Source organism: Vagococcus coleopterorum (assembly GCF_011303955.1).
GTDB classification, from domain to species: Bacteria; Bacillota; Bacilli; order Lactobacillales; family Vagococcaceae; genus Vagococcus_D; species Vagococcus_D coleopterorum.
This window is the reverse complement of the sequence record NZ_CP049886.1, coordinates 1,325,779-1,383,449: the sequence shown is the minus strand read 5'-3', so window position 1 is coordinate 1,383,449 and position 57,671 is coordinate 1,325,779. Positions and strand designations below refer to the sequence as shown.

Below are 57,671 nucleotides of genomic sequence, written 5' to 3'. Positions count from 1 at the left end.
CAATTTTAGGTGTTAAGAATGTTTTATCAGAAAAAGAGATTATTGAATTAGTAGAAAATTCCAACTTGAAAGAAAAATTCTTAAAATAGAAAGAGGTTAGACTAATGGCAGTTCCTAATTTACAAATTGCATTAGACCATAATACTCTTGAAGATGCGATTAGCGATATTTTTAAAGTAGGAGAAATAGTCGATATCGTTGAGGTTGGTACAATCTTATGTCTTCAAGAAGGACAAAAAGCAATTAAAGCAATCAGAGCAATGTTTCCATCAAAGATTATTATTGCCGATACTAAATGTGCCGATGCCGGAACAACAGTTGCTAAAAATGTTGTTGAATGTGGAGCGGACTGGATGACAGTGATTTGTAGCGCGACGCTACCGACGATGGAAGCAGCACGTAAAGAAGTAAAAGAGTTACAAGTAGAGTTATATGGTGATTGGACAATGGAGCAAGCGAAGTCTTGGAAAGAAATAGGGATTAACCAAGTCATCTACCACCAAAGTCGAGATGCCTTACTTTCTGGTGGCTCATGGGGTGAAAAAGATTTGAAGATGGTTCAGCAGTTAATTGATTTAGGATTCCAAGTATCCGTAACGGGAGGTCTATCTGTAGAAACGCTGTCCTTATTTAAAGGTATGGATGTCCACACCTTTATTACAGGACGTGGTATCACAGCAGCCGAAGATCCAGTTAAGGCGGCAACTGAATTTAAAGAAACTATTCGAGCTATTTGGGGGTAAATATATGACTCAAATTGGTATTTATGAAAAGGCTCTTCCCAAGGATATTTCTTGGGATGAGCGATTAGCTTTAGTATCAGAACTAGGTTTTAATTTTATTGAAATGTCGGTAGATGAGACAGATGAAAGGTTATCACGTCTAAACTGGTCACAATCAGAATGTTGTGAATTAGTGGGATTGATGCAAAAACATCAGGTCAAAATTCACTCAATTTGCTTTAGTGGACAACGACGATTTCCAATGGGGAGTCATGTCAAAGACGTTGAAATAAAATCAATGGAATTAATGTGGCAAGCAATTGATTTGGCATCAGATTTAGGTATTCGAGTGATTCAATTAGCTGGTTACGATGTTTATTATGAAGATAAAGATATTTTTACACGAAATCAATTTATCAAAAATCTTGAAAAATCTGTAGCGTATGCTGCAGAAAAAGGGATTACTTTAGCGATTGAAATTATGGATGATCCTTTTATTAATTCAATTACTAAGTTTTTGAAAATTAAGGAACAGATTCCCTCACCATTTTTACAAGTCTATCCAGATTTGGGTAACTTATCTGCTTGGTCAGAAAATGATATCGCCTATGAATTAGAACAAGGAACAAACAGCATTGTTGCGATTCATTTGAAAGATACTTATGCAGTGACAGGTGAATGTCAAGGTCAATTTAGAGATGTGGTATTTGGAGAAGGCTGTGTAGACTTCAAAGGTTGTTTAGAAACATTGCACCGACTTAATTATCCTGGACCGTTTCTAATTGAAATGTGGAGTGAGAATTCTGATGATTTTAGGTCTGAAATTAATAAGGCTAAAGAGTACCTCTATCCTATTTTAAGAGAGGCGGGATATGATGTCTGAAGAGATTATTAAAGAGATGAAAGAACGTGTTTATCGCGCTAACCTTCGTTTATCTGAAGAAAAATTAATCAAACTAACCTGGGGAAATGTTAGTGAGATTAACAGAGAACTATGTATCATTGTAATCAAACCAAGTGGTGTTAGTTATGAAGAGATGTCTGCTGACAAGATGGTTGTCACTGATTTACGAGGACAGCCAATTGGGGATCAAATGAAACCATCGTCTGATATGATGACTCATGCTCATTTATATGAGAGCTTCCCGAAAATAGGCAGCATTGTTCACACTCACTCAGAACATGCAGTGATGTGGGCGCAAGCGGGAAAAGATATTCCCGCATATGGCACCACACATGCGGATCATTTCTTTGGGGATGTACCATGTGCACGAGAATTAACAACAGAAGAAATTAGTGGTGAGTATGAAAGAAATACCGGACATGTGATCGTGGAGTGTATTTTAGAACGAGGAATTGACTACGAGGCAGTGCCAGCAATTCTAGTGAAAAGTCATGGCCCGTTCACATGGGGAAGTACGACAGAAAAAGCAGTTGATAATGCAGTTGTTTTAGATGTCGTTGCTAAAATGGCTATGGGGACAGAGTATATATCGAAAAGTAGTTTAACTAAGAAAATACCTCAATATTTATTAGATAAACATTATTTAAGAAAACATGGTAAGAATGCTTATTATGGACAATAAAAAAATCCTTCACTTCGGTGAGGGATTTTTACTTTCTCTGACGTCATAAACTTTTATTTATTTTTTGTAGAAATGTTTAGTTTTTTGTTGTAGAATAAAAAATGTAAGCGGAATCAAATAAATAAAGGGAGATGGTAAAAGTGGTAAGAAAAATTATTTTAGATTGTGATCCAGGGCATGATGATGCGATAGCGATGATACTGGCGCATGGTAATCCAGGCATTGAAGTACTTGCAGTGACTACGGTTGTTGGGAACCAAACACTAGAAAAAGTGACTCACAATGCTTGTGCGGTTAGAGAAATGATCCATATGAATGATACACCAATTGCAGCGGGATGCATTAGACCACTTGTAAAGGAAATTGAAGTGGCCGAAGATATTCATGGTGACTCTGGTTTAGATGGTCCAGAACTACCTGTTCCAACAAAAGGTATTTTAGAAGAGCATGCCGTTGATGTGATTATTAATACAATTATGAGTGAGCCAACAGGAACGGTGACATTATGTCCAACCGGTGGTTTAACTAATATTGCAATGGCAATTAGAAAAGAACCCCAAATTGTCGAACGTGTTCAAGAGGTAGTTTTAATGGGTGGGGGTTATCATACAGGAAACTGGAGCGCAGTAGCGGAATTTAATATTATTATCGATCCAGAAGCGGCGCATATCGTTTTCAATGCACCATGGAAGGTTACGATGATTGGGTTAGACCTGACTCATCAAGCCTTAGCGACACCAGAAGTAAGAAAAGAAATTAAAGAGATAGGGACAAAACCAGCTGTTTTTGTTGATGAACTACTTGACTTCTTTTCTAAAATGTACAAAAAAAGTCAAGGATTTGATTTCCCCCCAGTTCATGATCCGTGTACAATTGCTTATTTAATTGATCCAACTGTCATGACAGTCAAACAAGTTCCGGTAGATATTGAATTAAATGGTAAGTTAACGCAGGGAATGACAGTGACTGACTTTAGATATCCAATTCCAGAGAACTGTCACACTCAAGTTGCAATGGAATTAGATCATGCTAAATTTTGGGGCATGATTTATGATGCATTAAGAAATATTGGCTAATAAAAAACACTCTACAACAGTAGAGTGTTTTTTTATTTGAATAAAGATACTTTCTTTTGTTCCAAAGATTGTGGAGAAAGTTCCTCGTTGATAGAGTATTGACTTTCAATACTGAGAACAGCAGACGAAAAGGCATATTTTAAAGCATCTTTCCATGTCATTTTTTTCAAGATTGCCCAAATGATGGCAGAGCAAAGTGAGGCACTGGCACCATTATTATTTACTGGAGTTACTTTATCTGATTTAAGATGATAACTTTCAGTTGCATTCTCAAAATATAACCCATTTTTAGGGCAAAAAACAATGATGTTTTCGACACCATTAGAAACTAAATATTTAGCACTATCAATTAATGACAAGTCCTCTTCGGTGAGTTCGCTAATAATACCATTCAATTCAGCAGGAGTGGTTACGAGAGTATTAATCGCATTTAAATTAGATAAGAGCTTGTAATTTTTATTTTCAGAAACTGTTTTAACGAAGATAGGTACTTTGCAGTTAGTATATAACCAATCAATTGCTTCTTTTGATAAATTAGTATCGATAATACATAGGCGAGAGCTATTAATTATCTCAATTTTTTCTCTAAGGAACTCAGGATTGATATGTTCATATATTTTCATATCATCAATTCCGACTGTTCTTGATCCATCAGGTGAATCGATATAAAGATATGTTGATGTCCGCTCACCTGGCAGTTGCTTAACGTATTGAATATTCATACCATGTTTTTGTGAATCTTGGATGAATTTTTCCCCATTCAAATCATCACCATGAACTGAGATAAAGTAGTTTGCGACTTCTAATTTTGTAAGACCAAGTGAAATGTTTCGACCAGCACCACCTAAAAAATAGGAGATGGTGCCAGGGTTAGAGTTATTTTTTATGAGAGGGTCATTTGAAATTCCTTGTATATCAATGTTTATTCCCCCGATTACAGAAATGAAATCAGAGTCCTTGATGATATAACCACGGCCTTCAATATAGCCTTTTTTAGTTAAATTAAAAATATGTGCAGCGACACCTGAACGTGAAATTCCAAGTAAATCAGCAATTTCATTTTGTGAAATCATAGGATTTAGCATAATGAGTTGAAGTATTTCGTATTCTCTTTCAGTCATCTTAAGCACCTCGTTTATTTAATAAGTTAAGTATATTTTATTTTCATCTTTAAATCAAATTTAATAAACAAATGTTTAACTTTTAAATAAGTGTTGACATAAAAGTGAATGTATTAATATAATGTGGTTGTTCAATAAATGAAGGAGGTGTTTTTGAATGGAGAATGAGAAGTATGCTGTTGTGTTAGGTGGACTTAACATGGATATAGCAGGAATTTCAGGAAAAGACTTTAGGGAGCACGATTCAAATATTGGAAATATCACACTAACTGATGGTGGTGTTGGTCAAAATATTGCTCAAAATATGGTCAAATTAGAAGTTCCCACATATTTAATCACGGTGTATGGCGATGATGAGTTTGGAGATATCCTTGCTCGAAACTGTGAAAACCGTGATATTAAGTTAGACTATGCTGAACAATTGAAAAATGAAGCGAGTTCAACTTACTTGTACGTCACGGATGGGGATGGAGACATGATTTCTGGCGTGAATGATATGAAAATTATCGAACACATGACTCCGAAGTTCTTTGAGAAGCGTATTGACTTTATCAATAAAGCCGAAATTTGTGTCATTGATGGTAATTTAAGACAAGATTCAATTGAGTGGTTAGCAGAACACGTTACTGCCCCAATCTTTGTTGATCCAGTATCTGTAGTTAAAGCGTCAAGATTTGTAAGCGTTTTAAATAAAATTGATACCTTTAAACCTAACGAAATTGAAGCTGAATTATTCACGGGGATAAAAGTAGTTGATAAAGAGAGTGGTAAGGAAGCTGCCAGAAAACTTGTTGAACTTGGTGTTGAAAATGTTTTTATTTCAATGGGAGAGCAAGGTATTATCTGTGCTAACAAAGATAGAGTTGATTTAATCCCAATATTGAAAAGTAATGTTGTCAGTTGTAATGGTGCTGGCGACTGTAGTATGGCAACCATTACTTGGGCAAGATTTTATTATGGTAAAGCATTAGCTTTAAAAGAAGTTGGTTTGTTAACACAAGCTGCGGCAAGTATAACTGTTGAAAGTATTGATGCTGTATCGAAAGATATGAGTGTTAGAAATGTCGTCAAGCGTGCGCAACAATATATGTAGCAAAAATATGTAGCAAAAAAAATAAACTAAAAGGTGGAGAAATAAATGATTAAACAAATTTACTCATTAATTACGTATGAAGAAAGTGTTAAAACAATGGATGCTGGAGCAGACCACATTGGTTTAGTGCCAATGCAAAATGGTGGCGTACCGGCTCACCGTGTTGAGCACGAGTTAGTAGATAAAATTTTTGATGAAGCAAAACGTCGTGGTATCAAAACAGTTGCTATCATGTTAAATAAAGAAACAGAAGAAATGATTGAAATTGCTAAGCGAGTAAAACCTGATATTGTTCATATTGCTGGCATGGAATATACAGCGGATGCTGAATTTGCCAAAGAATTAAAAGAAGCTTGCCCAGGAGTTGAATTAATGCAAGCAGTGTTAGTTGATGGTCCGGAAGCTATTGACCGTGCGATTGAATATGCAAAATTCTCAGATTATTTATTAACAGATTCTGGTTTAGCTGCGGATACAGGTATTGGTGCTAGTGGAGAAACACATGACTGGGCAATTGATGCTGAAATCGTTCGTCGCGTTGATATTCCAGTCATCATTGCTGGAGGTCTAGGTGCAGAAAATGTTGAAGAATGTATTCGCCAAATTAAACCATTTGGTGTGGATTCGTTAAGTAAAACAAGTATCAAATATGATGGTGGACATATGGAAAAAGATATTGAACAAGTTAAATTATTCTGTGATCGTGCTGATAAAGCTGCGGCTGAGATTGGCTTATAGAATTTGAAATTTTTTAATAGTGATGTATTATCTCCTAAAAGAATTGGGGTATCGCTAATTGGAATATTTATGGTCTGTGTAGGTGTAGCGTTTAATAATAACACTCTTTTTGGAAATGATCCGGTTGGTATTGTTTATGATGGATTAAGAACCTTTTTAAAACTAGATCACTCGCAATTGGGAATGGTATCAAACTACATGAATGTTGGATTGATCATTATTCTATTTATTTTCGGAAGAAAATATTTAAATATTGGGACAATTTTATATCTTGTCCCTTATGGTCTGTTCATTTCTATAGGAAGCAACCTATATCCATTAATTTTTAATAATGATATTACTATTCACCGCCTTTTAGGTGCATTAATTGGAACAACATTGTATTACGTTGGGATTAGTTTATTTGTTGCTAGTGAAATTGGGATGGATCCTTTTAATGGTCTAATGCTGACGATTAGAGATGGTTTTGGTTGGAGTATTCGAAAAGCAAAAATCATTATGGATTTAGTTTTAATTTTAATTGGTATTTTATTGGGTGGTAAATTTGGAGTTATCACGATTTTAACGGCTTTAACAACCGGACCGTGTATTCAAATTTTAAGTCAATATTTCGAAACAAAACTATATAGTAAAAAATGAAAGGAGAAAAGTAAAATGGACTTTAAATTAGAGCAAAAGGTTAAAGTAGTTGTAACAGATAACTTATCTGAATGTGTATTAGAAATTTTAGCTACGACAAATTATAAAAAACCTATGTTAGTAATGGATTCATTCTTGAACAGTACGCCCATTATTGGACAGTTGAAAAATGATTTAAATGATCAAAATATTGAATTTGTTCTTTATGACCGGATCGTATCTGATCCACCGGTTGAACTAGTGGATACTGGTGCAAAAATTTGTTTAGATAATAAATGTGATTGTATTATTGCTATTGGTGGAGGGAGTTCCATTGATGTTGCTCGCGGAATAAATATTATACGTCATAATGGAGGAAGCATAGTTGACTACGTAAATCCTATTAAGCCAATAAAGAATTGTGCAGGTTTAATAGCAGTTCCCACAACATCAGGAACCGGTAGTGAATTATCAAATGCATTAATAGTCACGGATACAAAAACATCACAAAAGCTGGCTGTATTAGCTAATGAATCATTAAGTGAAATCGCCATTTTAAATCCGGAATTACTAATGTCATTACCTAAAAACATGACAATTGCAACAGGTTTAGATACGTTTTCACATGCAGCAGAAGGATATACATCAAATCTTTCTAGTCCAGTTACAGATGCTATCTGTGAAAAAGTTATGTATTTAGTTGTTAAATATTTACCAACAGCAGTTGCTGATGGTAGTAATAGAGAAGCTCGTGAACGAATGATGGTGGCAGCAGCTTTAGGTGGTTGGATGTTAAATAACTGCGGCACACATGTTGGTCATTCGACAGCGCATATTTTGGGGTCAAAATATAAAATTCCTCATGGTATGGCATGTTCTTATGCGTTACCAGGGGCGCTTGAATATGTAGCGCCAGTTCTACCTAAAAAGATTAAAGAGATTGGTTATATTTTAGGAGCCACCTTTTCAGATGATTGCACACCAGAAGAAATTGCTAAAATCACGTCAGATGCTTATATAAATTTTAGAGATAATATTTTAGGTATGGCACCATTTAGTGATTTGGGGATCTCTGAAAATGATTTATATAAAAACGCACAAAGTATTGCAGAAGAGAGATTTGCAGGAAATACACCACGTCTCGTTGATGTGGATGGAGCTTTAGGTTTATTAAAAAAACTATAAAGAGGTGCTAATGTGAGTATTATTAAAGGGATAGTAGCGTTGTTGTTTATTTTTGGGATTGGTTATTTAGTAAGTTCTGATAGGAAAAACATTCGATACAAGCAAATGGGCCGGATGGTTATTTTCCAAATGATTATTTCTTATGTTTGTTTGCATACGTCAGGCGGGATAAAAGTATTAGCTGGAATTTCAGGATTCTTTAGTTGGTTAATGAATCAAGCCGCGGGAGGAACTGATTTTGTTTTCGGAGGGTTCCAATTTGTTGAAGGTGGATCAGTATTCTTCTTCAATGTATTAATGCCGATTGTTTTCATTTCAGCATTAGTCGGGATTTTAAATTACATCAAAGTATTACCATTTATTATTAAGTGGGTTGGTAAAGGAATATGTAAAATCACTGGTATGGGTGAATTAGAAAGTTATTTTTCAGTGTCTACAGCAGTATTAGGACAACCAGAAGTATTTATTACTATTAAAGAGCAAATACCTAAGCTGAGTGCTAAACAATTATATACAATCTGTGCTTCAGCAATGTCTGCAGTTAGTGCAGCAATGTTAGCGTCATACATGGAAATGGTTGATGGTAAGTTTGTTGTAGTTGCAGTATTCTTAAATATTTTCTCAGCATTAATTATTTCATGTATTGTTAATCCCTATGATCCTGAGAAAGAAGGGTTACAACCGAGTACTTCTGAAGTGAAAGCAGAAAAAGAGCCTTTCTTCCAAGTTTTAGGAACATATATTTTAGATGGTTTTCATCTTGCGGTTACTGTTGCAGCGATGTTAATAGGTTTTATTGCTTTAGTAACATTCTTAAATAATTCGTTTGATTATTTATTCAATATTACATTTACTGATATCTTAGGATATGCGTTTTCACCGATTGCATTCTTAATTGGTGTGCCACAAGAAGATATGGTTAAAATTGGTAGTATTATGGCAACGAAATTAATTACTAATGAATTTGTTGCAATGGGAAATTTAGGTGAAATTATTCATACATTAACACCAAAAGGTGCAGCCATTATTTCAACATACTTGGTAAGTTTTGCAAATTTTGGAACTGTGGGAATTGTCACTGGATCCATTTCAGCAATCGATAAATCTCAAGGTAAAACAGTTGCCAAATATTCAATGAAATTATTATTAGGCGCAACAATGGCATCATTATTGACAGCTTCAATAGTAGGGATATTCTTCTAAAAAAATAAAAAACTTCTTGTTTGTTCAAGGAGTTTTTTATTATTGGTAGAGTGTACGATAAGGTAAATTAAAGTTTGGAGATGATAAAATGTATGATGTAACAGTGTTAGGTAGTATTAATATTGATACACTGATGAGTGTTGATAGAGCACCTCGAATTGGTGAAACGTTAGTGGGGAATGATGTAGATTACATGTTAGGTGGCAAGGGGTGTAATCAAGCAGTAGCTGCTTCAAGAGTTGGTGCGAATGTTTGTATGTTAGGTGCAGTAGGTGCAGATAGTTTTGGTGAAAAAGCTTTATCTTATTTATCAAAAGAATCACTTGATATCACCCAAGTAAAAAAAGATTCTGTTATATTTACAGGAATTGCTACGATTTTAAAATATCCACAAGATAATAGTATTATTGTTATACCTGGCGCTAATAGTTTGGTGGATGAGGCATACCTGGAAAGTGTTGAGGAAACAATCCGATGTAGTAAAGTGCTGTTATTACAACATGAGATTCCCTTGAAGATTGTTGAGAAAAGTTTAAAAATTGCTAAGAAAAATAAAGTGATGACAATTTTAAATCCAGCACCTTTTTCAACGGTAGTTTCTAAATGGTTCGACTTAATAGATGTGATAACTCCTAACGAAATCGAGTTTATGGAGTTATGCCATTCTTATTTTGAAAACCCAGGTACTATGGAAGAAAATATGTTACGATTATCTGAAAAATTTAGAATGAAAGTTATTGTAACGTTAGGTTCAAAGGGGATTGCGTACGTATTAGATGGTGTAGTTAACTATATGGAAAATATAAAAGTAACTGTACAAGATACTACGGGAGCAGGAGATACGTTTAATGGTATACTGGCTGCCCAACTTGCAGACGATGAAGATTATACAGCAGCTTTGAGATTAGCAAATGTTGGTGCCTCGATATCAACAGAAAAATTCGGAGCTCAAACAGGCATGCCGAATGTCGAAGAAATTTTATCAAGATTAGTTTAAATATCAAAAAAACCCTTCACTTCGGTGAGGGCTTTTTTAATATAACAAGTCTTTTTTTGAAATTTTTATAAGAGTATACTAAAGAAGGAAGATGACAGTCTTTTTTGTAGAGCACAATAGCAGTATCATTTTACAAAACAAAACTGTGCTCAATCATCATTTTAAATGAAAGCGCTTTATAATATAGTGTGGATATAGGGGTGGATAAAATGTTAAATCAACTGAGTATTGATTTGTTAGAACTTGTTTCAAGACGTTCTGACATTGATTTGGATGAAGCAGCATTAGTACTAGAAACGAATAAGAAACGTTTGATTTCTGAAGTGGATAAGATTAATCCAGTTTTGTTAAATCAATTCGATTTTGAAATCACTATTCAGAAGAATAAGTTTTCACTCCCAAAAGATTTTAAAGAAAGGTGGTTGATGAGTAGATTAGACTTATCTCGTGAAGATATATTTTTAGTAGAAGATAGAACATCAGTCATCATTATCTATTCATTCCTAAATAATGATTTTATCTCAAACTATCATCTACAAGATTTATTGGGATTAAGTAAAAACTCGGTTTTAACTGAAGTTAGAAAAGTGAAGGAAGCTTGTATCGCAAACAATGTTTCTTATGAATACAATCGGTCAAAAGGCTATCACTTTATTGGTGAAGAATTTGCGATTGTCAGTCTAGTTGAAGATCATTTGAATCAATTATTACTGACAAGTATCGGTGAGTGGGTCTTAGAAATCATTTTGACTAATAGTGATTTTAGTTCGGAATTTTTACAGTACCAATCAGCTTTTGAAATGATTATTCAAGATGAAGAAATTAGCATTGTGCCAAGTCGAAAGAAGGCTTTAATCTGGTTATTTTATATTATATCAATCAGAAAACGCCACCAGTTGGTATCATGGCAAACTAATTTTCCAGAGAGTCCGTTAGATTCGATGGTAGTAGTGGCAAACCAAGTGGCAAGCTTATTCTTTAAAGAGTACACTGCGGCCGAGCTATTATTTGTCAGCTCACGAATTTTAGGTTCTTTGGATGGCATGCATTTTACAGAAATTGGTGGAGTTAGTCTAGAAAGTCTGACACGAACAATTATTCGAGATGTTTCTAACCTAATTGGGGTGACGTTTCCTGAAGGGGAAGAAATTTATCAAAGTTTGTTGCAGCATGTTGGACCAGCTTATATCCGTATAAAATATGATATTCCACTAAATTTTCCATTTTCTGATGAGATTACCATGCAATACGGTGCTTTATTTTCACAAGTGAAACGCGCCTTGAGAAGTGTCTTTAAAAAAGAGGGACTTGTCATTTCGGATGAAGAGATTTCATTGTTTACAGTTCACTTTGGTGGCTACCTTAATAACCATAGTATTCAATACAAGCCGACACGAGCATTAGTTGTTTGTCCAAATGGCATTAGTAGCTCACTGATTTTAACAAGTACGTTAGAAAAGTTATTTCCAAAGTTCGAGTTTAAGAAAGTGCATCAAATATCTGAAATTAAAAATTTAGCAACCGATGAGTTTGATTTAATATTTTCAACCACTGTGTTGGAAATTGAGAAACCGCTCTATGTCGTCAAACCAATCTTGGATTATGTTGAGAGTCAACTATTAATCCGAGAAGTGTCTAAAGACTTTGAATCAGCCAGCAATCATTTAACTTATAAACTTGAAGATCTTATTTCTACAATTGAAAAACATGCTGAGATTAAAGATTTAGAACAATTAAAAATGGATCTGATTGGTCTGTTAGATAATCAGAAAACAACACTGAAGGGAGGACCAACGTTGTCTAGTTTATTGAAAGAAGAGTTTATCAGATTTAGTCATGATGAACTAACGTGGCAAGAAGCAATTGCTCTTGCTAGCCAACCGCTTATTGAAACAGGGAATATCGAAGAATCATATATCCAAGCCATGATTGATAGTGCATTAAAATCTGGACCGTATATGGTTTTAGCTCCCGGAGTGGCAGTACCACATGCAAGACCTGAAACGGGTGTAAACAAATTAGGGATTAGTTTATTATCATGTACTAAAGCAGTTGATTTTAGTATGGATGACGAGGCAGATGATGACAATCAAGTTTGTTTGATCTTTGTCTTGGCCGCGGAAGATAATACAAATCACCTAACAGCTTTACAACAATTATCAATGATTTTAGAAGATGATGAGAATATTGATTTATTAAAATCATGTCAGTCACCAGTCGAAATCATGAATGAGATTAATAAAATAATTGAAAAAGGGGATAACTAATATGTTAAAAGTAGTCACAGTATGTGGTAACGGAATTGGTAGTAGCTTGATGTTAAAAATGAAAATTGAAGAAATCGCAAAAGAGAATGGCATTGAAATTTCTGCTGAATCGACAGATTCAAATTCAGCAACAGGTAAAGATGCCGATTTATTTGTCACAGTAAAAGAGTTTGCTGACATTTTTAAAAATGGTCAAAAAGTAGCTTATACAAGAAGTTATATGAACAAAAAGAAAATTACCGAAGATGTTTTACCAACACTAAAAGAATTAGCTGAAGGAGGAAACTAACAATGGGCTTGCTTACATTTATTAAAGACATGCTGAGTGAACCTGCCATCTTAATGGGATTAATGGCAATGGTTGGTTTGATTGCATTAAAAGCGCCAGCACATAAAGTCTTAACGGGTACACTAGGTCCAATCCTTGGTTACTTGATGTTAGCTGCTGGGGCAGACGTTATTTCAGGTAACTTAGATCCATTAGCCAAAATGATTGAATTTGGTTTTAATATTAAAGGGGTTGTTCCTAACAACGAAGCGGTAACATCAGTTGCCCAAGATTTGTTGGGTGTTGAAACAATGACAATCTTAGTTGTTGGTTTAGTGTTCAACGTACTAATCGCTCGTTTCACACGTTATAAATATGTGTTCTTAACAGGTCACCACAGTTTCTTTATGGCATGTCTATTATCAGCAGTATTAGGTGCGCTAGGATTTAGTAGTTGGAAACTAATTTTAATTGGTGGTTTCTTCTTAGGAGCTTGGAGTGCAATTTCTCCAGCAATCATGCAAAAATCAACTCTTAAAGTAACAGATGGTGATGATGTTGCCATGGGGCACTTCGGTAGTATTGGTTACTTACTTGCAAGCTGGATGGGCGGCTTAGTTGGTAAAAATAGTAGTAGTACAGAAGATATTGATGTTCCGGAAAAATGGAGCTTCTTACGTAATACAACAATCTCTACAGCGTTAACAATGATGGCATTCTACTTAGTATCGGCAATCGTTGCTGGACCTGAGTTTGTATCAACTTTATCAGATGGTAAATCGCCATTCTTATTTGCACTATTGTGTGGTCTTAAATTCGCAGTAGGTGTCACAATTGTTTATTCAGGTGTACGTATGATTCTAGCCGATTTAATTCCTGCTTTCCAAGGGATTGCGACTAAAGTTATTCCAAATGCAGTACCAGCCGTTGACTGTGCCGTATTCTTCCCATACGCGCCAACAGCAGTTATCATTGGTTTTGTCAGCAGTTTTGTAGGTGGTTTAATCGGAATGTTCATCTTAGGATTGGCGGGTAGTGTCTTAATTATTCCTGGTCTTGTTCCTCACTTCTTCTGTGGTGCGACGGCAGGGGTTTATGGTAATGCAACAGGTGGTAGACGCGGTGCCATGCTAGGTGCCTTTGTAAATGGTCTAGCCTTAGCATTCTTACCAGCTTTATTAATGCCAGTATTAGGTAACTTAGGTTTTGGTAATACAACATTTGGTGACGTAGATTTCGCAGTCATCGGATTAGTAATTGGTAAATTAGGTGAATGGATGGGCAGCGTTGGTATCTATGTCATTATTGCAGTTGTGATTGTAGCATTAGTTTTACCAAGTATCTTACGTCCAGCTCCATATGCAGTAAACAATAAACCAGAAGAAGAATAGGAGAGATTGATATGTTAGAAAACCTAAATGTTAAAATTTATTCAGATGGTGCCGAAATTGATAAAATGAAAGAAGCTTATAAAGAAGGAATGGTTTCAGGATTCACAACAAATCCTTCATTAATGAAAAAAGCAGGAATCACTGATTATGTAGCGTTTGCTGAAGAAGCAGTTAAAGAAATTCCAGATAAATCAATTTCTTTTGAAGTGTTTGCAGATGATTTTGAGACAATGGAAAAAGAAGCAGAAAAAATTGCATCGTTTGGCGAAAATGTTTTCATCAAAATTCCAATTATGAATACAAAAGGCGAATCTTCAATTCCGTTGATTGAACGTTTATCAGCAAAAGGTTTCTCTTTAAACATCACAGCTATCTTGACAATTGAACAAGTGAAAGAAACTGTTGATGCGTTAGCACCAGGAACTAAAAATATTGTTTCTGTTTTCGCAGGACGTGTTGCTGATACAGGAATTGATCCCACAGAGTTAATGAAACAATCTGTTGCAGAGTGTGCTAAAAAAGATGGTACTGAATTACTTTGGGCAAGTACTCGTGAATTAATCAATATCTTCCAAGCAGATGAAATTGGAGCAGATATTATTACAGTTCCGCCAGCAATTTTATCTAAATTATCAATGGTTGGTATGGACTTAGAACAGTTATCTAAAGAAACAGTTATCATGTTTAACAATGATATTAAAGATTTAGGTTTTACCATTTTATAAGTTAATATTTAAAAGCCTCTCGCTTCGGTGGGGGCTTTTTTAGTAAAGTTTTGTTCGTTAAGACCTCTTTTTTTACGACAAATCTAATTGAATAAGCGTTAGACTTAAAGTGTAAAGAAGATTTGGGAGGTCATCAAATGAAAAAGTATAGTTATTTGTTTATGGCAACATTGATGTTGTCTCAACCAGTAGTCGGGTTAGCAAGTGAGGTCTCAACAGGTCTCGCACCAAGAGAGGCGATTGAAGAAACGCTTGAGACCGTTGAAGAAATCAGTGAGTCAGATGCATCAGAGGAGATGGCTTCAACAGAAGCTACTGAGACAGATGAGTCATTACCAGTGAGTGAATCAGAAGTGATTGATCAATCAGAAATGACTGAGGCTATAAATGCCACAACAGAGTCAATTTTTGAAACAGAACAAGTGACAGCTGTTGAACGTGAGGATCAAGATAAAGCTACTTCAGAAGAAACAACTGAAAAAAGTGATGTTGATAAAGAAGATAGAGAGCAAGACAAAGAAAAAGACAAAAAAGATGCAGTGAAAACAGATACTTGGGGAAGTTGTAAGGTGACCTTTAATGATGATAAATCTGTTGCCACAGTTGGTCCAGGAGAATTGAGTAATGACAATAGTAGAAACTTTAAAGATGTGACTAAGATTATTTTTGAGGAAGGGGTGTCATTTCCTGCTGACTCATCAAGTTTATTTATAAGATTTTATAATTTAAAAGAGTTTGACGGGTTAAGTAATGTTAATACAGACAATATTTCTAATATGAGTTGTATGTTTTTTGATTGTCGCTCATTACAAAGTTTAGATTTATCCAGATTTAATACTGCAAATGTCACAAATATGAAAGAAACATTTTATGAATGTGAATCATTAATAGGATTAGATTTATCTAGTTTTAATACAGAAAATGTCACTTCAATGGAAAGCATGTTTGCATGGACTGAATCATTAAGTAGTCTCAATTTATCAAGTTTCAATACATCAAATGTGATTTATATGGCGGAAATGTTTGGTGGGGCTAAGTCGCTAGAAAGTATTGATTTATCAAGTTTTAACACATCAAAAGTAACTGAAATGGATTTTATGTTTTCCAATTGTAACTCTCTAAGAGAACTTAATTTATCAAGCTTTAATACGTCAAATGTAAACAATATGAGCACAATGTTTTTTAATAGTAGAAGGCTAGAAAATATAGATGTCTCATCTTTTGATACTTCTAGTGTAACAACGATGTCAAGAATGTTTGGTGGTTGTGTTGGCTTAGTAAAAATATCTTTTGGCCCAAATAGCTATTTTAATAGCAGTGTTGCATTGCCAGAAACAACTAATAAATCAGGATATACGGATAAGTGGTTAAAAGAGGAAGATTTTTTCAAGCCAGAACGTGAATCGTTTATTACCACTGAGCTGATTGATAACCAACATATTAAAGAACCTAAAGCATATGTACGAGAGAAAAATGGTAAATCAATAACTGTCCAGTCTTTTGATACTGATGGAAAGTTGCTGGGAGTTGAGCCTAAAATGAGTGGTCCGCTCTGGTTAGGGGTTACGGTGGAACCTCCAATCTTCGAAGGTTATCAGTTTAAGGAGGCTAGTCAAGATTTAAACATGGTGTATTCAGATGAAGATCAAGTAATAAATTTGATATATGGAAAAGTTGAAGAATGGAAGCCAATTGATCCGAATGCAGTCGGGAAACCAATTACAGTGAACTACGTGGATACATCAGGTAATGAGATTCACAGTAGTACACAAATGACTGGGGTAAAAGATACGGCAATTACGATTGAGCCACTAGAGATTGATGGGTATAAATTTGATCAGGCCGATCATGATTTAGCAATGGTTATTGATAATGTGGAACAAACAATCACGTTAACTTATTTAAAAGTAGAAGACTTAACACCGATTGATCCGAATGCTATTGGGAAACCAATCACTGTTAAATACGTGGATTCAAGCGGGAAAGAAATTCAAAGTAGTACACAATTAACAGGGGCAAAAGGGACAAAAGTAACCATCGATGTTCCGGAAATCAAAGGCTATAAATTCGACAAATGTGATAAAGGACTTTCACATAAAATAGCTAACAAAAAACAAACAGTGACACTAACGTATTTAAAAGTAGAAGACCTAACACCGCTTGAGCCAGGAAATCCGGTTGAACCAGGAGAACCAAGTATTCCATGGACACCAATCAAACCAGGGATTCCCGAAGAGCCTGTGACACCGATTAATCCAGAGGAATATGTAGTCCCGAAAGATAATCAAAAACAAGAAGGTCCGCAAGTCTTAAAGAATGAGACTAAAGCTATAACTAAAGTAATGGCAGATGATGTTTTAAACGCAAGTAAAAAAGGCTATGTTATGCCGCAAACTGGCGAGACTAAAAATATAGTTATCGCTGTGGTCGGAATGATTGTCTTAGCAATCGCAGGATTATTTGGATATAAAAAATATAAGAAATAAAAAAAACGACCATCAAATGATGGTCGTTTTTAGTTTGCATTAAGCTTCAGTTGCTTGGAAGTGACTTAATTTTTTTAAGTATTCTGACATAATAAAGCTCATCATTAATTCAACCGATTGTGTCGAATTGGGGTTTAATAGGAAGAAAAAAGCTGTTCCGTCAGGGATGTTTGAAATGCGATCACTGACAATGATATCAACGTTTTCTCGTGTATTTGAAAAAGAAATCGCATCATCAGAAAAAATACGCTTAATTTTCTTCTTCAAATAATACTCACGTGATAGGTGGTAGCTCATATCGATATGGACCTTAATATGAGGCGTGGATTGAGGAATGATACTAAATAAGTCTGATTTAAAACGATATTTATAATTCGTCAACATTTCTTTGGTTAAATCAGAAACCGCATCACATTCAAAAATAGTTTTTGCGAAATCTGCCATTTCTGATTGTTTTGGTGTTTTTCTTTGGAATTGTGTTAAGAAATCAGGTGTGGGGTTAAACAGTTTCTCAACATTTGTTTTCATCAAATTAAACATCAGTTGTTTGATAATAATGACATATAGTGCTTCGTAGAACATGGTTTCTTTTTCGGCATCATTTTTTGAAAAACGCGTAGCGAAGATACCAGCTATATAAATTGAATCGTCAATCATATAGTTAGATTGATCGACCTTATTTAATTTAATCAATTCTTTACCGAATTCGCGTCGTTGTTCAACAGTATCAACTTGGCTACCAGTGATTCTTAGGAATAAGTTAATCAGCATCTTATTTTGTTCAATCGGAGTAACCGATGAGTGGATAAGTGGTGAGATATCATTAACAGTCATTAAGTGACTCATTATTTCTAAGACGTGTGAATCATCCGTGAAGTTATTTTCAAAAGGCGTCACAGATTCTAATGTAGCGTAAAGGCTAGTGGTGATTTTAGGCTCGACGATGCTATCACTTTCAATTTCCTCGTAGTCAACAGGGCTTTCAATCTCTTCAGTGGCTGTTAAGAATGTCAGAGATTGTCTTAATAAAAATTCAAAGTAGAGAGCATTTAATGGTGGGCCGATTAATTTATAACGCTGTTTGCGTGAAGCAATTTGTAAATCCATATCAGCTAAGAAGAGGTTCATTTCTTTAACGATTTTAGTTAAATAACTATCAGAAACATTTGAATAAGCTAAAACGAATTCCTTATGGGGATGTAATTCTGCTAAAAAGGCTGAAAATACTTTATAGGTTGGTGAGTTATCAACTAAGTAAGCACAGGCTTCAAACATCAGATTATTGTGAATATCATCTGTTAGGTTTTCAATCAGGATTTCATTGTTTACAATTCTCATTTTTGTTTCAGGGTAACCTAAGTCTTCGAATAAGGTATTCAAGAAGCTAATGTCATGTTTGACCGTTACTTTACTCTTTAACATGTGTTGTTCGACAAAGGAAACTGTCGTATCCAGTCCATATAAGGTTGAACCAAGAAGGTGGATACTTTCTAATTCATTTTTCTTGAGTAATAATTTAAGCATTTGGGACCGCCATTTTTCATTTGATTTTTGCAAAGCATGTGTACAATTGTAAAATAAAATCAACTTAATGTACAACAAAACCTTGTTTTGTCTTGATAGATATTAATTGATGTCAGCCTAAAGTCTCATTCATTTCTCAGACTGTTTCTATATACTAATAGAAGAGAATATTTGGGAGGAAAGAACATGGGAAAAACAACCACGGCAGCACGTATTTTATTAGTGAGTTATATTGTCACGATTGTTTGGATTATATTATTTAAAATGGTGGGTTCATTGGATGGGTTTAGGGAGATGTTCTATTCACAGCCGCATCATGTAAATTGGATTCCTTTTAAAGAATCTGTAATCGTCAACCATCACTTACAAACACGTGAGATCATTGATAACTTATTAATTTTCTTGCCATTCGGTGGCTTACTAGCTTTAGGATTTAAAAAAATGAACATCTTTAAAGTCACAGGTATAGTCATGGTGTTTACAGTCGCTGTGGAACTATTACAGTACACTTTCGGGCTAGGACGAGCAGACATTACGGATGTTCTAATGAATACCTTAGGCGCTGTCTTAGGTTATTTAATTTACCGGCTATTAAAAGCAGTCTTTCCATCTAGTAAGACTGATCGCGTATTAGTTATTGCAGGCTTGTCATTATTTTCAGTTATATTAGTGGGCTTGTTAATTATCGTGGCATTTAACTAAGTTTTATGACATTGTAGTGGAACTTTTATACGGAGTTAATTAGAGCGGAGATTCAATATGCTATCCGTAAAATTAAGGGATTTATTTTAATCTATAGTAAAGTAGCTATGATATGTTATATAATTAATTTAAAGGGGTTAAAAAAATATTTAGGGGAGATCAAATGTCTTATTTATTAAAAAAACATGTAAGTAAAATTTTACTTTGTACTATTTGTCTTATGCTATCTTTTCAAGGTGTAGGAGGGGTGTTAGCTTTCGCAAATGATTATGGGGATAATCTAAGCATGACTGATGAAACGCCAGAACAATTAGTTCCGGATGAAGGTCTTAGAAAATTAATGATTGCTAACACTAAAAATGAGAACTTTACAATTAGTGATTTAGAAAAATTAACGGTACTCAATTTCGATGGAACTGTTTTAACGGAACCAATTATTATAAATGACTATAAAGGTTTAGAGTATTGTAAAAATATTTATGCTATCGGTTCGGTTAGTGGCGGTCCCAAAGTGGAACTGAATAATTTAGAACAGTTAGTTGAAATTTTAAATACGTTACCCAAGATGGAACAGTTAAGGTTTATGAATACCGAAATATCTGATCCGTCACCACTAGGAAAACTTGAGAGTGTTGTTCGTATTGGGTTGAAATTAGAGTATAAACTAGATCTTTCAAATTTTTCTGAACTGATTTCAAAAAGTAGATTTCAAGAGTTGATTTTAAATTATGATAATAGAGCTGGTAAAGCATTTTTACTTGATGAAGTTCAAACATATGATACTGATAATTCAGGAATCAAAGCTCTTTCTCCTGTAGTTTTACCTGATACACATGAGTTTGATTTTGAACTTGCTAAATTTGAATCATCAGATTGGTCATACAATAATCAATGGTTTGTTAATCCAAAAGGTGACGAGGTTGCTGAAGGATCGGTTGTTTTAACGGTAATGCCGAAAGGACCTAATGCTAAAAAAATAAGATTTGGGGAAAGTTTTACGACTTCACCAAGTAGTATTAAAATCCGTTATCCATATATTGTTGAGAAAAAAGTAGCTGCGCCTATTACGGTTAACTATGTTGATAGTAATGGGACTCAAATCAAGGATTCATTGATATTGGAAGGAAATCTTGGTGAAAGTGTTGAAATTTCTACACCAGATATTGATGGGCATGTATTTGAAAAAGCAGATAAAGACTTGAAAATGATATTTAGTGAGGAATCTCAAACAATCACATTAACGTATAAAGAAAGTATTCCATGGCAACCGATTGATCCAGAAGCAATCGGGAAAGCTATCACAGTAAACTATGTTGATACAGCAGGTAAGGTAATTAAAGATTCTACACAAGTGACCGGAACAAAGGGGACACAAGTAACAATAGAAGTACCTGAAATTACTGGTTACAAGTATGATCATGCCGATCATGCCCTAAACATGGAAATTACAAATCAAGCACAAACAATTACATTAACGTATAAAGAAAGTATTCCATGGCAACCGATTGATCCAGAAGCAATCGGGAAAGCTATCACAGTAAACTATGTTGATACAGCAGGTAAGGTAATTAAAGATTCTACACAAGTGACCGGAACAAAGGGCACACAAGTAACAATAGAAGTACCTGAAATTACTGGTTTTAAGTATGATCATGCCGATCATGACTTAAACATGGAAATTACAAATCAAGCACAAACAATCACATTAACGTATAAAGAAGTTGAAGAAAATATTCCGTGGCAACCGATTGATCCAGAAGCAATCGGAAAAGCTATCACAGTAAACTATGTTGATACAGCAGGTAAGGTAATTAAAGATTCTACACAAGTGACCGGAACAAAGGGCACACAAGTAACAATAGAAGTACCTGAAATTACTGGTTTTAAGTATGATCATGCCGATCATGACTTAAACATGGAAATTACAAATCAAGCACAAACAATTACATTAACGTATAAAGAAACAAAAGAAGGAACTGAATTAATCCCTAGTTATCCTTCCGATGAATCTGAAACAATTGAAACTGCCGATAATAGTGATTCAGAAAAAATAGAAAGTAACCATTCATCTGATCTAGAAAAATTAAAGGGACAAAGTCTCCCACAGACAGGTGAAGGTGACCAATTTTATCTTTTATTCATTACAGGTGTACTACTTGTATTAGGATCAAGTATCCTTATTGCTAGAAAAAAGATTTAATTTAAAATTATATAGTAAAAAGAGAAGAGTTTAATCTTCTCTTTTTTTATTTATAAATTATTAGATAAAAATAACTTGCCGAACGGAAAATGATTTGTTATGCTTTAAACAACTTAAGAAAGAAAGAGGTATAGGTGCATGAAGTTATAATCTTATTGTCAACGCAAATAAATTGTGTGATTCAATGGGATTAGTCTGTGCATTTATCGAAAACTAGTGGGCGTATTTTAGCTTATTTTAGTTTATCTTTATCATGTCTAATCCTTCCAAATTAATTTGGGAGGGTTTTTTAATACCTTCCCACCGGAGAGGTGATGGAATGTTAGTTTTAACGCTTAATCAACAAGGTGTTCCTACAAGTGTGGACCCTTTATTCAATATGAAACAAATCAGTGTCTATCAAGGACAAAAAATAGGAATTATTGGCGGTAATGGAGCAGGGAAGTCAACTTTTCTAAAAGGCATAGTGAATCAAGAGTTAGTGGGTCATTATCCCCTAGAGAAAAACCAAGTGAAATACTTTGAGCAAGAAGTAATGGACAATACGACTAAGAGTGGTGGGGAGAGAACCTTATTCCGTTTACAGCAAGTCTTCAAAGGAAGAAGTGAACTGCTGTTATTAGATGAACCGACTAACCATTTAGATAGTAAAAATATCACGTGGTTAAAAGAACAGCTAAGCCACCGGAAAAGGACGGTTATTATGATTTCTCATGATCGTGCTTTCTTAAATGAGGTAGTCGATGAAATATGGGAAATAGCCAATGGTGAGTTAACTTGTTATAAAGGGAACTACGATAGCTACGAACAACAAAAGGCAGAACAACGAGAGCGCCAGTCTAAACTCTATCAACAGCAACAAAAAGAAAAACGTAAAGTAGCGAAAGAGTTGAAGCAATTAGAAGATTGGTCAGCTTCTGCCCATAAGCAATCAACAAAACAAGAATTCCCTAAAGAGTTTTACCGTTCAAAAGCTAAAGCCATGGACAAACAACGGAAATCCATAACTACTAGGTTAGAAAACAAGCTAGCAGAAGAAGGCGTGGAACAGGTCAGAGATGAGCAAAGGATTCGTTTAGATTTCATGACAGATAGTAAGAAATCAGGGCCAGTTATGATGGCTGAGAATATATCAAAATATTTTGGAGAGAAAGAGTTATTTAAAAACTTAAACTTTACCATCATGGCAGGAGATAAAGTCGCCATAACAGGTGAGAACGGTTCCGGTAAGAGTACCTTGATTAAAGGCCTGCTTGGTCAAGAAGACCTTGTCGGGAAACTTTGGCTATCACCAAGTGCTAGTATCGGTTACTTATCACAGGAAGTTTTAGACTTACCAAGTGAGCAAACGATTGCTAGTTACTTAGAGACGTTAGAGGTTGTCAGCGATCGAAGAGATGACGTCCGTTTATTATTTGCTCAATTAGGATTTAATCGTGACCAGTGGCAACAAGATATTGCTACATTAAGCATGGGAGAACGGTTAAAAGTAAAGTTATTAGAACAAATGCTAAGAGGTAAGAGTGTCTTAATCTTAGATGAACCAACCAACCATTTAGACTTACCCTCAAGACAAGCGCTAGAGTCAGTCTTAAAAGATTTCCAAGGAACATTAATCGTCGTATCCCATGATGCTTATTTTCGAAAAGCAGTAACGGATAAAGAGATAAGCTTAGGCAAGGAAAAGGTTGGACCTGAAATTAAGAAAGATGCAGGAGTAGAAAAGATGCGTTTAGAATTACAACGCGATCAACTACTTAGCCAACTCAGTATGATCTCACCAACTGATAAACGCTATAAAGAATTGGATGAAGAGTTTCAATCCGTACTAAAAGAAATAAAAGCATTATAGAATTTTTGATAAAAGAAGGTGATGTCTAATGATGACATTAAAAAAAGTCAGTATGACAGAGAAAAAAACGGGAAGACAATTATTAAATGAGTTGGATCTAGCTGTTAACCCTGGGGATAAAATTGCAATTATTGGTGAAGAAGGAAATGGTAAGTCGACCTTATTGAAATTGATGAGAGGAAGGGACTATGTTCCTGACTATGTTGAGACATCAGGTGAGGTTAAAACGAAAGCAAGCGTGATTGGCTATTTATCCCAACAGCACCAAGTAGCTACAGAAACGATGGTAATGGACTTATTCCCTGAAGTTGATTGGAATGATGATTTATTAAGAGCTATGAAAGATTTTGGGATTGATAATTTATATAGCGAACAACTATTTCACACCTTATCAGGTGGTGAAAAAACACGTTATTTAATCTTATCGGTCTTAGCGATAGGACCAGAGATGTTACTTCTAGATGAACCAACTAATGATATCGATTTAGCAACTATTAATTGGTTAGAACAGTTTATTAAGCAGACAACTATGCCGGTGGTTTACGTTTCGCATGATGAAGCGTTTATTGAAGCAACTGCTAACTGTATCTTGCATATTGAGTTGGCAGGTCGTAAAGATCAGCCGCTGCATACGATTGATTATCAAGATTACAGGACTTATCGTGACAGACGACTAAATCGTATTAGTAAAAATGAACAAGATATCCAGACTCAAAAAAGAGCCTTACAAGAAAAAGAAGCTAAACTACAACAAGTCTGGCAAAAAGCCGAACATCAGCATCAACATGTTAACCGTGCTGACCCTCGATTACAAAAGAAAGTTGCTAATTTAAAGAATCAAAAAAGTCGCTTGGAAAAAGATAAGGCGAATGTTGGTGAATTATTAGCTTATGAAAAAGAAAGTTACTTTAGTTTTGCTTACTTAGAGGACATTCATCGAGGGAAGTTACTACCATTAATTAGCGTAGCCGAATTGCGTAATGAAAAAGGTGTCTTATCAAGAGATATTGAATTGCAAGTTTTAACTGGCGATAAAGTGGTTATTACAGGAGAAAATGGTGTCGGTAAGTCTACGTTATTAAAGGAGATATCACATCAGTTAGCAGGTAAAGAGGTAGGCTATATGCCACAGCGGTATGATGAAGTCTTAGAGCTAACTAAATCAGCAGTAGAATTTCTACAGATAACTGGTGATGCAGATGAGCGGACAGAAATCTACACCGCACTAGGTAACGTGAATTTCACACGTGAAGAGATGCTCCAATCAATTGGTAAGTTAAGTGGTGGACAACAAGCAAAGATTTTGTTGCTAAGAATGATTAGGGAGAAGAAAGAGATTCTTTTATTAGATGAACCAACTCGTAATTTAAGTCCAATTACCAACCCGCACTTGTATCAAGAGTTAAAGAATTTTAAAGGGACCATTATCAGCGTGTCACATGACCGCAAGTTTATTAAAGAAATTGGGACCAAAATCTATCAGATGACAAGTGCTGGTCTAAATGTATTAGAGGTAAGATAGTATGCTTTTAGGAATCAGTGCGGGTCTGATTTGGACGTTCGATTTAGTTATAACACCTCTATAAGAAGTTAATGAAAAAAGATCCTCGCTTACGCGGGGATCTTTTTATTGGAGTCGTTTTATTTTACATCAGTTTGTTTTTCTGTTTTAATTAAATTATAGATAGTAACTATTATAGTTACTAATAAAAAAGGAGTGTTAAATATGCAAAAAGTATTATCATTAACAAGTTCAGCGTATGAACAAATTGATTCAGAACTAAAAGGTTTGATTGAAAAAAACTTTATTATTGTTGATTTTAGTGTCGCATATGACACGGAACAAAAAGAGTATGCTTTGTTTGTTGTCTATCAATAAAAGAAAGTGGAATAAGGTGGGTGATTCAAATGGAAATGGTCAATGATGTTTATAAAATGAAGGGGATGCCGGTTGCGATTGACTTAAAAAAACATAATCAGCCAAAACGTAAACTCAACATTCCAAAAGAGTTAGTCCCGATTAAAAACGATGACACTAATCTTATCTATGAGATAGTAGCCAAAATTGGGGAAACAGATATTTTAGATGGGAAAAAAACGATGACTTCTGGCTACAATACATCTATTCTTGGACCTGTTATTCGATTGAGAAAAGGACAACAGACGAGATTGATTGCAAAGAATCAGTTGAATGAATCGACAACATTTCATTGGCATGGTTTAGAAGTTGCGGCAGCTAATGACGGCGGCCCACATCATGAAATCATGCCAGGCCAAGAAGAGATTCTTGAGTTCAATGTCATTCAAGAGGCGGGCACACTTTGGTTGCATCCTCATCCTCATAAAAAAACAGCTAAACAAGTATATGAGGGATTAGCAGCACTGATCTATGTTGAGGATGACAATTCTGACCAGTTATTAATTCCCAAAGATTATGGTATAGATGATATACCATTAATTATTCAAGATAAAACTTTCACAGACGATGGTCAATTAGATTATCAAGCTGACTATCAAGCGGATGGGACGTTAGGTGATACGTCGCTAATAAATGGGACAATTAATCCGTATGTTGATTTGACAAAAGGACTAACCCGTTTAAGATTATTGAATGGTTCTAATTCACGTAATTATCGAATTAGCTTTAGTGATAATATACCGTTCAAACAAATTGCAACAGATGGTGGCTTTTTAGAGAGTCCAGTTGAGTTAACAGAGTTGATTTTAACTCCTGCAGAGCGTGCAGAAATTGTCATGGATACGAGACAGTTAGCTGTTGGGGATACAATAAGCATGCTAAATGGTGACCATGCTTTAATTGAGTTTAATCAAGTTGCTATGCCGATTGTAACGAATGAGTTGCCAACAACTTTAAATTCAATTAAACGCTTATCTGATGAAGAGGTAGCTAAATTACCTATGAAAGAATTCCGACTAGCTGGTATGGGTGAAACGGTCACAATCAATAATGAAAAATTTGATATGTCTGTCATTAATTTTGAAACAAAACTTCAGTCTCCTGAAGTTTGGCGCATTATAAATGAACCAAGCATGATGGGTGGCATGATTCATCCATTTCATGTCCATGGAACGCAATTCCAAATTCTTAGTCGAAATGGAACTCCTGTTAGTGGAGCAGATAAAGGTTGGAAAGACACAGTTGGTCTTTTGCCAAAAGAAACAGTTGAGCTATTAATTGAATTTAAAGTTCCGGGTGTATTTATGTATCACTGTCATAACTTAGAACATGAGGACAACGGTATGATGGGGCAGTTCTTAGTAAAATAAATAAAATTTAAGGAGTGGTTAAAATGGAAAAAAGAAAAATTGGTGTTATCGTAGGTAGTTTAAGAGAAGGATCATTTAATAAAAGTATTGCGAAAAAATTAGCGTCACAATTACCAGAAAATTATGAAGCAGAATTTTTAGAAATTGGCCAATTGCCATTTTATAATGAAGATTTAGATGCTGGTACAGATGTGCCAAAAGAATGGGAAGATTTCAGAGTAAAAGTAAAAGCGATGGATGCGTATTTATTTGTTACTCCAGAATATAATCGTTCAATGCCAGCTGTCTTAAAAAATGCTTTAGATGTAGCGTCACGTCCTTATGGTGAAAATGTATGGTCTGGTAAAACAGCGGCAGTTATATCAGCTTCGCCAGGTGCAACAGGAGGTTTTGGAGCGAATCATCATTTAAGACAATCATTAGTCTTTTTAAATGTGATTACAATGCAACAACCAGAAGCTTATTTAGGTAATGTGACATCATTTATCAATGAAGATGGCAGTATAACAAGTGAGAGAACGGTTCCGTTCCTACAATCAATTATTGATGGATTCGTTGCATTAACAGAACAATTCTATAAATAATTAATACATGATAAGGGGAGGTCAATTATGATTTATAAAGAATTTGAGAAAAATGGATTATCATATACAGTGTTCACTCCTGACCCAATTATGGGAGCGAGCGCAACATTAGTTGAAAAAGATGGGGAAGGTTTTTTAATTGATACGCAATTTTCAAAATTAGATGCGCAAGCTATTATTGATCATGTCACTGATAAGGGAATAAAATTAACACAAGTATTTATCACACATAGTGATCCTGATTTTTATTTTGGCTTACCATTTATTAAAGATGTATTTCCTGACGTAAAAAGTTATGCTACAGCAGAAACTATTAAACGTATTAAAGAAACAGCTGATGATAAATTAATGGTTTGGAAAGATGTATTAAAAGAAAATACGCCTACAACGATTATTATTCCAGATGAGAGAGCTGATAGTATTGGTTTCAAAGATCAACAGTTTTCGATTGTTGGACGTGATAAATCACGGACTGCCTTGTATAATAAAGAAGCAGAACTTTTGATTGGTGGTATTACTGTCATTACCGATACTCATGTGTTTATGGCGGATACTAAAACGATTCAAATGCAAAATTCTTGGATCAATGATTTGGAAGAGTTGCATACATTAGCAATTACGACACTGATTCCTGGTCATTTTGGTAATGGGAACAAATTAGAAAAAGATAACTTAACATTTACATTAGATTATATTAAACGATTTATTGAATCGGAAGAACACTTTACAACTAGTCGAGACATTATTTTAGATATGAAATCAGCTTACCCAGAATTGTCTGAAGGAACTCTTGAGTTGAGTGCGAAAGTTGTGACGGGAGAAATGGATTGGCAATAAGAAATTAGGAGTGATTTAATTGGCATTTTCAACAAAGGTAAGTGTAGCAACCCATATCTTAACGTTAATATATTTAGAAGGGGAGAAGGGAATTACTTCAGATGAGATTGCAGGAAGTATTCAAACTAATCCAGCACTTGTTAGGAAGCTATTGAGCCAATTGAAAAAGGGTGGTTTGATAGAGAGTTCGCCTGGTCCGGTTCCAACGCGATTGGCTTCTAAACCAGAAGATATGACGTTATATCAAATTTATATGGCTGTAGAAGCACCAAGGGATATTTTTTTATTGCATGAAGACACTTCTCAAGAGTGTATAGTTGGACGTAACATACAAGAGTCATTAAAGGGCTATGTTGGTCAAATTGAAGACCGTCTAAATGAAGAATTAAAGACTATTACATTAGCAGATGTGATTAAAAATATTGCTAAGTTTGAGAAAGAAAAAATATCAAATAACTGAAAAATTACTACTTGAAGGAGTTAATGATATAAACTATTTTGTGGATAAAGGTGTAACTAAAACGTTTTACGAATTATATACATAAATACAATTGATTTTAAGTAGTGACAAGTAGCAAAGGCTCTTAGCTTGATATAGGCGCCTTTGTTATTTCTTTTTATGGAAATATACACATAATTGATATTTAAGGTATAATGATTTTATTGAATATAGGTAGAGAGGTGTACAGTATGAATCGGGTATCATATTCGGATCGCTATATTAATATAAAAGATAGTCTGACGAAGCAAGAGCGTGAAGCAGGAGAATACATTTTGAAACATCTGGATCAGATGGAACAAATGACCATTCAAGAGTTGGCAAAGTTAGCGAATGTTTCTAGTGCCACAGTCACACGATTGTCTCGTAAGTTGGATTACACAAACTTCTCAGAGTTGAAAAGTTATATTAGAGAAGAGCGTACAAAACAACTAAACCCTAAAGTTCCATTGGATTCGCCAGTTGCTAATTATTACCAACAGATGCTCCAGTCGGTTGAAAGTTTAGTCAATCAAGGAATGATTGAGAAGCTTGAAACGTTGGTTAAACAAGCACGTAAGATTTTAATTGTTGGGATTGGAAGTTCAGGATTAACGGCAATGGAAGCCAAGTTACACCTTGCTCGTATGGGGTTTGTGGTTGATTGTATCAGTGATCCTCATGCAATGAAGATGAGTGCAGTCTTATTAGAGCCGGAAGATTTATTGATTTGTATTTCTAATTCAGGTGAAACGCAAGCGATTATTGATACTGTGACATATGCTAAAACGAATGGTGTGTCAGTCGTTTCTTTAACGAATAGCACGCACAGTACGTTAGCTAAAATATCTGATTTATTTCTTGCTACATCAAGTTTAGAAACGATTGATGATCCACGCTTTATCAATAGTCAATTTACCAATATTTTTATTTTAGATACCTTATTATATGGTTTACTAAGTCATGCAGAATATGCCGCTAAGCGCAGTCGAACATTAGATGTTTTATAAATAAAAAAAGAACCTAGCAAAAGCTAGGTTCTTTTTTTGTTTTATTGAATGGCATCGACAAATGTTTTTGTAATCAGTTGCGGGCGAGTGATTGAACTTCCCACAACGGCACTGTGAACACCTAAGTCCATTACGCGTGCTAGTTTTTCTGGTGTGTTGATGTTACCTTCAGCAATTAAAGGAACAGTCACAACTTCTAGCATTTCTTTTAGAATAGCAAAGTCATTTGCTGAGACATCTAAATGACTTGATTCTTTAGTGTAACCAATTAGAGTACTTGAAACACAGTCGAAACCGATTTCTGAAGCGTATTTTGCTTCTTCAACTAACGCCACATCTGCCATTAACAAAATGTTAGGGTAGGTTTCTTTAGCGTATGCCACAACTTCAGCTAAGTCTTCGTTATGAGGACGTTTGCGACATGTCCCGTCAAGGGCAATCATTTCACAACCTGATGTTGCTAATTCGTCGATTTCTTTTTTTGTTGCAGTGATGAAGACGTCTGAGTCATCGTAATCACGTTTAATGATCCCGATAACTGGTAAGTCAACTTCTTCTTTGATAGCTTTGATATCAACAACTGAATTAGAGCGGATACCAGCAGCGCCACCTTCTTGAGCCGCTACAGCCATACGAGACATAATGTAGGGACTGTGTAGTGGTTCATTGTCTAAAGCTTGGCAAGAAACAACAAGCTTGCCTTTAATTTTGTCTAACATATTATTCACCCATCAATTCTTCAATTTCATTTTTAATAATTGTTACTTGTGGTCCATAGATAACTTGGATGCCGTTTCCTTTAGTGACAACACCTTTAGCACCAGTGGCTTTAAGAGCTTCCTCAGAAACCTTTTCACCATCTTTAACTGTCACACGTAAGCGAGTTGCACAACAATCAACAGTGTCTAAGTTGTCTAAGCCGCCAAGACCTTCAGTAATAGCTTGAGCACGTTCGCTAGCATTACCAGCAAGTGGAACATCTTCTGTTAAAACTTCTTCGCGACCTGGCGTTTTGAAGTTGAATTTTTTGATTAAGAAACTGAATGTGAAGAAGTATAAGAAGAACCATGGCACACCAACTAGGATAACACGGATCCAGTTTGTTTTATCATTTCCTTGTAGGACACCGAATAAAATATAGTCGATGAAACCACCAGAGAAGGTTTGACCAATTGTGATTTCTAAAATATGAGTTAACATGAATGCTAAACCATCGAAGAAAGCATGGACAACGTATAAGACTGGGGCAACGAACAAGAATGAAAATTCTAACGGTTCAGTAATACCAGTTAAGAATGATGTTAAAGCAGCGGTTAACATTAAACCACCAACGATTTTTTTGTTTTCAGGTTTAGCACATTTGTAAATGGCAAAGGCAGCACCTAGTAAACCAAACATCATGGTAATGAAACGACCTGACATGAAACGAGACGTCCCTTCAAAGAAAGCCGTTGTGTTAGGGTCAGCTAATTGTGCAAAGAAAATGTTTTGAGTTCCTTGTAAGACTTGACCACCAACTTCTAATGTTCCACCAAGACCTGTTTGCCAGAAAGGTAAGTAGAAAATGTGGTGTAATCCGAAAGGACCTAATAAACGTAAGATAAAACCGTAGAAGAATGTACCGATGTAACCAGTGGCATTTACCACGTCACCAATTTTGAAAATGCCACTTTGGAAGATTGGCCAGACAAAGTACATGATTGTTCCTAAAATGATTGAAGCGAAAGCTGTAATGATTGGCACGAAACGTGAACCACCGAAGAAACCTAAGAACTGAGGCAATTCAGTTTTGTTGAAACGGTTGTGTAGGTAAGCTGTCATAATACCAACAACTAAACCACCAAAGACACCAGATTCTAAGGTTTGAATTCCTAAAGCCATACCTTGACCAGCACCAGCTAAGTCACTAGGATCTGCTAGGCTACCAGCGATTCCTAAGATTGATCCGATTGTTGCGTTCATTACTAAGTAACCAAGTAAGGCAGCTAAAGCCGCAGTACCTTTATCAGATTTAGCTAAACCAACAGCCACACCAACAGCGAATAAGACAGGTAAGTTACCGAATACGATACTACCAGCTGCTGACATCACACTAAAGATGGCTTGTAACCACTGCACATCTAAGACAGGGTAGGCTGCAATAGTATTGGGATTAGAGAAAGCTCCACCAACCCCTAATAATAACCCTGCAGCAGGTAAAACTGCGATTGGCAACATGAATGATTTACCAAACTGTTGCGCTTTTTCAAATAAATTTTTCATTTTGAATCTCCTTTTTGATATTTTTTTCAAACAAATCATAACACATGAAAAAAGTATCTGCAATCGTTTTCATAATAAAGTATAAAAAAAGCCCGTTCAATAAAGAACGGGGCAGGTGATTATTTAGTTGGAGTTACTTCTAAAACTGGGGCACTAGCTGCAATAGCTTGTTCCGTTGCGTCAGTCATTGATGCAACCTTATCCATGTTAGTAATAGCAACAACAATTGTTGAAAGTGTTTCTGTTTTTTTCAATTCTTCTAAGTCCATTGTAGCTAATTGTGTTTCTGGAGTGACAACTTGTCCTTCAGAAACCAATACGTTAAATGGCACGCCATCTAGTGCGACAGTTTCTAAGCCCATGTGAACTAGAACTTCTAAACCACTATCAGTGGTAATTGAGATTGCATGTTGTGTTGGAAAAACACTTGTTACTGTTCCGGCTACAGGAGCGAAGACATTGTTATCAGTTGGGCGAACGGCAAATCCGTCACCTAACATTTTTGCTGAGAAGACTTGGTCTTCCACAGAACTCATTGGAATTAAGGTACCATTTGCAACACTGTGAAACGCATCAACGGTATTTTTTTTCTTTAAAAAATTGAACATAATAAATCCTCCTAAGCTAGCTTCAACTAGTTATTTAATTAACTCGAGTTTGATTTTACTGCAAATGAAAGCGATTAACAAGAAAAAAAGAAAAGTTTCATTTCAATCAACATAAAAAGCCACCACAAAAGGGGAGGCTTTTATGTTGATTCAAGCATTGATCGTAGTAGCTAGAGTCGACATCAATTGTCCTAAATATAATTCAGAGTCTGATGAAGTAGGAGGCGGAAGAATATTTTTCTTTTTATAATTGATTACATCAGGCATTTTGTTTGGAATCGCACTTTGTTTATTCCACTTTTTATTACGTTCATGTTTAGGTTCTAAATCAGTCGGTTCAAGCGGCTGCTTTTCTTTTGGAATAATTGACTTCTTTTTTTTAGGTTGAGTGGTTTGCTTAGCCTCATCATCTGGATAGATGGGAGCTGTATAAACTGTATTAGGTTTGTATGGTTCAGGTTGTAGTTCAGATTGGCTTTGCTTCTTAGCCTCTGGCTCTGCATGCTCACTCGGTTGCTCCTTTTGGGAAGCTTCATGTGGTTTTGGGTTACCTGGAACTGAAATTGTTATTTCATCTGAATTTAAGTCAAATGTGATTGCCTCGCTTGTTGTAGGAAATCCGACTATTATTAAACCTAAAATAATTTTCTTCATAAAGATCCTCTTTTCATGTCGACTAAAGTTTGACCTAATATATCCCAGTCATTTATTGTTGGAGGAGCTTTCCAGATAACTTGTGGAATATCATAATCATAGGTTGAGAAATCAGAAATATAGAGCATGGTTTTTTCTGTAATCTTCTTTTCAAAGACAATGTGTAATGATTGGAATGCGTTAATATTATTTTTTATATGTTGAGAGTATACAGGCCCCCTAGAAAAGTCCACACAAATATAAAGCGGGCTTTCCAAAACTGACTGAGGAACAAAATTGATAATTCTAAACATGCAATCATAATATAGTTGAATATTATTAGGTAAATCCATATTCCAGTTTTGTTTTTCAAAAAAGTCTTCAACAATTAATGAAGCATCAGGGTAGAGATTTTTAAAAATGCCAAGATGGTCTGTTGCATTAAAACTATCGCTTTTATAAGAAAAATGATAGAACTTGAAGAATACAGGAATCAGTTCATATTTTAATGTGGTAATAACCTCATCAGTTAAACCGGTATCTTGTTTAAATTTTTGGATACTACTAATTAAACTTGAAATTGGATTGATAACTGAATCAGAAAATAAATCAGGTGTAAAAATATCTTGATCGATTAAAAGGTTCTCTGAGAAAAGAAATTCAATTAAGTAGTAAAACTCATTGTTAAACTCTTCTTCCGTCAGGGGGTGGAACGTTGATTTAAAGATTGGAGACATAATAGCATTTAATCGCTGTATTTCTATAGTTTTATCATCACTTTCATCAATTCTTATTGTGGGAGTAGAGACACACATTCCCTGTGATAAGCGATAATAAATTAATTCAATAAATAAGCGCCATTGAAAAGAGGTGCTAGGTGTAATGGTGATATTTAAGTATTTAATAAAAGGTAGCAATCGTTTTTCAAATTTTGTCACCATAGGATCATCGTGTACAAATGTTATGCCTTTATAGTAGAAAGCCAGCATTTCAAATGTAAGAAGTCTGATTTTTTTTTCATCACCTTCGAGTTGCTGGTTATTAATTTTAATATCATATGTTGCTAATTCATTGTTGATTTCCTTAATCAAACTATATGAATAGGCGTTACTTATGCCTAACTCATGGTTAAGTATTTTTAAGTTATGCCCACCACGAAAATAAAACATATAAATTTGAAAATGAAGAGAATTTTGAATATAAGTCAGTCTTAAATGATTGATGACTTCATTGGTTATGCCTTTAATATAGTATATTTTCTTTTTGTCTAAAATAATTGCACTTTCAGGGTAACGTGATAAATCAGTAATTAACTCATCGATTAGGTTCATTGTTTTGAATGAGGAAAGGTGGGTTATCTCCTCAATCTGCCATTGAGGTATGAGATTATCATTATGTTTTTCAAAATAATATAATAAGTCTAATTTAAGATTCATATGCTCATTTAGTAAATTTATCATATGCTTCGCTCCTTTTATATTCTAAATAATACCCATTATATAACACCGAATATGTTCTTTTTTTCAGAGTAGAAAAAACATGTCTGTGTTTTTTATTATTTTATCAAAAAACGTAGACACGAAATACAAAATGAAAATCTTTCTTAGTGAAAAACAGTATAAAATTGCTTTGTGACGGATTGAAATAGGTCAATAATTTCTTGTCATATGACAAAATAAAACATTTGGGATTAAAAATGTCAGGTGTGAGTATTTACAAAGGGGGAAAGGGATTGATTATAGAAGCAATTAATTTTTACATCATTGGGTATCCGATAATATTGTCAGTTTTTTGGATTACAGGTAGTTTGCTAAATAAGCTCCAAACAAAATATTTGGAAAAAGAAGCAAATAAGATTGAGGATGAAATCGAACCATCTGTGGCAATTTTAGTTCCAGGTTACAATGAAGAACTTAACATTAAAGCAGTAGTGTCTTCTTTGAATGAAATCGAATATAAGAATATTATTATTTATTTGATTGATGATTGTAGTACGGATCAGACCTTGAAAAAGATGTATGAATTAAAAGAAAAGTATTTGGGAAAACAAAAAATTGAGGTTATTGCTTTACCTGCTAATGGTGGTAAAGCCAAAGCGTTAAATTACACGTTAAAACTTATTGAAACAGACTACGTTGTTGTTATTGATGCGGATTCAATGATCAGTAGTGACAGCATTAGTTACCTAGTTAATAGATTAGAAAGTAATCCGAAACTTGGTGCAGTTACAGGACGACCGATCGTGCGTAATAGAGCGACAATGTTGGCAAGAATACAAACAATGGAGTATTTGGGGATAATCGGCAATATTAAAGAGGCGCAAAATTTTTTCTTCAACGGGATTATGACCGTGTCTGGCGTCATTGTTGCCTATAGAACCAAAGCCTTGGAAACGATTAGTGGTTTTGATGAAAAAACAATGACAGAAGATATAAATGCAACTTGGAAACTTTATCAAAATAAATGGGATGTGGGCTATGAGTCACGTGCAACAACATGGATTTTAGTCCCAGATACTATTAGAGGTCTATATAGGCAAAGAAAACGTTGGGCCATTGGTGGCTTAGAAGTATGTATTGAAAATATGAAAAAAATAAGAAGTTTTGATTGGTCAAAAAAAATGATGCTTCTTGAGAACGTAGCCAGTCACGTCTGGTCATGGTTATTTATAATAGCAACAGTGAATTATTTTGTTAATATGATTATTTTTAAGGACTTTAAATTTAATGGTAATATCCTATTATTATTCTTTGTTATTGGTGTTCTTCAATTTGGAATGGGGCAATTATTTAGTCAAACAGATGATAAATTGACGTTTCGCGATAAATTAGTTTTTCCAATCTATCTATTGGTATATTGGTTAGTAAATTTAGTCACATCAGTGGCATCAGAATATGTAGTTTTTTTAAAGGGAACAGATGAAGGGAAATGGGAAAGTTCAGATAGGGGGTTATAAAATGAACGATTTAAATATGGTTGAAAGAAAAAAAAGAAAGGTCAGTAGAAAGTTTTTTGAAGAAAGCATATTTTTAGGCGTTTGGTTTATTCAATTAAGTATTATCATTATTTCAATTGGTTTTGTTTCAAAAATTTACTCAGATAAATTGGTTGTTTTATATTTATTGTTAAATTTTGATGTTAGCTTATTGATTGATGTGTTTCAGATGTTGGGCATGCTAGTCTTTGTGTTGTTTATATGTGGGGGGATGAAGTATGTTAAACAGAATTCTTAAATATAAAAAAATAAACTATTTATTAATTGTGCTTATTTTGGTGTTTGGTGTTGCTGGTTTATTTTTTAAACAAGATAAACAACAAAGACAATTAAATAACAATGTAAGCAACAAAGTTTATGATAGCTATGGTGATTTTGAAGGAGATGGAGTTGGTGCAGTTGTGCTATGTTACCATCGAATATTAGAACCAAGTAAGGTACTTTCAATTGGACAAGAACTATCGGAGAATTCTCAATTGCATAGTTTCAATGTTTCTAGCACGGAGTTTGAAAAACAGATGGAATACCTCGTGAAAAATAAAATAAAAGTTATTACTATGGATGAACTGGCTTCCCGATTAAAAAAGAAACAGATAGATGAGAAGTATGTGGTCATCACTTTTGACGATATAGATGTTTCTATGCTGAATAACGCTGTTCCAATTCTAGAAAAATTTAAATTACCATATACAAGTTTTATTATTTCTAATACAACAGGGGATTATAACTCGGGTTCTCAAATGGCAACATGGGAAGAAATAAAAAATATAAAAAATAAAGATTTATTAACTATTGGTATGCATACAGATGATATGCATTATCAGGAAAATAACATCCCAATGTTAATGCAAAAAAATAATATGTCTGATTTTAAAAAAGATTACAAAAGAAATAAACTAAAATTAAAAGACAAACTAGAAGCAAATGCAGTCTATTACGCACCACCGTATGGCGCAATTCCAAAGGATAAGGCTGCTTATTTAATAGATCAGGGTGTTAAGGGAATCTATACCTTAGAAAATGGACTGGTTACGAATAAGTCCTCTAAAGATAAAGTTCCGCGCGTTGTTGTGACAGAAAAAAGCTGGAAAAATTTAGAAAAATATTGGGAATCAGGAGATGTATTAGATGAAGATGAAAAGGAATAGTAATATTGACTTGATCAGAGTAGTAGCAAATATTTTAGTAATAACTGTTCATTTCTTTTTAAATACTGAATTTTACGATTTAACCATTCAATCACCCTCAACAATTGTTTCAACAGTTATTCGAACGTTTGCGATAATTTGTGTTCCATTATTTATTTTAATAACTGGCTATTTAATGAGTGAAAAAGTGTTGACACTTAGTTTTTATCGGCGATTAGGCGTATTCTTGAGAGATTATCTTGTGATATCAATAGTCATCTATCTTTTTAGAGTATATTTGTTAGGAGAGAGTCAAACAATTGTCAGTGGTATTTTTGGTATCTTTGATTTCTCAACTGGTCCATACTCATGGTATGTTGAAATGTATATTTGTTTATTCTTACTAATTCCATTTTTAAATTTAATTTGGAAAAACCTTAAAAATAGAGCGCAGCACAATGCTTTACTAGCAACTTTAATCTTTTTAACGATTTTACCTAGTTTAAATCCAGTTCTACCAGTTTTTCCGAGTTTTTGGACTAGCTTATATCCAATAACTTTTTATTTTACAGGGGTTTACATAAAGTCTTATTATAAAGAATTGCGCTCAATAAAAGTATTTCCCCTTTTTATTGTAGGGATGATAATTTCAAGCGTTCATAATATCGTTGTCAGTTACGGAAGTGTATTCCATTGGGATTCGTATAATGATTATTTTGGCTATCAAGTGTATATTGTAAGTGTAGCGTTCTTTTTAATGTTGCTTAAAATAAATGTTCCAAACAAGTTGTCAAATGTATGTGCTTATTTAGCTAAGTACAGTTTTGCAATTTATATGTTATCATATGTCTTTGATAGCGTTGTTTATACTGAGTTTCAAGAGCTTATTCCAAAATATAGTAATCAATTAATGCTAATGTTTATTCCAATCATTCTTGTCTATATTGGTTCGTTAGTGATTTCAATAGTTCTAAGAAAAATTAAGTTAATAAGTTAGAAAGGTGATTTCAACTATGAAGAATTCAAAATTTTTGAAAATATTGACAGGGACAATGCTATTATCTATGACCATAACATTAGCCTACACAACTGTGTTTGCTAATGATGATCAAGTGAATGGCATTGAATTTATAAGAGACGCAAAGTTGAGAGTGATTGATAGTGGTGAATTTTTAAAGGATGGGGATAGTATTGAGAAAGATACGCCTCTAGAACTTTTGCTAAAGTGGGAAATCTCATCAGATAACTCAAAGGAGAATCTGAGACATTTCTTTTGGGACATACCAGACAATTTAAAAGTCAATTCGGCTCCTAGTGAGTTGCTTGATGAAAATGGGGATAAAATTGCTAGTTTGGAGTTAAATGAGGAGTTTGGTCGATTGGAACTTACTCTAGATGACAACAAACGCGATCTTAGTGAATCGTATCATGGTGAAATAGTATTGCCAATTGAAATAACAAAGCCTAGTAATATAAATCAAATGAAAACGAAACTGGACATATCCTTATTTGGAAAAAGTTCATTAGTAGTATTTATTGTTGAAAGTTTGAAAACGACAGATCATGATACTGAAGATGATAAAGAGTCCTCGGATGAAGGATTAGCAATTAGTAAGACAGGTGAAATTAAAGGTTCAAAAGCATTCTGGACTATTAAGGTATCACCACAGGATGGTTGTTCAGAGGCAAGTTTTATAAAAGATTTCTTAGGTAGATACCAACAATTTGTAGAAGGGTCATTAGTTGCCAAATTTGTAAAATATCATGATGATGGTTCATATGATGTGATTGAAGATTTAGATACTACGGGTATTTTAAATAAACATCACAAAGTCTTTTTTTTCTGGATTGGTAGAATCGAAGCAGATTTATTACTAACCTATGAAACAAATTTATCAGGTATGGGAAAAGTCCCAACTTATCATAATGATGTGTTATTGGGATGGGGACATAATCAGAAGAAGTTCATCCAAAGTCAAATTTATAATCCATTAAATCAGACAAAATTAACAGTTGAAGTTGTAGATGCAGCCAAACCAAATAAGAGGTTGGGAGTTTCTGAATTTGAATTGGTGAATATGTCGACTGGTGAGAGAGAACTGCTTAAAACTAATCAAGATGGAAAATTAGTTTGTAAAGATTTAGAATATTCAGATTATCAATTGATTCAAAAAAATACCAAAAATGGTTATGAGATTTCAAAAAATCCCTATTCATTCACGCTGTCTCAAAATAATAATAATGTTAACCTTATTATTAAGAATAAAGCGAAAAAAAACAAGGGGATTGTTCATGTTGTGAAATTTGATAACGAAACAGGTAAGCGACTTGAAGGGGCCGAATTCATTCTGAAAAATATGAATGGGGATGTCTTGTCTAAGTTTAAGACAGATGAAAATGGTGAATACTGGTCGGATGAGTTAGCTTATGGCAAGTACGAAATTATTGAAACAAAAGCCCCCAAAGGCTATAAACTATTTGATAAATAAAAAAAGCCTCCGCATAAGCGGGGCTTTTTCTTTTTAATTATTTAAATAAATCGAATAATTGGTAGTGAGTTGGATCATCTGGTAACAAGAAGTTGAATCCTTGTTGGAAGATCATTGAGATAAAGTTGATAACTACCATTGCAAAGAATACGTAGATAACAGCTTTAGCAATCCAGACGAAAGGTGTTACTGAATCATTTGGCGGTGTTAATTTATCTGCGAAGACTAAGTTAATACCAGCAAATAAGATAACAATAACGAAAGTAATGAATGACCAAGTGTAGAAGTGTAAGCCTAAGAAAGCTCCACCAAAACCGTCATCATGTAAGTGTAAAGCAACTTGACGTCCAGCATATAACATACCACCTAATGAAGCGATGATTGATAAACCGTAACCAGCTGCAAACTTAGTTGTTGTAATTGTTCCGTTTAAAGATGAAATGATAATCATGATGGGTCCAATGACCGCTAACATCATGCTGTAACGTTGTAACACACATAGGGGACAAGGCATTTCGCCGATGATATATTGTGCTCCCATACTTCCACCAAGAACTAAAATGTAAGCAGCAACCATTGCCACGGCCATCCAGAACCCTAAGAATTTAATATTTTCTTTAATAAATTTTGACATGAGTACTCCTCCTAAAAGTTAAATGGTAATTCGCTTGTTGCGTGTAATTTGAATAAGATGAAACTTAAAATGAAGATGATGAACCAAAGGCCAATCATTTTCCATGAAGTGTCTTTCTTAACAATCAACATATAAAATAGTGCAGTCATTAAAAATAAAATAATAATATCCAAAAAAATCTCCTCCTAACAAACTTGTTGTGATGTCTTTCACATTCTCATCTTACAACTAATTGTTTGTGATGTAAATACCCTATGTTATTTTTCTTGTTATTTTCGTGAAACAATATGATAGCACTTGTTTGTAGCGTGGGAAAGATAAGTGTTCTATTTATTTTGTATACCAGGTGTTATTATTCACAAATAATACTTCGTGTGGTTTTTCTTATGGATAGATGAGATAGGCCAAACAAAATGTATTATTTTCTTGCAATAGCGAGAGCATATCTTTTATAATTAAGGCAATCAATTCGAAAGGGGTGAGTTTATGACTACTTATGATTGGATTAAGGTCATGATTCCACCGTTTCCCTGTAAAGGATGTTTTTTCTTCGCATTATAATAAATAAGGAGTTTTAAAAATGAGAAAAAACATCGAAAAAAAACCAGGAGTGCTATTACTAATCTTATTAGTAGGATTTCCTCAAATCAGTGAAACAATTTTTACACCATCTTTACCACAAATTGCCACAGCTTATGGTACATCAATGAGCACGGCACAATTAACATTAAGTATCTATTTCTTAGCCTTTGCCTTTGGTGTCTTTACTTGGGGCTGGCTTTCAGATCGTATCGGTCGTCGTCATGCTATGAACTTAGGGATTGTCTTATATGGAATTGGCAGCTTGATGTGTTATTTATCAGGTTCAATGACGGCATTATTAGTGGCTCGTTTTATTCAAGCTTTTGGTGCTAGTACAGGGTCAATAACAACCCAAACGATTTTACGTGAAAGCTTTGATGGTAATGAACGCCACCGTTTGTTTGCCCAAATTTCAGCAGCACTTGCCTTTACACCAGCCGTTGGTCCATTAATTGGTGGGTTTGTCGGTCAAAATTGGGGCTATCGAGCTGTCTTTTTCACACTAGTTGTGATGAGTGTCGCGATATTTATTTATAGTTACTTAGCTTTACCGGAAACGTTTAAAGTTGAAAATCGCCAAACTGTTTCAATCATGGCGGTGACTAAACGCATTTTAAGTAATTCACGAGTGTTAACTTTTGGATTCTTAATCGGTGCAGTCAATGGCTTATTATTCAGTTACTATGCTGAAGCGCCGTTTGTCTTTATTGAATATTTTGGCTTAAGCCAATCAACTTATGGATTTATTGGAATTGCCGTTGCTTTAGCAACAGTGATTGGTTCATTAATTTCTAAAAAATTATTAGACCACATGAATCCTGAAAAAATTATTCGTTTAGGTTTAAGCATAGCCCTAGTAGGTGCGCTTCTACTATTAGGTGTCAGTGCTATGAGTTCTGTGGCAAGTCCGCTACAAATGGCAGCGTACATTATTGCAGTCTTTGTGATGTTAATCGGAACAGGGATTGCATTACCTAATTGCCTAAGTTTAGCTTTAGTTGATTTCAAAGATGTGGTAGGAACAGCAGGTGCAATCTTTAGTTTAGGGTACTACTTACTAGTTAGCCTGATGACCTTCTTAATGAGTTTGTTGCATACAGGTTCGCTACTAAGCATGCCACTATACTTTATTGCGGTTTTACTGATATGTTATTTACTAGCAAAACGCTATCTAAAATAAAAAGCCTCCGCGCAAGCGGGGCTTTTTTTATTACTCCTTTTTTGAGAAGGCTAACTCAAAATTGGAGCATTCATTAGACAGAATATTTCCTATAATAAAGGAGAAGACGAAATATAAGGAGAAATAATATGAAAAAATATGGATATTTATTATTAGCATGTGCCATGTTAGGGCAACCTATGGCTAGTTTAGCCGTTGATCTAAATGAGCAAATCACGAGCGAAAGTATTGAATCGACACCAAAAGAAAAGGAAATCAGTAACCCGACAGTGCCAGTTGTGGCAGAAGAAAATGCTGTAACAACGGATAATGGAGGTGCTACTCCTTATGCTGAAACATGGGGAAAGGGGACTGCTCCAGTTACTTTTTCAGCTGATGGAAAAATTGCAACCGTAGGTGCTGGGACTTTAGGGGAGTCTAAAGGACAAAAAATTAAAGATGCCGAAAAAATCATTTTTCAACCAGGTGTGAAAACTGAAAAAGATGGAACCTATATATTCCAAGATTTAAAAGCAACAGTTTTTGAAGGATTTAACAATGTCGATACTTCTGAAACAAGAGAAATGTATCAAATGTTTTATGAAAGCAAGTTAGAAACCGTTGATTTAAGTAAGTTCGATACATCTAATGTCACTTGGATAAGCAAAATATTTTTTAATACTCAATTTAAGGTACTCGATTTGAGTAGTTTTAATACGGAAAATGTAAGTGATGGTAATTTGGAAGCAATGTTTATGAAAAGTAAGCAGCTAGAAGAATTGGATATAAGTACGTTAAGTGTTCCGACGGATGAAAGTTTTGTACGAGCATTTGCTGAAGATACAAACTTAAAAAAAATAAAAATTGGACCAGATGTTAAAATGAAAAAAACTGAATTACCATCAGCACCAAGTGATGATACCTACGCTGGTATGTGGATTAATCTTGCGGGCGGCGGAGAAGAGAAACCTCTAGGTGATAATATTTGGACATCTGAAGAATTTATGGCTAATTACGATGGACCAAAAGATCATGATACATATATTTGGTTGAAGAACGCTGTTTCACCGGGGACAACTGTTAACTATGTGGATGAGGCAGGTAATAGCATTTCAGATTCAGAAAAATTTGAAGGAAATGTTGGGACAGATTATACATCTAAAGCCAAAGAAATCCCAGGCTATACTTTAAAAGAAGTCACAGGTAAAGAGTCAGGTCGCTTAACCTATAAAGAAGATGTGGTGACTTACGTTTATACAAAAAATCCTGTCGCGTCACCAGGTGTTAACGTATCATATGTTGATACTAAAGGAACGAAACTAGTTGATGATGTATTATTAACTGGTAATGAAGGTGACGACTACACAGCAGAACAAAAAACAATTGAGGACTATACATTTAAAGAAGTAAAAGGTGAGGTTAGTGGTAAACTGACAAACGAACTTCTTGAAGTAACCTTTGTTTATACGAAAGAGGAATCTGGGGGAAACAACGGCAATAATGGAAACAACGGAAACGACGGTAACGACGGAAACAACGGTAACGACGGAAACAATGGAAGTAATGCAAACAATGGTAACGAGACAAGTGACGGGGACTCACATAAAAAACCAAATAAAGAGGATATCAAAACATTACCCCAAACTAATGAACAATCATCTATTTGGTTAAGCTTAGTTGGAATCATCCTGTTGTTTGGTGGAGTCGTAACAAGACGTAAATATTTATAAAAAGCCTCCGCGTAAGCGGGGCTTTTTTATTGCTACTTTTTTGATAAGACTAATTCAAAATTGGAGCAATCTTTAAGTGTGATATTTCCTATAATAAAGGAGAAGACGGAATATAAGGAGAAATAATATGAAAAAATACGGATATTTATTATTAGCATGTGCCATGTTAGGGCAACCTATGGCTAGTTTAGCCGTTGAACTAAATGAGGCAATCACTATCGAAAATAATGCAAACGAAACAACTGAAGGGCAGTTAGTATCTGATACAAATGAGATTGATCTGTTTAGTTCAGATTTGTTAGAGAGTACGAATCAAAGTGGCAAAGAAATAACTACAGAAACAAATAATAGAAGTGAAATAATTGATTCCACTACATCGCAAGGTGTACGTGAAAATGATGAACTTAAATGGGGAACTGCTTCTGTCGTAGTTGAGGGTAATAAAGTCATTGTTAGTGAAGGGACAATAAGTAATGAGAAGCCATCGAAGGTAAAAAAGGCTCAAATAATTGAATTTGGAGATAATGTAAAATTTCCGAATGACTCAAGTAATTTATTTCAAGATCTGGAAAAACTAAATTCTTTTATAGGAATGAATAAAATTGATACAAGTAATGTCACTAATATGTCATATATGTTTAATTCGTGTAAGCAATTAGAAAGTCTTGATTTATCAAACTTTAACACAACTAATGTCACCAATATGAACTCAATGTTTTCTGACAGTGACAAGTTAAAAAGTCTTGATTTATTAAATTTTAATACAGCGAATGTTAAATATATGAATAATATGTTTGCTTATTGTTATGCTTTAAGTGACATAAATTTAAGCTCGTTCAATACTTCTAATGTAGAGTCAATGGGGCGGATGTTTTCAGACTGTTCTGTTTTGTTTCACTTAGATTTAAGTTCATTTGACACGTTGAATGCGGATACTTCGGATATGCTTAATGGGTATGGTGGAGATGAAGTAGAAGTAAAAGCATTAACGTTAGGACCCAAAACTAGTTTAAAGAAATCCCAATTAGGAAACTACAACTCAGGCAATAGTTATACAGGCATGTGGATTAATCTTGCTGGTGGATCAGAAGAGACACCACTAGGTGATAATATTTGGACATCTGAAGAATTTATGACTAATTACGATGGCTCAAAAGATGCGGATACATATATCTGGTTGAAGAATGCTGCTTCACCGGGGACAACCGTTAACTATGAGGATGAAGCTGGAACGAGCATTTCAGATTCAGAAAAATTTGAAGGAAATGTTGGGACGGATTATACATCTAAAGCCAAAGAAATCCCAGGTTATACTTTAAAAGAAGTTGCAGGTAAAGAATCAGGTCGCTTAACTTATAAAGAAGATGTGGTGACTTACGTTTATACAAAAAATCCTGTCGCGTCACCAGGTGTTAACGTATCATATGTTGATACTAAAGGAACGAAACTAGTTGATGATGTATTATTAACTGGTAATGAAGGTGATGACTACACAGCAGAACAAAAAACAATTGAGGACTATACATTTAAAGAAGTAAAAGGTGAGGTTAGTGGTAAGCTAACAAACGAACTTCTTGAAGTAACCTTTGTTTATACGAAAGAGGAATCTGGGGAAAACAACGGCAATAATGGAAACAACGGAAATAATGGAAACAACGGAAACAACGGTAGCAACGGAAACAATGGAAGTAATACAAACAATGGTAACGACACCAATGATGTTGGTTCACATAAAAAAACAAATAAAGAGGATGTCAAAACATTACCTCAAACCAATGAACAATCATCTATTTGGTTAAGTTTAGTCGGAATCATCGTGTTGTTTGGTGGACTCGTAACAAGACGTAAATATTTATAAAAAGCCTCCGCGTAAGCGGGGCTTTTTTCATACCAAATAATATCATACTAAAAACCTTAGATTGTGTATAATAGAAGAAATGAATCTTGTGAAGGAGTCTGTTATGCAAAATGTTGAAGAGATATTAAATAAAAAGCAACCCAATCAAAAAGTAAATTATGATCGCATTTTACAAAAACTAGTAGCTAATTGGGAAGCAGAAACAACTCGACCTAGCATTTTACTGCATAGTTGCTGTGCCCCATGTAGTACGTATAGTTTAGAATATTTAGTAGAATATGCTGACGTGACGATTTTGTTTGCTAATTCAAACATACACCCGGAAAGTGAATACCGACGCCGTGAACTGGTTCAAAAAGAGTTTGTTGAAGAGTTCAACAAGAGAACAGGTTCAACTGTAGGATTTATGTCATCCCCATATGAACCAAATGAATTTATGAGAATGGTAGGGGCTAAACAACTGCAAAATGAAGCTGAGGGTGGAAAACGGTGTACAGCCTGTTTTCAAATGCGCTTAGATATTGTGGCTGAAAAAGCGTTAGAATTTGGTTTTGATTATTTTGGAAGTGCGTTAACACTATCACCTAAGAAAAACAGTCAGCTAATAAATGAGATTGGTTTAGACATTCAAAAGATCTATGATGTTAATTATTTGCCGAGTGATTTCAAAAAGAATAATGGTTACAAACGTTCAATCGATATGTGTAATGAGTATGATATTTATCGTCAATGTTACTGTGGCTGTGTCTTTGCAGCTCGTCAGCAAGGTGTTGATTTAAAAGAGACAGATCGTGCCGCAAAATTATTTTTGGCAAAAAAATGAAAGGGTGAGTTATCATTTTTCCATCAAACAAACTTCCCTGAAAATGTAAATTAACCTGGTCTAATTGAATTGTAAGGATTTCTTTGATAATATTAGTCTATTAGAAACGGGGGATATAGTAAGATGTTCATTCATTTTTTATCCAAAAAAAATGTTAGAAAATTAAATATCCTAAATGATATTTTAGGGCTTTCAGTTTTTTCTAAATCAACTGAAAAAAAAGCCAATCGAGATTACCATGAACTAATGGAAGATCTGAAACGTAATGGGTTTGAAAATTATTTTGATTTTAGTAATGTCCACTTTGTATTTGTCGGCGAAACGAATATGAAATTCTTAATTTTAAATAAAATTTGGAGTGATTATTTAAAACAAAGTGCCATGTATCTCACGATGAAAGAAATTGTTGTTAAGGGAAATACAAACATTCCCTATTTAGAAAAAGAAATTCAATATTCAACACCATATATTTATTCGATGATTGATAAAATGAATAAATTCCCTTCGTTCATAGCTCATGGTATAAAGCTGAAGTTAGAAAAAGGACAGGTTAATTTAGTTTCAGAAAAACCATTTAATCTCTATTTCTTTATTTTGATGTGGTATAAACAAACGCCGTTGACACCAGTTCTTCCGATTTCAGCAGCATTGAAACAAATTGCTCGAAGTCAAAGTGATACACCGTTAAATTTAGATAAGGACAGCAGTGAGTTACTGCAAATTATTGCTCCCGAAGTTAAGACAAGAGAAGAGTTCTATGTGATGTTATGTAGCTATTTTTACAATGATCATCATGGGATTGCAGAAAGTTATGTTATTGGCGATAAGTTACTTCGTTTAGATAATCAAATAATAAAAGGTTTGGTTACCTTGATAAAGAATTTTGAGGCGGAGTATCCTCAAATTATTGAACGTGATTATGGAATATATGTCTATTCGCTAGTAATGTTTATTATGTTATATGGACAATCAAAAGACTCCATTGATATTTTAAAAGGTCATCTAGATTTTTATCATCAACTACATAATAGTGATGAAGCTGAAATAGACAATAAATTGTTTAAGGTTATTGAAAAATCAAAAGATTTGCCGGTTTTTAATCAGAACAAAGAAGTATATTCAGTGATGTTAGCTGATATTAATCCGATTTTAGAAGCCACAATGCCACAGCCTAAAATAACTATTTATGTTTCAATTAAAGAGTCACCGTTCCTTGAGCTATTAGTAAAAGATTCAATTATCAATAACTTTAACCATGATCGCTTTGAATTTGTACTTGATCGAAGTAAAGCAGATGCTTACATCATAGATCGTTTCCAAGAAGATCAACCAATTGAGAAACAATATTTATTAAAAAACTATATTAATGAAATTACAGAAAAAAATTATTTAACATGGCTAGTTCAAATTTTACTACATAAGAAATAAGACCTTTCTTTTTGGAAGGTTTTATTTTTTTTGTAACAAATTATGCAAAACAAAATAATCAACACTGTTCATTTGTTATATAATTAATGAACGGTAGAGTTCTAGATGTGCTTTATTAATAAAAATATTGATTGAAATTGAAAATTAAAGAGGTTGAAAACGTGAAAAAAATGTTAAAAAGTTCGTTAGCAATGCTATTAATGATGGGAAGTTTAATCTCATTAAGTACAACAGGGATTGCAGAAGAACAAGTTATTGAAAATCAAACGATTAGTTTGGAACAAATTGTTGAGCCTAGTGAAGAAGTAATTGCTAACATTGATAAAGAATTAATTGATCAGAACGACTCCGTAGCAGTTGTAACTGAAACAGATTCTAAAAATGCACTTGTTAATGAAGCCGAAGATAATAGTATGGTAGTAAAGGAATATGATACGGAACCCGGTCGAGATTTATCTGAATGTGTTGAGGTGAAGGAAACCTTAATGAAACAAGATGAAAATGGTAAATGGGTACCTGTAAAGCCTGGTGATACGATTGGTCTATATGAGAAGACTAAAATGGAATATGATTTAAATTTCTCCAATTGTGGTGAGATTAAAAAAGGTGACAAGCTAACTTTAAAATTTCCCAAAGAGCTAGAACATAGTAAAGCAGAAGCAACCTTTCCAATTTATGATGAAAATGGTAACCAAATAGGAACAGCAGTCATAAAACCAGGAAGTAATGAAGTTGAAATAACTTTTACTGAAGATGTTTTTGGGAATGATATTAAAGGAGAACTGTCGTTTGAAACCCGTTGGGACACTGAAAATATTGAAGTTGGTAAAGAGTATCCTATTATTGAAAATGGAACTGGTAATATTACTGTGGGACCTCCAGTCATTGGTGAAGGTCAGTTGCTAAATAAAACTGGAAAAGAAATTGAAGGCAATAAATTAGATTGGTCAGTAAAGATTAATCAACAAGGATTAGTCATTGAAGATGCAGTGTATACAGATACTTTAGGACCTAATCAAAAATTGGCAAGTGAAATATATGCTAAATACGGCTATTATGATACTAACAATGAATTTGTTGCGGTGAAGGATGTAGATTCATCTCAAATTGTTTTAACAGAAGATGGCTTCATAATTAACCTTGGAAATTTACCATATGTAAAAGATGGTATTGAGGCCTTTGTTGTTGAAATTTCATACCATACTGAAATGACAGATGGCGGAGAATCTGGTATCTATTATAATAGTGGTAAATTGACAGGTAAGAACATTGAAACTGAAGAAGTTGAAGTTCATAATGACGTTATTGAAGGTGAAGGTTCAATTGGTGGGAATGTTGGAACTGGTATCTTAGAAATTTTAAAACACGATTCAGCAGATAAACAAAAACTATTAGCTGGTGCAGAATTTGATATTATCAATAATGCGGGTAAAGTTGTTGCTCATATTGTGACGCAAGAAAATGGTAAAGGCTCTGTTAAAAACATTCCTTATGGTGATTACACAGTAGTTGAAACCAAAGCGCCAGATGGTTATGAATTAGATGCGACACCTCATAAAGTAACAGTAGCTAAAGATGATAAAGGATTAGTCACTATTTCTATTCCAAATAAAAAAACAGATCCAACGGTACCGACGGATCCGACAGATCCAACAGATCCAACAGATCCAACGGAACCGACAGAACCAACAGAACCAACAGAACCAACAGAACCAACAGAACCAATTCAACCAACATTGCCACAAACTGGTGAGAAAGCAGCAGTTTGGTTGACAGCAATCGGTGTGTTATTAGTAGTTAGTGTTGCGGTTATTAAGTTTAAAAAAGTAAATTAAACGAAACCTTCACATTGTGAAGGTTTTTTTATTGATTCGAGAGAGTTACTATAATATACTAATAAAAACAATTGGGGAGGTTAGTTACATGGAACAAACATTATTTTTAATTTCAATTGCAGTTTTATTTTTAGGTTTTGCATTCCTGGGTCTATCTGGTGGGATTTTCCGTTTGCGTGCTTTGACAAATAAAAAAGCCTGGGATGGTTGGACAAAACCGTTTCTATTGATTGGAGCAGTTTTATTCCTTGTAGGACTTGTTTTAGTTTATATTTTCTATCCATACAAATAAAAAGAACCTGACATTTGTCAGGCTCTTTTTTTAGTTACTATTTCTTGTAAATAATGAAGTGAATAAGTTAGTACAGCAACTAATATACTGCCTAGTAGAATAAAACTAATACGAGTGATAAATGCTTCGTTAAAACTAAAGATTTCACCAGCTGCATATAAGACATTCATTGTAATGAATATCATTTGGATAATATAATCATCTATAAATGAATAAATATAAGCAGCTAACAAGACAACTATAATGTGAAACTGACTAGGGACAAGCCAGCTAAAGATAATTAAATAAATCATAGTTCCCATTAAGCTTCCGATGATCCGGTGTTTGAATCGAGTTTTAGTGTGGTGACTTTCAATTTGTGTTAGTGACATGATAGTCATACAGATCCACATACCCTTTGTAATATCAAAGAAATCAATTGCCAATAAAGCGATGCTAACACCTAAACTTATCACAAGTGAGGCGTGACGAAGTTCTTGAGAACAATTGTTTAATCGCAATAGATGTTGTTCATTCTTTTGTTTAAAATAGCGAGCGAAGTAAATAATCGCAATGATGACTGAAGCGACGCTAAGGTAAAGTAATCTGGTAGATAGCTTGAAGTTAGCAACCTCAGTCGTAGATGAGAAAATATAGACTAATATAAAAGGCATGTAAAATTTGTATTGAAAGGGACGTCCGAATAATAACATTAATGCTAGAATACTAATGATATTGATAGGTAACATGATAAGGACAGGTAGAACCAAGTTTAGTGAAGCTAGGGTTCCGCATGTAAAGAAGCCAATGCTAGTTAATAGTGTTCCGTCGAGTCCTGAAGTGGGTAGGGGAATGTAGATGAACATTAAAATGGCGGTAACGGCTGCGACACTAGTTAATGCTTCTTGAGCGCCAAATAACTGTGTACTAAAATTGATAAATAAAATAAGTCCAATGGTTTGAATGAGATTAATTAGTAACGATTTTCTTGTGATGTCTTTCAATTATGTTTCCTCCAAAAAAGTTAAGTGTAGAGCAATATATCACATCCAAAAGTAGAGGGCAAGAAATTTTGGCTTTTATTTTATAGGTGTTATACTAAAATCAATTCAAAGAGACGAGGTGTTTTCCATGGAAGAAAATGAAATGGAGTACGAAGGCGGTAAGAATATTGGGGGTTGGATTATTCCTGATGAGGAAGTAGCGGAATACACAGCCAATCGTCAGGCGCTTTCAGACTTTTTAACAGAAAAACTAAGTGAGATATATCCTGAGGTCATTCACGGTGGAGAAGGCTCGCAAGACGGGGATTACGTAACCGTAGATAGTACCAACCTTGATTATGGAGTCTTTATTCATTTAGATCCTGCAGAAGTTGATAAATTTATGGGGTTTGAAAATAAAAATGACTACTTAACTGAAATTTTATTCTTCAGTGAACAAGAACGCCTTTATTATAAAATCCCAGGTATGCTAGATTTAGAAGGGCAAGAAGGTTCAGATAGCTGGCATGATTTTATTTCCAAGGCTTACGAAGAACGATTTAATAAAAAATATCCTTACGAACGTTTCGTTTATTAAAAAAAGACTCCCAAGTGGGAGTCTTTTTATTTTTCTGTTTCGGCAATAAAGGTTAGTGTGTCATGTTTATCTGTTTCCTTATTGTAATCCCAAATGTGCTGGATATTAACAAATCCCAGTTTTTCTAAGACAAGTGTAAACTCTTCAATTCCATACCAAGATAAGATGAAGTTAGATAATTCAGTTTGAGTTAATTTTCCATCTATCCATTTCTCATAGCGGTGTAATTCGGTTGTTCGTTGTTTTTCCCAATCTATTTCAAGGGATGTACTATTAAAAACGATGCCACTATTTTCAGTCAGGCTGAAAACAGAGGTTGTTGATTCGCCTTTTTTAAAGTCACGAGGCAGCAATAAGTCGATGATGATTTTTCCACCAGGTAGCAAGTGTTTCTTAAACGACTCCAAACTATTTAACATAATCTCACGAGTAGGTAGTAAAGCGAAACTACCTGTTGGCATCATAATGATGTCATATTTTTTTGGAATATCTAGTTGTTGTAAATCTTGCAAAAACAAATCTGTTACAAGTTTTTCTTTTTCTAGGTTCTCGCGACATCTATCTAACATGAATGGTGATAGATCGACACCGTCCATCTTAACGCCAGCTTTTAGGAAAGGAATTAACATGCGACCAGTTCCTACACCAGCTTCTAAAACAAGACCAGTTGTTTCTTTTGCTTGTTCTAAATAAAAGGGAATATCTCCATCTATTTCAAAGCCAACAGGTTTCGTTAATTCATAAAGTTCTGTACTTAATTCACCATATTCTGTAAACATATCGTCCCTCCGTTTGTTAATTTTTCTTTTGTTCATTATATCATATGCCTTTTATTAGTTGACACTTGTTATAAATAAAGTTATTCTAAAAACATACCGATTGAATGTTTTTAGAAAGAGAGCGATAGTGATGGTTAAAAAATATACGGCAGAAGAAGCCAAAACATTAATTTTAGATGTTTCTACTCAGTTGTTTATTGAGAATGGTTATGAGAAAACATCGATTTCAGATATTGTTAAAGGTTTAGATGGTTTAACCAAAGGAGCGGTCTATCATCATTTTTCATCTAAGGATGAGATTATTGATGCTGTTGTTAGACGGTTCATTCCCAATCAGGATGCGCTTGTAGGGGTTATGGCACAAACAGACTTAACTGGTTTAGAAAAGATTCAAGCTTTGTTATTTGAAGGGATGTTTAATAGTGAGGCGAGTCAATCGCGCGTGCTAAGTTTTACGTTGCTTGATAATCCAAAATTCTTTTCCATGTATATTCAAACAACTAATGAAGTGATGGCCCCCTTAGTTGAGGCATGTTTAAGTGAAGGTAATCTAGATGGATCGGTTTCAGTTGAGCACCCCAAACAAATGGCGGAGCTAGCCATTTTAATTTTAAGTACCTGGTTTATTCAAGCTTTATTCCCGAACACCGCAGAAACTTTTTTTGAAAAAATCATGGCTGCTAAAACTGTACTGGAACATGCGGGAATGCCGATTATTAGTGATGAAGTGCTAACAAAAATTGACCAAGAAATTATGAAAAAGGTGGCAGAATTAAATGACAAAGATTAAAAAGAATAAATCATTGGTAAGAAGACTAGTGGAAGGATTTGGTAAATCAATATTAGGAATTATCATTGCTTTAATAGGATTCTTGTTGATTACTTTTACTGTTCACCAAGTTAGTCTTAAGAGTGAAGTGAAACGAATTGAACCTTATGGTGAAAAGTTAAAAGTGTTTGATGGTGAGATGAACATTGTTGATGTGGGTGAGGGAGAAAAGACAATTTTACTTTTACCTGGACAAGGAACGGCTAGTCCATATTTAGACTTTAAGCCAATGATTGATGAGTTAAAAAAAGATCATCGTGTTGTCACGATTGAACCATTTGGTTATGGGTTAAGCAGTCAAACTGATCGTCGTCGAAGTGTTGAAAATATTGTTGAAGAAATTCATGAAGTAGCAAAATCGCTAAACCTGTCTAAGTACACGTTAATGGGACATTCGATTGCAGGTTTATATGCGGTTAATTACGCGCAAGACTATCCAGAAGAAATGGAAGGCTTTGTGGGGATTGATTCTAGTACACCAGAACAACCGTGGCCAGGAATTGATATGACCGTATTTGATTTCTTGAAAACAGCCGGGGTATTCCGCGCCTTAATCAAAGTAAATCCAGAAACTGGTTTAGGTGTGACTAAAGAGAGTCCAGATTTTGAACAGATTAAACTCTTAACAATGAAAAATATGAGCAGTCGAGCAATGAAAGATGAATTACAAGAATTAAGCAATAGTTTTCCTGATTCACGAGGGTTAACATATCCGAAAGATATGCCTGTCTTATTATTTGTGGCAGACAACGAAATGAACCAAAAAAATTGGTTAGAGATGCATCAGGCTCAAGTGAAGGACTTAAATAAAGGAGCCTTAATTGAGTTGCCAGGTGCTCATTACTTACACCATACTCAAATGGAAACGATTGTTAAAGAAACAACTGATTTTTTGAAATAAGTCACTAGAGGAGTTTTTATGAAAAGAATGTTTAAAGTAGTGGGGATGCTATTAGTTAGTTTACTGGTGTTGATTGTCTTATTATTTGTGGGTGTTTATGTAAATAATAAAATTCAATTGAAAAAAGAAAGTCAAAAAATCATTCCCTATGGTCAAGAAGTCATAGTGGATGGCAAGTCTATGCGAGTTCAAGTAACTGGTGAAGGTGAAGAAACAATGGTTCTATTACCAGGGTATTTGACCGCTTCTCCAGTCTTGGATTTTCAGCCATTAGTTACAGAGCTAGCTAAAAACTATAAAGTGGTGGTAGTGGAACCGTTTGGTTATGGTTTAAGTGAGGATACAAAAAAAGAGCGTTCGATTGAGAATTTAACAAGTGAATTACATCAAGCATTTGAACAATTGGGTATTAATTCTTATCACATCGTGGGGCACTCGATTGCTGGTGTCTATTCACTTTCCTATATCAATCAATATCCTGAAGAAGTGAAGAGTTTTATTGGCATTGATAGTAGCTTGCCAGCACAAGGTGGAGCAGATGATAATCAAGGTGGTGCCATTAAACTGTTGAGTCAGTCAGGTATCTATCGCTTATTTGCGAATGTTGAACCAACATTTCTAAATGGACCAGACTTATCTAAAGAAGATAACGAACAATTTAACTATATCTCATTTAAAAATATTGGAAACAAAGCAACCATTAATGAAGGCGAACTAATGCAGCAAACGTTTGATAAGGTTAAAACATTATCTTACCCGACTGATTTGCCAGTCCTGTATTTCTTAGCTTCTGAAAGCATTGAGCCAGATGATAAGTGGCTGCCAGTTCACGAAAAGATGATTGAGAATAGTGCAAAATCAGACATTAAAATTTTAGATGGCAGTCATTACTTACATCATACGCAATCAGTGGAAATCGGAGAAACGATTCAAACATTTTTAGATTAGCCAAAAGAAAGTCTTGAACTTCTGAGACTTTCTTTTTTATTTGTATTAGTGAATTATTTTTAACAATTATATGACTTATTATTTTTAGGTAAACGTACATGTTATGATGGCGGTGTTGAGTAGTAAGTCAGATGTTGTTGCGCTGTTTTCGTTTGAAAGTGGTGAGAGAATGAGTCAACAAGCAAAACTTTTTTTATTGTTATTCTTGGTAATTGTAATTTTAATCATAGCTTGTTTACCGCATGCTTTGTTATAATGAAAAAACAAACGATAAAGGACGTGGTCAAATGGTTGTTGCACCCAAGCTGCCAGCTCAATTAACAGAGGCTAATTTTACTGATATTTATCTAGATGAATATCATAGTTTATTCCAAGTAATGATCTCTCAAGATATTATTCAAGAGGATGAAATCTATAAACCAGATTTATCTCAGAGTTTGTTTAAAGCAGTCACGTTTGATCAAGTTGCTTTTCATAAGATTGAGTTTTCTGATAGCCAATTTGAAAATTGTGATTTCTCCAACTCTGTTTTTACAGAAGCTAGCTGTATTCGGACAGTGTTCAAAGATTGTAAACTACTGGGTTTAGACTTTAGTGGCAGTTACTTTGGTGAAGTCGTCTTTGATTCCTGTGATTTATCACTGGCAACATTTGCTAACGGTAGTTTCAAGAATGTTCAATTTATTAATTGTCGTTTTATTGATACCGACTTATTCGATTGTAAGTTTGTAAAAGTTGAGATTTTAGATTCCCAATTAATCAAAACTAATTTTACAGGAACGTCATTACGGAAAATGGATTTAAGAACCTGTCAGATTGATTCCCTAACAGTTAACCTAGATGACCTGGTAGGCTGTATTTTAACCAGTGATCAAACTGTATTTTTGGCAGGATTACTTGGTATTCAAATAAAAGATTAAAAGACTATCGTAAATGATAGTCTTTTTTTGTAAAGCTAGCTTGACATTTATTTGTGTAGTTGTTATATTTGAATTGTAAAGGACGCTTTACATTTAGAGTGGAGGTTGCAATATGAAAAATAATTTAAACCAATTAAGAAAAGAACGACAATTAAACCAAGCAGAGCTAGCGGATGAGATGTCAGTGTCTAGACAGACGATTAGTTCGCTTGAAAGTGGTCGTTATAATCCATCTATTGATTTAGCGATTAAGTTGGCTTGCTATTTTAATGTGACGGTGGAAGAACTATTTATTTATGAGGAGGATGTTTAAGATGAGTAAAAAGAAAAATATGTTTATTGGCTTAATGATTTTAGGAGTTGCTTTGTTTATCTTAGGGATTATCTTTGAAAGTCCTATGACAACATTTTTAATTGCCTTTGGATCAGGACTATTTGGTGGAGGTTTAGCTAAGTTTTTAATTTATGATCGTTTAGGAAAGAATCCCGAAAAAGAGAAGGCTTATGAGATTTCACAAAATGATCCACGCAACAAAGAAATTAGAAGTATTGCTTATGCAAAATCGGGTTATTACTTACAATTTTTTGTGATCATCCTAGGAGCCGTTGCTTCATTTACAAACCAACCATTATGGATGGTGATTAGTTTATTTGCGGCCTTTATTATTTATCAGTTTTTAGTTTACTATTATATGGCAAAGTTAAATTCTAAAATGTAATCAAAAAAGCTTGGACAATCTGTCTAGGCTTTTATTTTTTTTACATACAGATTATACTGATAATTAAAGACATTTTAACAATCTACAGACTGTAGAGTTTAATTTAATGGGATTCTACACAACGTAGGTAGGTTTTAGTAAACATTTTCTGTAAGGTTGAAATAGAAGGAGTGGATGACATGGACATCGGTAAAAAAATAAAATCAGAAAGACAAGCAAGAGGGTTAACCCAGCAACAGCTAGCGGAGAAGTTGAATGTTTCTGATAAAACAATTTCGAGCTGGGAAACTGGTCGAACGTTTTCCTGATTTGTATTTAGTTATTGAGTTAAGTGACATCTTCAATCTTTCAATTGATAACTTATTAAAGGAGAATGAAGAAATGGTCAAAACAATTGATAAAAATGTAAAAGGAAAGAAACTTTATAAACGTTTACTAATTGGTGTTGTAACAGCTGTCGTATTAGTGACAGGCTTCTTTTTAGTATTCCAAAATAAAAATGAGCTAGTGGATCGAATTAATCCTTTCATGTCCTATGAAATTAGTTATGCAACATTACCTGAAAAGGTAACGTATAATGGTGGAAAAGAATATGTTGATAATGGTAAA

General features: G+C 34.4%; 58 protein-coding genes (2 of these 58 only partly in view). 47 read left to right on the top strand and 11 right to left on the bottom strand.

Annotated features, from left to right (window positions below):
* The 5 genes from G7081_RS06935 to uriH form a co-directional block, all read left to right on the top strand.
* Nucleotides 1–89: the 3' portion of a PTS sugar transporter subunit IIB gene (locus tag G7081_RS06935; protein WP_166008210.1), read on the top strand. Its footprint begins 214 nt before the window's first position; 89 of the gene's 303 nt are visible here — the last part of the coding sequence; the start codon falls outside the window, past its left edge; it ends in the stop codon at nt 87–89.
* A 15-nt stretch (nt 90–104) separates the two neighbouring features.
* Nucleotides 105–743, top strand: a complete 639-nt coding sequence (locus tag G7081_RS06930) for a 3-keto-L-gulonate-6-phosphate decarboxylase UlaD (RefSeq protein ID WP_166008209.1) — start codon at nt 105–107, stop codon at nt 741–743.
* A 4-nt stretch (nt 744–747) separates the two neighbouring features.
* Nucleotides 748–1,605, top strand: a complete 858-nt coding sequence (locus G7081_RS06925) for an L-ribulose-5-phosphate 3-epimerase (protein ID WP_166008208.1) — start codon at nt 748–750, stop codon at nt 1,603–1,605.
* Complete coding sequence (araD, locus tag G7081_RS06920; protein WP_166008207.1) at nt 1,595–2,308, top strand: L-ribulose-5-phosphate 4-epimerase AraD; 714 nt, start codon at nt 1,595–1,597, stop codon at nt 2,306–2,308. The genes G7081_RS06925 and araD overlap by 11 nt, the downstream gene beginning before the upstream one ends.
* Before the next feature lie 140 nt (nt 2,309–2,448).
* On the top strand, nt 2,449–3,384 hold the full coding sequence (uriH, locus tag G7081_RS06915) for a uridine-preferring nucleoside hydrolase UriH (protein WP_166008206.1): 936 nt from the start codon (nt 2,449–2,451) through the stop codon (nt 3,382–3,384).
* A 32-nt stretch (nt 3,385–3,416) separates the two neighbouring features.
* On the opposite strand, the gene G7081_RS06910 is transcribed toward uriH, so the two are convergent.
* Entirely contained in the window at nt 3,417–4,505 is a 1,089-nt protein-coding gene (locus tag G7081_RS06910; protein ID WP_166008205.1) for a PfkB family carbohydrate kinase, read from the bottom strand.
* A 157-nt stretch (nt 4,506–4,662) separates the two neighbouring features.
* On the opposite strand from G7081_RS06910, the gene G7081_RS06905 reads away from it, so the two are divergent.
* The 11 genes from G7081_RS06905 to G7081_RS07710 all read left to right on the top strand — a co-directional run bounded on the left by G7081_RS06905 (nt 4,663) and on the right by G7081_RS07710 (nt 17,476).
* Nucleotides 4,663–5,598 (top strand): carbohydrate kinase family protein, encoded by a 936-nt coding sequence (locus G7081_RS06905; RefSeq protein ID WP_166008204.1) that lies wholly within the window; start codon nt 4,663–4,665, stop codon nt 5,596–5,598.
* Nucleotides 5,599–5,643: 45 nt separating this feature from the next.
* A complete protein-coding gene (locus G7081_RS06900) occupies nt 5,644–6,336 on the top strand; it encodes a phosphoribosylanthranilate isomerase (RefSeq protein WP_166008203.1) in 693 nt (230 codons plus the stop codon).
* 3 nt (nt 6,337–6,339) lie between these two features.
* Nucleotides 6,340–6,975 (top strand): YczE/YyaS/YitT family protein, encoded by a 636-nt coding sequence (locus G7081_RS06895; protein WP_166008202.1) that lies wholly within the window; start codon nt 6,340–6,342, stop codon nt 6,973–6,975.
* Nucleotides 6,976–6,990: 15 nt separating this feature from the next.
* Complete coding sequence (locus G7081_RS06890; RefSeq protein ID WP_166008201.1) at nt 6,991–8,139, top strand: iron-containing alcohol dehydrogenase; 1,149 nt, start codon at nt 6,991–6,993, stop codon at nt 8,137–8,139.
* 12 nt (nt 8,140–8,151) lie between these two features.
* A complete protein-coding gene (locus tag G7081_RS06885; protein WP_166008200.1) occupies nt 8,152–9,342 on the top strand; it encodes a NupC/NupG family nucleoside CNT transporter in 1,191 nt (396 codons plus the stop codon).
* A gap of 88 nt (nt 9,343–9,430) precedes the next feature.
* A complete protein-coding gene (locus G7081_RS06880; protein ID WP_166008199.1) occupies nt 9,431–10,339 on the top strand; it encodes a ribokinase in 909 nt (302 codons plus the stop codon).
* 209 nt (nt 10,340–10,548) lie between these two features.
* Nucleotides 10,549–12,606: a BglG family transcription antiterminator gene (locus G7081_RS06875; protein WP_166008198.1), complete on the top strand. Its 2,058-nt coding sequence runs from the start codon at nt 10,549–10,551 to the stop codon at nt 12,604–12,606.
* A gap of 1 nt (nt 12,607) precedes the next feature.
* A complete protein-coding gene (locus G7081_RS06870; RefSeq protein ID WP_166008197.1) occupies nt 12,608–12,895 on the top strand; it encodes a PTS sugar transporter subunit IIB in 288 nt (95 codons plus the stop codon).
* A 2-nt stretch (nt 12,896–12,897) separates the two neighbouring features.
* On the top strand, nt 12,898–14,265 hold the full coding sequence (locus G7081_RS06865; protein WP_166008196.1) for a PTS ascorbate transporter subunit IIC: 1,368 nt from the start codon (nt 12,898–12,900) through the stop codon (nt 14,263–14,265).
* Between the two features lie 11 nt (nt 14,266–14,276).
* Entirely contained in the window at nt 14,277–14,990 is a 714-nt protein-coding gene (locus G7081_RS06860; protein ID WP_166008195.1) for a transaldolase, read from the top strand.
* Nucleotides 14,991–15,127: 137 nt separating this feature from the next.
* Nucleotides 15,128–17,476 carry a BspA family leucine-rich repeat surface protein gene (locus G7081_RS07710; RefSeq protein WP_166008194.1) on the top strand — a complete coding sequence of 783 codons (2,349 nt, stop codon included), beginning with the start codon at nt 15,128–15,130 and terminating at the stop codon, nt 17,474–17,476.
* A 39-nt stretch (nt 17,477–17,515) separates the two neighbouring features.
* Here the strand turns inward: G7081_RS07710 and G7081_RS06850 are convergent, their stop codons facing one another.
* Nucleotides 17,516–19,000: a helix-turn-helix domain-containing protein gene (locus tag G7081_RS06850; protein ID WP_166008193.1), complete on the bottom strand. Its 1,485-nt coding sequence runs from the start codon at nt 18,998–19,000 to the stop codon at nt 17,516–17,518.
* A gap of 186 nt (nt 19,001–19,186) precedes the next feature.
* Here G7081_RS06850 and G7081_RS06845 point away from each other — a divergent pair, with 186 nt between their 5' ends.
* The 10 genes from G7081_RS06845 to G7081_RS06800 all read left to right on the top strand — a co-directional run bounded on the left by G7081_RS06845 (nt 19,187) and on the right by G7081_RS06800 (nt 29,951).
* Nucleotides 19,187–19,702 (top strand): VanZ family protein, encoded by a 516-nt coding sequence (locus G7081_RS06845; RefSeq protein WP_166008192.1) that lies wholly within the window; start codon nt 19,187–19,189, stop codon nt 19,700–19,702.
* Between the two features lie 247 nt (nt 19,703–19,949).
* Complete coding sequence (locus G7081_RS06840; RefSeq protein ID WP_166008191.1) at nt 19,950–21,902, top strand: MucBP domain-containing protein; 1,953 nt, start codon at nt 19,950–19,952, stop codon at nt 21,900–21,902.
* Between the two features lie 319 nt (nt 21,903–22,221).
* Nucleotides 22,222–23,754, top strand: coding sequence for a ribosomal protection-like ABC-F family protein (gene abc-f / locus G7081_RS06835; RefSeq protein ID WP_166008190.1), 1,533 nt, complete (start codon nt 22,222–22,224; stop codon nt 23,752–23,754).
* Nucleotides 23,755–23,782: 28 nt separating this feature from the next.
* A complete protein-coding gene (locus tag G7081_RS06830) occupies nt 23,783–25,276 on the top strand; it encodes an ATP-binding cassette domain-containing protein (RefSeq protein WP_166008189.1) in 1,494 nt (497 codons plus the stop codon).
* Nucleotides 25,277–25,480: 204 nt separating this feature from the next.
* Entirely contained in the window at nt 25,481–25,633 is a 153-nt protein-coding gene (locus G7081_RS06825; RefSeq protein WP_166008188.1) for a hypothetical protein, read from the top strand.
* 29 nt (nt 25,634–25,662) lie between these two features.
* Entirely contained in the window at nt 25,663–27,042 is a 1,380-nt protein-coding gene (locus tag G7081_RS06820; RefSeq protein ID WP_166008187.1) for a multicopper oxidase family protein, read from the top strand.
* A gap of 23 nt (nt 27,043–27,065) precedes the next feature.
* Complete coding sequence (locus tag G7081_RS06815) at nt 27,066–27,626, top strand: NADPH-dependent FMN reductase (protein ID WP_166008186.1); 561 nt, start codon at nt 27,066–27,068, stop codon at nt 27,624–27,626.
* A gap of 27 nt (nt 27,627–27,653) precedes the next feature.
* The gene (locus G7081_RS06810; protein WP_166008185.1) at nt 27,654–28,463 is read left to right on the top strand and encodes an MBL fold metallo-hydrolase; all 810 of its coding nucleotides are present in this window, start codon (nt 27,654–27,656) and stop codon (nt 28,461–28,463) included.
* Between the two features lie 19 nt (nt 28,464–28,482).
* A complete protein-coding gene (locus tag G7081_RS06805; protein WP_166008184.1) occupies nt 28,483–28,923 on the top strand; it encodes an Rrf2 family transcriptional regulator in 441 nt (146 codons plus the stop codon).
* 230 nt (nt 28,924–29,153) lie between these two features.
* The gene (locus G7081_RS06800; RefSeq protein ID WP_166008183.1) at nt 29,154–29,951 is read left to right on the top strand and encodes a MurR/RpiR family transcriptional regulator; all 798 of its coding nucleotides are present in this window, start codon (nt 29,154–29,156) and stop codon (nt 29,949–29,951) included.
* 41 nt (nt 29,952–29,992) lie between these two features.
* Here the strand turns inward: G7081_RS06800 and G7081_RS06795 are convergent, their stop codons facing one another.
* From G7081_RS06795 to G7081_RS06775, 5 genes are all read right to left on the bottom strand, one after another.
* Nucleotides 29,993–30,670: an N-acetylmannosamine-6-phosphate 2-epimerase gene (locus G7081_RS06795; RefSeq protein ID WP_166008182.1), complete on the bottom strand. Its 678-nt coding sequence runs from the start codon at nt 30,668–30,670 to the stop codon at nt 29,993–29,995.
* Nucleotide 30,671: 1 nt separating this feature from the next.
* The gene (ptsG, locus tag G7081_RS06790; RefSeq protein WP_166008181.1) at nt 30,672–32,213 is read right to left on the bottom strand and encodes a glucose-specific PTS transporter subunit IIBC; all 1,542 of its coding nucleotides are present in this window, start codon (nt 32,211–32,213) and stop codon (nt 30,672–30,674) included.
* A gap of 119 nt (nt 32,214–32,332) precedes the next feature.
* Nucleotides 32,333–32,821, bottom strand: a complete 489-nt coding sequence (locus G7081_RS06785) for a PTS sugar transporter subunit IIA (RefSeq protein ID WP_166008180.1) — start codon at nt 32,819–32,821, stop codon at nt 32,333–32,335.
* Between the two features lie 150 nt (nt 32,822–32,971).
* Nucleotides 32,972–33,475, bottom strand: a complete 504-nt coding sequence (locus G7081_RS06780; protein WP_166008179.1) for a hypothetical protein — start codon at nt 33,473–33,475, stop codon at nt 32,972–32,974.
* A complete protein-coding gene (locus G7081_RS06775; RefSeq protein ID WP_166008178.1) occupies nt 33,472–34,914 on the bottom strand; it encodes a helix-turn-helix domain-containing protein in 1,443 nt (480 codons plus the stop codon). Before G7081_RS06775 ends, G7081_RS06780 begins: the two co-directional genes overlap by 4 nt.
* A 272-nt stretch (nt 34,915–35,186) precedes the next feature.
* Between G7081_RS06775 and G7081_RS06770 the strand changes: the two genes are divergently transcribed.
* The 5 genes from G7081_RS06770 to G7081_RS06750 are packed head-to-tail and all read left to right on the top strand — an operon-like array spanning nt 35,187 to nt 40,065.
* Nucleotides 35,187–36,410: a glycosyltransferase gene (locus tag G7081_RS06770; RefSeq protein WP_166008177.1), complete on the top strand. Its 1,224-nt coding sequence runs from the start codon at nt 35,187–35,189 to the stop codon at nt 36,408–36,410.
* Between the two features lies 1 nt (nt 36,411).
* Entirely contained in the window at nt 36,412–36,687 is a 276-nt protein-coding gene (locus tag G7081_RS06765; RefSeq protein ID WP_166008176.1) for a hypothetical protein, read from the top strand.
* A complete protein-coding gene (locus tag G7081_RS06760; RefSeq protein ID WP_166008175.1) occupies nt 36,668–37,597 on the top strand; it encodes a polysaccharide deacetylase family protein in 930 nt (309 codons plus the stop codon). The genes G7081_RS06765 and G7081_RS06760 overlap by 20 nt, the downstream gene beginning before the upstream one ends.
* Nucleotides 37,578–38,573, top strand: coding sequence for an acyltransferase (locus tag G7081_RS06755; protein ID WP_166008174.1), 996 nt, complete (start codon nt 37,578–37,580; stop codon nt 38,571–38,573). The genes G7081_RS06760 and G7081_RS06755 overlap by 20 nt, the downstream gene beginning before the upstream one ends.
* Nucleotides 38,574–38,589: 16 nt before the next feature.
* Nucleotides 38,590–40,065 carry an MSCRAMM family protein gene (locus G7081_RS06750; protein WP_166008173.1) on the top strand — a complete coding sequence of 492 codons (1,476 nt, stop codon included), beginning with the start codon at nt 38,590–38,592 and terminating at the stop codon, nt 40,063–40,065.
* Between the two features lie 37 nt (nt 40,066–40,102).
* Here the strand turns inward: G7081_RS06750 and G7081_RS06745 are convergent, their stop codons facing one another.
* Nucleotides 40,103–40,699 carry a disulfide bond formation protein B gene (locus G7081_RS06745; RefSeq protein WP_166008172.1) on the bottom strand — a complete coding sequence of 199 codons (597 nt, stop codon included), beginning with the start codon at nt 40,697–40,699 and terminating at the stop codon, nt 40,103–40,105.
* An 11-nt stretch (nt 40,700–40,710) separates the two neighbouring features.
* The gene (locus G7081_RS06740) at nt 40,711–40,872 is read right to left on the bottom strand and encodes a DUF5993 family protein (protein ID WP_166008171.1); all 162 of its coding nucleotides are present in this window, start codon (nt 40,870–40,872) and stop codon (nt 40,711–40,713) included.
* 407 nt (nt 40,873–41,279) lie between these two features.
* Here G7081_RS06740 and G7081_RS06735 point away from each other — a divergent pair, with 407 nt between their 5' ends.
* The 7 genes from G7081_RS06735 (at nt 41,280) to G7081_RS06705 (ending at nt 50,406) form a co-directional block, all read left to right on the top strand.
* On the top strand, nt 41,280–42,461 hold the full coding sequence (locus G7081_RS06735) for a multidrug effflux MFS transporter (protein WP_166008170.1): 1,182 nt from the start codon (nt 41,280–41,282) through the stop codon (nt 42,459–42,461).
* 128 nt (nt 42,462–42,589) lie between these two features.
* Nucleotides 42,590–44,170 carry a MucBP domain-containing protein gene (locus G7081_RS06730; RefSeq protein WP_166008169.1) on the top strand — a complete coding sequence of 527 codons (1,581 nt, stop codon included), beginning with the start codon at nt 42,590–42,592 and terminating at the stop codon, nt 44,168–44,170.
* Nucleotides 44,171–44,297: 127 nt separating this feature from the next.
* Complete coding sequence (locus G7081_RS06725; RefSeq protein ID WP_166008168.1) at nt 44,298–46,028, top strand: MucBP domain-containing protein; 1,731 nt, start codon at nt 44,298–44,300, stop codon at nt 46,026–46,028.
* A 103-nt stretch (nt 46,029–46,131) separates the two neighbouring features.
* A complete protein-coding gene (locus G7081_RS06720; protein WP_166008167.1) occupies nt 46,132–46,851 on the top strand; it encodes an epoxyqueuosine reductase QueH in 720 nt (239 codons plus the stop codon).
* Nucleotides 46,852–46,974: 123 nt separating this feature from the next.
* A complete protein-coding gene (locus G7081_RS06715) occupies nt 46,975–48,279 on the top strand; it encodes a hypothetical protein (RefSeq protein WP_166008166.1) in 1,305 nt (434 codons plus the stop codon).
* Between the two features lie 170 nt (nt 48,280–48,449).
* Nucleotides 48,450–50,114 carry an LPXTG cell wall anchor domain-containing protein gene (locus G7081_RS06710; protein WP_238786674.1) on the top strand — a complete coding sequence of 555 codons (1,665 nt, stop codon included), beginning with the start codon at nt 48,450–48,452 and terminating at the stop codon, nt 50,112–50,114.
* A gap of 88 nt (nt 50,115–50,202) precedes the next feature.
* Complete coding sequence (locus G7081_RS06705) at nt 50,203–50,406, top strand: hypothetical protein (RefSeq protein WP_166008164.1); 204 nt, start codon at nt 50,203–50,205, stop codon at nt 50,404–50,406.
* Between the two features lie 17 nt (nt 50,407–50,423).
* Here the strand turns inward: G7081_RS06705 and G7081_RS06700 are convergent, their stop codons facing one another.
* A complete protein-coding gene (locus G7081_RS06700; protein WP_166008163.1) occupies nt 50,424–51,389 on the bottom strand; it encodes an FUSC family protein in 966 nt (321 codons plus the stop codon).
* A 127-nt stretch (nt 51,390–51,516) separates the two neighbouring features.
* Here G7081_RS06700 and G7081_RS06695 point away from each other — a divergent pair, with 127 nt between their 5' ends.
* Complete coding sequence (locus G7081_RS06695) at nt 51,517–51,966, top strand: hypothetical protein (RefSeq protein WP_166008162.1); 450 nt, start codon at nt 51,517–51,519, stop codon at nt 51,964–51,966.
* Nucleotides 51,967–51,992: 26 nt separating this feature from the next.
* Here G7081_RS06695 and G7081_RS06690 read toward each other — a convergent pair whose 3' ends face one another.
* Nucleotides 51,993–52,745, bottom strand: a complete 753-nt coding sequence (locus G7081_RS06690) for a class I SAM-dependent methyltransferase (protein ID WP_166008161.1) — start codon at nt 52,743–52,745, stop codon at nt 51,993–51,995.
* Between the two features lie 130 nt (nt 52,746–52,875).
* Here G7081_RS06690 and G7081_RS06685 point away from each other — a divergent pair, with 130 nt between their 5' ends.
* From G7081_RS06685 to G7081_RS06655, 8 genes are all read left to right on the top strand, one after another.
* Complete coding sequence (locus G7081_RS06685; protein WP_166008160.1) at nt 52,876–53,535, top strand: TetR/AcrR family transcriptional regulator; 660 nt, start codon at nt 52,876–52,878, stop codon at nt 53,533–53,535.
* Nucleotides 53,522–54,475 carry an alpha/beta fold hydrolase gene (locus G7081_RS06680; RefSeq protein ID WP_166008159.1) on the top strand — a complete coding sequence of 318 codons (954 nt, stop codon included), beginning with the start codon at nt 53,522–53,524 and terminating at the stop codon, nt 54,473–54,475. Before G7081_RS06685 ends, G7081_RS06680 begins: the two co-directional genes overlap by 14 nt.
* 18 nt (nt 54,476–54,493) lie before the next feature.
* A complete protein-coding gene (locus tag G7081_RS06675) occupies nt 54,494–55,423 on the top strand; it encodes an alpha/beta fold hydrolase (protein WP_166008158.1) in 930 nt (309 codons plus the stop codon).
* Between the two features lie 242 nt (nt 55,424–55,665).
* The gene (locus G7081_RS06670) at nt 55,666–56,343 is read left to right on the top strand and encodes a pentapeptide repeat-containing protein (RefSeq protein WP_166008157.1); all 678 of its coding nucleotides are present in this window, start codon (nt 55,666–55,668) and stop codon (nt 56,341–56,343) included.
* 112 nt (nt 56,344–56,455) lie between these two features.
* Complete coding sequence (locus G7081_RS06665) at nt 56,456–56,656, top strand: helix-turn-helix transcriptional regulator (RefSeq protein ID WP_166008156.1); 201 nt, start codon at nt 56,456–56,458, stop codon at nt 56,654–56,656.
* Nucleotide 56,657: 1 nt separating this feature from the next.
* Nucleotides 56,658–57,062 carry a hypothetical protein gene (locus tag G7081_RS06660; protein WP_166008155.1) on the top strand — a complete coding sequence of 135 codons (405 nt, stop codon included), beginning with the start codon at nt 56,658–56,660 and terminating at the stop codon, nt 57,060–57,062.
* Nucleotides 57,063–57,241: 179 nt separating this feature from the next.
* Nucleotides 57,242–57,370, top strand: coding sequence for a helix-turn-helix transcriptional regulator (locus G7081_RS07675; RefSeq protein ID WP_238786633.1), 129 nt, complete (start codon nt 57,242–57,244; stop codon nt 57,368–57,370).
* Nucleotides 57,318–57,671 carry the 5' portion of a YxeA family protein gene (locus G7081_RS06655; RefSeq protein WP_238786679.1) on the top strand. It continues 225 nt past the right edge of the window, so only the first 354 of its 579 coding nucleotides appear in the window; it begins with the start codon at nt 57,318–57,320; the stop codon falls past the right edge of the window. Before G7081_RS07675 ends, G7081_RS06655 begins: the two co-directional genes overlap by 53 nt.

Coding starts and splice junctions, on each gene's coding strand:
- G7081_RS06825 (WP_166008188.1), top strand. CDS start 25,481: ATGCAAAAAGTATTATCATTAACAAGTTCAGCGTATGAACAAATTGAT.
- G7081_RS06670 (WP_166008157.1), top strand. CDS start 55,666: ATGCTTTGTTATAATGAAAAAACAAACGATAAAGGACGTGGTCAAATG.
- G7081_RS06685 (WP_166008160.1), top strand. CDS start 52,876: ATGGTTAAAAAATATACGGCAGAAGAAGCCAAAACATTAATTTTAGAT.
- G7081_RS06900 (WP_166008203.1), top strand. CDS start 5,644: ATGATTAAACAAATTTACTCATTAATTACGTATGAAGAAAGTGTTAAA.
- G7081_RS06905 (WP_166008204.1), top strand. CDS start 4,663: ATGGAGAATGAGAAGTATGCTGTTGTGTTAGGTGGACTTAACATGGAT.
- G7081_RS06870 (WP_166008197.1), top strand. CDS start 12,608: ATGTTAAAAGTAGTCACAGTATGTGGTAACGGAATTGGTAGTAGCTTG.
- G7081_RS06715 (WP_166008166.1), top strand. CDS start 46,975: ATGTTCATTCATTTTTTATCCAAAAAAAATGTTAGAAAATTAAATATC.
- G7081_RS06675 (WP_166008158.1), top strand. CDS start 54,494: ATGAAAAGAATGTTTAAAGTAGTGGGGATGCTATTAGTTAGTTTACTG.
- G7081_RS06690 (WP_166008161.1), bottom strand. CDS start 52,745: ATGTTTACAGAATATGGTGAATTAAGTACAGAACTTTATGAATTAACG.
- G7081_RS06880 (WP_166008199.1), top strand. CDS start 9,431: ATGTATGATGTAACAGTGTTAGGTAGTATTAATATTGATACACTGATG.
- G7081_RS06730 (WP_166008169.1), top strand. CDS start 42,590: ATGAAAAAATATGGATATTTATTATTAGCATGTGCCATGTTAGGGCAA.
- G7081_RS06705 (WP_166008164.1), top strand. CDS start 50,203: ATGGAACAAACATTATTTTTAATTTCAATTGCAGTTTTATTTTTAGGT.
- G7081_RS06775 (WP_166008178.1), bottom strand. CDS start 34,914: ATGATAAATTTACTAAATGAGCATATGAATCTTAAATTAGACTTATTA.
- G7081_RS06725 (WP_166008168.1), top strand. CDS start 44,298: ATGAAAAAATACGGATATTTATTATTAGCATGTGCCATGTTAGGGCAA.
- G7081_RS06735 (WP_166008170.1), top strand. CDS start 41,280: ATGAGAAAAAACATCGAAAAAAAACCAGGAGTGCTATTACTAATCTTA.
- G7081_RS06720 (WP_166008167.1), top strand. CDS start 46,132: ATGCAAAATGTTGAAGAGATATTAAATAAAAAGCAACCCAATCAAAAA.
- G7081_RS06875 (WP_166008198.1), top strand. CDS start 10,549: ATGTTAAATCAACTGAGTATTGATTTGTTAGAACTTGTTTCAAGACGT.
- ptsG (WP_166008181.1), bottom strand. CDS start 32,213: ATGAAAAATTTATTTGAAAAAGCGCAACAGTTTGGTAAATCATTCATG.
- G7081_RS06665 (WP_166008156.1), top strand. CDS start 56,456: ATGAAAAATAATTTAAACCAATTAAGAAAAGAACGACAATTAAACCAA.
- G7081_RS06850 (WP_166008193.1), bottom strand. CDS start 19,000: ATGCTTAAATTATTACTCAAGAAAAATGAATTAGAAAGTATCCACCTT.
- abc-f (WP_166008190.1), top strand. CDS start 22,222: ATGTTAGTTTTAACGCTTAATCAACAAGGTGTTCCTACAAGTGTGGAC.
- G7081_RS06755 (WP_166008174.1), top strand. CDS start 37,578: ATGAAGATGAAAAGGAATAGTAATATTGACTTGATCAGAGTAGTAGCA.
- G7081_RS06890 (WP_166008201.1), top strand. CDS start 6,991: ATGGACTTTAAATTAGAGCAAAAGGTTAAAGTAGTTGTAACAGATAAC.
- araD (WP_166008207.1), top strand. CDS start 1,595: ATGATGTCTGAAGAGATTATTAAAGAGATGAAAGAACGTGTTTATCGC.
- G7081_RS06745 (WP_166008172.1), bottom strand. CDS start 40,699: ATGTCAAAATTTATTAAAGAAAATATTAAATTCTTAGGGTTCTGGATG.
- G7081_RS06820 (WP_166008187.1), top strand. CDS start 25,663: ATGGAAATGGTCAATGATGTTTATAAAATGAAGGGGATGCCGGTTGCG.
- G7081_RS06830 (WP_166008189.1), top strand. CDS start 23,783: ATGATGACATTAAAAAAAGTCAGTATGACAGAGAAAAAAACGGGAAGA.
- G7081_RS06760 (WP_166008175.1), top strand. CDS start 36,668: ATGTTAAACAGAATTCTTAAATATAAAAAAATAAACTATTTATTAATT.
- G7081_RS06815 (WP_166008186.1), top strand. CDS start 27,066: ATGGAAAAAAGAAAAATTGGTGTTATCGTAGGTAGTTTAAGAGAAGGA.
- G7081_RS06710 (WP_238786674.1), top strand. CDS start 48,450: ATGTTAAAAAGTTCGTTAGCAATGCTATTAATGATGGGAAGTTTAATC.
- G7081_RS06800 (WP_166008183.1), top strand. CDS start 29,154: ATGAATCGGGTATCATATTCGGATCGCTATATTAATATAAAAGATAGT.
- G7081_RS06780 (WP_166008179.1), bottom strand. CDS start 33,475: ATGAAGAAAATTATTTTAGGTTTAATAATAGTCGGATTTCCTACAACA.
- G7081_RS07710 (WP_166008194.1), top strand. CDS start 15,128: ATGAAAAAGTATAGTTATTTGTTTATGGCAACATTGATGTTGTCTCAA.
- G7081_RS06765 (WP_166008176.1), top strand. CDS start 36,412: ATGAACGATTTAAATATGGTTGAAAGAAAAAAAAGAAAGGTCAGTAGA.
- G7081_RS06810 (WP_166008185.1), top strand. CDS start 27,654: ATGATTTATAAAGAATTTGAGAAAAATGGATTATCATATACAGTGTTC.
- G7081_RS06845 (WP_166008192.1), top strand. CDS start 19,187: ATGGGAAAAACAACCACGGCAGCACGTATTTTATTAGTGAGTTATATT.
- G7081_RS06925 (WP_166008208.1), top strand. CDS start 748: ATGACTCAAATTGGTATTTATGAAAAGGCTCTTCCCAAGGATATTTCT.
- G7081_RS06860 (WP_166008195.1), top strand. CDS start 14,277: ATGTTAGAAAACCTAAATGTTAAAATTTATTCAGATGGTGCCGAAATT.
- G7081_RS06795 (WP_166008182.1), bottom strand. CDS start 30,670: ATGTTAGACAAAATTAAAGGCAAGCTTGTTGTTTCTTGCCAAGCTTTA.
- G7081_RS06930 (WP_166008209.1), top strand. CDS start 105: ATGGCAGTTCCTAATTTACAAATTGCATTAGACCATAATACTCTTGAA.
- G7081_RS06680 (WP_166008159.1), top strand. CDS start 53,522: ATGACAAAGATTAAAAAGAATAAATCATTGGTAAGAAGACTAGTGGAA.
- G7081_RS07675 (WP_238786633.1), top strand. CDS start 57,242: ATGGACATCGGTAAAAAAATAAAATCAGAAAGACAAGCAAGAGGGTTA.
- G7081_RS06910 (WP_166008205.1), bottom strand. CDS start 4,505: ATGACTGAAAGAGAATACGAAATACTTCAACTCATTATGCTAAATCCT.
- G7081_RS06695 (WP_166008162.1), top strand. CDS start 51,517: ATGGAAGAAAATGAAATGGAGTACGAAGGCGGTAAGAATATTGGGGGT.
- G7081_RS06865 (WP_166008196.1), top strand. CDS start 12,898: ATGGGCTTGCTTACATTTATTAAAGACATGCTGAGTGAACCTGCCATC.
- G7081_RS06785 (WP_166008180.1), bottom strand. CDS start 32,821: ATGTTCAATTTTTTAAAGAAAAAAAATACCGTTGATGCGTTTCACAGT.
- G7081_RS06660 (WP_166008155.1), top strand. CDS start 56,658: ATGAGTAAAAAGAAAAATATGTTTATTGGCTTAATGATTTTAGGAGTT.
- G7081_RS06750 (WP_166008173.1), top strand. CDS start 38,590: ATGAAGAATTCAAAATTTTTGAAAATATTGACAGGGACAATGCTATTA.